Source organism: Citrobacter pasteurii, assembly GCF_019047765.1.
Classification (GTDB): domain Bacteria; phylum Pseudomonadota; class Gammaproteobacteria; order Enterobacterales; family Enterobacteriaceae; genus Citrobacter; species Citrobacter pasteurii.
The window spans coordinates 4,770,369-4,827,249 of record NZ_CP077262.1 but is presented as its reverse complement, the minus strand read 5'-3'; the positions used below and the strand labels follow the sequence as shown (position 1 = coordinate 4,827,249).

At 53.2% G+C, this 56,881-nt stretch carries 55 protein-coding genes (2 of these 55 only partly in view); 26 read left to right on the top strand and 29 right to left on the bottom strand.

The genetic code is table 11. The features are described 5' to 3' along the window. The 3 genes from soxR to I6L54_RS23250 form a co-directional block, all read left to right on the top strand. Window positions 1-94: the end of a redox-sensitive transcriptional activator SoxR gene (gene soxR / locus I6L54_RS23260; RefSeq protein ID WP_003826630.1), read on the top strand. Its footprint begins 365 nt before the window's first position; the window shows 94 of its 459 coding nt (coding positions 366-459); the start codon falls outside the window, past its left edge; its stop codon occupies window positions 92-94. Between the two features lie 592 nt (window positions 95-686). Beyond that, complete coding sequence (ghxP, locus tag I6L54_RS23255; protein ID WP_005132609.1) at window positions 687-2,036, top strand: guanine/hypoxanthine transporter GhxP; 1,350 nt, start codon at window positions 687-689, stop codon at window positions 2,034-2,036. Window positions 2,037-2,193: 157 nt separating this feature from the next. After that, window positions 2,194-3,840 (top strand): Na+/H+ antiporter, encoded by a 1,647-nt coding sequence (locus I6L54_RS23250; protein WP_040229801.1) that lies wholly within the window; start codon window positions 2,194-2,196, stop codon window positions 3,838-3,840. A gap of 84 nt (window positions 3,841-3,924) precedes the next feature. Here I6L54_RS23250 and I6L54_RS23245 read toward each other — a convergent pair whose 3' ends face one another. Next, window positions 3,925-4,815, bottom strand: a complete 891-nt coding sequence (locus I6L54_RS23245; protein ID WP_040229800.1) for a LysR family transcriptional regulator — start codon at window positions 4,813-4,815, stop codon at window positions 3,925-3,927. Window positions 4,816-4,916: 101 nt separating this feature from the next. Between I6L54_RS23245 and I6L54_RS23240 the strand changes: the two genes are divergently transcribed. Both I6L54_RS23240 and I6L54_RS23235 read left to right on the top strand, forming a co-directional pair. Further along, window positions 4,917-5,327 carry a CidA/LrgA family protein gene (locus I6L54_RS23240; RefSeq protein ID WP_005132599.1) on the top strand — a complete coding sequence of 137 codons (411 nt, stop codon included), beginning with the start codon at window positions 4,917-4,919 and terminating at the stop codon, window positions 5,325-5,327. Continuing rightward, on the top strand, window positions 5,320-6,009 hold the full coding sequence (locus I6L54_RS23235) for an LrgB family protein (RefSeq protein WP_005132595.1): 690 nt from the start codon (window positions 5,320-5,322) through the stop codon (window positions 6,007-6,009). The genes I6L54_RS23240 and I6L54_RS23235 overlap by 8 nt, the downstream gene beginning before the upstream one ends. Before the next feature lie 45 nt (window positions 6,010-6,054). Here I6L54_RS23235 and actP read toward each other — a convergent pair whose 3' ends face one another. The 3 genes from actP to acs form a co-directional block, all read right to left on the bottom strand. Continuing rightward, window positions 6,055-7,704: a cation/acetate symporter ActP gene (gene actP, locus I6L54_RS23230; protein ID WP_040229798.1), complete on the bottom strand. Its 1,650-nt coding sequence runs from the start codon at window positions 7,702-7,704 to the stop codon at window positions 6,055-6,057. Beyond that, entirely contained in the window at window positions 7,701-8,015 is a 315-nt protein-coding gene (locus tag I6L54_RS23225) for a DUF485 domain-containing protein (protein WP_040229796.1), read from the bottom strand. Before I6L54_RS23225 ends, actP begins: the two co-directional genes overlap by 4 nt. A 185-nt stretch (window positions 8,016-8,200) precedes the next feature. Then, window positions 8,201-10,159, bottom strand: a complete 1,959-nt coding sequence (gene acs / locus I6L54_RS23220) for an acetate--CoA ligase (RefSeq protein ID WP_040229795.1) — start codon at window positions 10,157-10,159, stop codon at window positions 8,201-8,203. Window positions 10,160-10,591: 432 nt separating this feature from the next. On the opposite strand from acs, the gene nrfA reads away from it, so the two are divergent. The 8 genes from nrfA to gltP all read left to right on the top strand — a co-directional run bounded on the left by nrfA (window position 10,592) and on the right by gltP (window position 18,774). After that, window positions 10,592-12,028, top strand: a complete 1,437-nt coding sequence (gene nrfA / locus I6L54_RS23215; RefSeq protein ID WP_005132589.1) for an ammonia-forming nitrite reductase cytochrome c552 subunit — start codon at window positions 10,592-10,594, stop codon at window positions 12,026-12,028. 44 nt (window positions 12,029-12,072) lie between these two features. Then, on the top strand, window positions 12,073-12,639 hold the full coding sequence (gene nrfB, locus I6L54_RS23210; protein ID WP_005132587.1) for a cytochrome c nitrite reductase pentaheme subunit: 567 nt from the start codon (window positions 12,073-12,075) through the stop codon (window positions 12,637-12,639). Beyond that, window positions 12,636-13,307 carry a cytochrome c nitrite reductase Fe-S protein gene (nrfC, locus tag I6L54_RS23205; RefSeq protein ID WP_005132585.1) on the top strand — a complete coding sequence of 224 codons (672 nt, stop codon included), beginning with the start codon at window positions 12,636-12,638 and terminating at the stop codon, window positions 13,305-13,307. Before nrfB ends, nrfC begins: the two co-directional genes overlap by 4 nt. Next, window positions 13,304-14,260 (top strand): cytochrome c nitrite reductase subunit NrfD, encoded by a 957-nt coding sequence (nrfD, locus tag I6L54_RS23200; RefSeq protein WP_040229791.1) that lies wholly within the window; start codon window positions 13,304-13,306, stop codon window positions 14,258-14,260. The genes nrfC and nrfD overlap by 4 nt, the downstream gene beginning before the upstream one ends. A gap of 8 nt (window positions 14,261-14,268) precedes the next feature. Beyond that, window positions 14,269-15,996 (top strand): heme lyase CcmF/NrfE family subunit, encoded by a 1,728-nt coding sequence (locus I6L54_RS23195; protein WP_137378434.1) that lies wholly within the window; start codon window positions 14,269-14,271, stop codon window positions 15,994-15,996. Window positions 15,997-16,069: 73 nt separating this feature from the next. Then, window positions 16,070-16,498, top strand: a complete 429-nt coding sequence (gene nrfF, locus I6L54_RS24480; RefSeq protein WP_199947699.1) for a heme lyase NrfEFG subunit NrfF — start codon at window positions 16,070-16,072, stop codon at window positions 16,496-16,498. After that, window positions 16,495-17,115, top strand: coding sequence for a heme lyase NrfEFG subunit NrfG (gene nrfG, locus I6L54_RS23185; protein WP_040229787.1), 621 nt, complete (start codon window positions 16,495-16,497; stop codon window positions 17,113-17,115). Before nrfF ends, nrfG begins: the two co-directional genes overlap by 4 nt. 345 nt (window positions 17,116-17,460) lie before the next feature. Beyond that, the gene (gene gltP / locus I6L54_RS23180; protein ID WP_005132574.1) at window positions 17,461-18,774 is read left to right on the top strand and encodes a glutamate/aspartate:proton symporter GltP; all 1,314 of its coding nucleotides are present in this window, start codon (window positions 17,461-17,463) and stop codon (window positions 18,772-18,774) included. A 104-nt stretch (window positions 18,775-18,878) separates the two neighbouring features. On the opposite strand, the gene yjcO is transcribed toward gltP, so the two are convergent. Together yjcO and fdhF are read right to left on the bottom strand one after the other, a co-directional pair. After that, a complete protein-coding gene (yjcO, locus tag I6L54_RS23175; RefSeq protein ID WP_005132572.1) occupies window positions 18,879-19,568 on the bottom strand; it encodes a Sel1 family TPR-like repeat protein YjcO in 690 nt (229 codons plus the stop codon). Window positions 19,569-19,671: 103 nt separating this feature from the next. Continuing rightward, on the bottom strand, window positions 19,672-21,819 hold the full coding sequence (gene fdhF, locus I6L54_RS23170; RefSeq protein WP_082031702.1) for a formate dehydrogenase subunit alpha: 2,148 nt from the start codon (window positions 21,817-21,819) through the stop codon (window positions 19,672-19,674). A 288-nt stretch (window positions 21,820-22,107) separates the two neighbouring features. On the opposite strand from fdhF, the gene I6L54_RS23165 reads away from it, so the two are divergent. Then, window positions 22,108-22,839 carry a response regulator gene (locus I6L54_RS23165; RefSeq protein WP_005132562.1) on the top strand — a complete coding sequence of 244 codons (732 nt, stop codon included), beginning with the start codon at window positions 22,108-22,110 and terminating at the stop codon, window positions 22,837-22,839. 87 nt (window positions 22,840-22,926) lie between these two features. Here the strand turns inward: I6L54_RS23165 and I6L54_RS23160 are convergent, their stop codons facing one another. Genes I6L54_RS23160 through I6L54_RS23150 form a run of 3 tightly spaced genes read right to left on the bottom strand, consistent with a single transcriptional unit; the run spans window position 22,927 to window position 25,486 of the window. Next, complete coding sequence (locus tag I6L54_RS23160; RefSeq protein ID WP_137378433.1) at window positions 22,927-23,931, bottom strand: carbohydrate kinase family protein; 1,005 nt, start codon at window positions 23,929-23,931, stop codon at window positions 22,927-22,929. Then, window positions 23,928-24,788, bottom strand: coding sequence for a ketose 1,6-bisphosphate aldolase (locus I6L54_RS23155; RefSeq protein WP_040229781.1), 861 nt, complete (start codon window positions 24,786-24,788; stop codon window positions 23,928-23,930). The genes I6L54_RS23160 and I6L54_RS23155 overlap by 4 nt, the downstream gene beginning before the upstream one ends. 14 nt (window positions 24,789-24,802) lie before the next feature. Next, on the bottom strand, window positions 24,803-25,486 hold the full coding sequence (locus I6L54_RS23150) for a D-lyxose/D-mannose isomerase (RefSeq protein WP_040229780.1): 684 nt from the start codon (window positions 25,484-25,486) through the stop codon (window positions 24,803-24,805). 549 nt (window positions 25,487-26,035) lie between these two features. On the opposite strand from I6L54_RS23150, the gene I6L54_RS23145 reads away from it, so the two are divergent. From I6L54_RS23145 to I6L54_RS23100, 10 genes are all read left to right on the top strand, one after another. Continuing rightward, a complete protein-coding gene (locus tag I6L54_RS23145; RefSeq protein ID WP_040229778.1) occupies window positions 26,036-28,576 on the top strand; it encodes a type VI secretion system Vgr family protein in 2,541 nt (846 codons plus the stop codon). Continuing rightward, the gene (locus I6L54_RS23140) at window positions 28,569-30,665 is read left to right on the top strand and encodes a T6SS effector phospholipase Tle3 domain-containing protein (RefSeq protein WP_217124631.1); all 2,097 of its coding nucleotides are present in this window, start codon (window positions 28,569-28,571) and stop codon (window positions 30,663-30,665) included. Before I6L54_RS23145 ends, I6L54_RS23140 begins: the two co-directional genes overlap by 8 nt. A 9-nt stretch (window positions 30,666-30,674) precedes the next feature. Next, the gene (locus I6L54_RS23135; RefSeq protein ID WP_182289498.1) at window positions 30,675-31,460 is read left to right on the top strand and encodes a T6SS immunity protein Tli3 family protein; all 786 of its coding nucleotides are present in this window, start codon (window positions 30,675-30,677) and stop codon (window positions 31,458-31,460) included. A gap of 46 nt (window positions 31,461-31,506) precedes the next feature. After that, on the top strand, window positions 31,507-32,292 hold the full coding sequence (locus tag I6L54_RS23130) for a T6SS immunity protein Tli3 family protein (protein ID WP_182289495.1): 786 nt from the start codon (window positions 31,507-31,509) through the stop codon (window positions 32,290-32,292). A 46-nt stretch (window positions 32,293-32,338) separates the two neighbouring features. After that, the gene (locus I6L54_RS23125) at window positions 32,339-33,112 is read left to right on the top strand and encodes a T6SS immunity protein Tli3 family protein (protein WP_040233277.1); all 774 of its coding nucleotides are present in this window, start codon (window positions 32,339-32,341) and stop codon (window positions 33,110-33,112) included. A 46-nt stretch (window positions 33,113-33,158) separates the two neighbouring features. Beyond that, window positions 33,159-33,938, top strand: coding sequence for a T6SS immunity protein Tli3 family protein (locus I6L54_RS23120; RefSeq protein ID WP_155021940.1), 780 nt, complete (start codon window positions 33,159-33,161; stop codon window positions 33,936-33,938). 66 nt (window positions 33,939-34,004) lie between these two features. Further along, window positions 34,005-36,101: a T6SS effector phospholipase Tle3 domain-containing protein gene (locus I6L54_RS23115; RefSeq protein ID WP_217124630.1), complete on the top strand. Its 2,097-nt coding sequence runs from the start codon at window positions 34,005-34,007 to the stop codon at window positions 36,099-36,101. A 9-nt stretch (window positions 36,102-36,110) separates the two neighbouring features. Continuing rightward, a complete protein-coding gene (locus tag I6L54_RS23110; protein WP_040234040.1) occupies window positions 36,111-36,884 on the top strand; it encodes a T6SS immunity protein Tli3 family protein in 774 nt (257 codons plus the stop codon). 1 nt (window position 36,885) lies between these two features. After that, window positions 36,886-37,146, top strand: coding sequence for a PAAR domain-containing protein (locus I6L54_RS23105; protein WP_040234038.1), 261 nt, complete (start codon window positions 36,886-36,888; stop codon window positions 37,144-37,146). After that, the gene (locus I6L54_RS23100; protein WP_040234036.1) at window positions 37,143-38,549 is read left to right on the top strand and encodes a KPHS_23130 family T6SS system protein; all 1,407 of its coding nucleotides are present in this window, start codon (window positions 37,143-37,145) and stop codon (window positions 38,547-38,549) included. The genes I6L54_RS23105 and I6L54_RS23100 overlap by 4 nt, the downstream gene beginning before the upstream one ends. A gap of 71 nt (window positions 38,550-38,620) precedes the next feature. Here I6L54_RS23100 and I6L54_RS23095 read toward each other — a convergent pair whose 3' ends face one another. The 3 genes from I6L54_RS23095 to I6L54_RS23085 form a co-directional block, all read right to left on the bottom strand. Beyond that, on the bottom strand, window positions 38,621-39,562 hold the full coding sequence (locus I6L54_RS23095) for an ABC transporter substrate-binding protein (RefSeq protein ID WP_005132549.1): 942 nt from the start codon (window positions 39,560-39,562) through the stop codon (window positions 38,621-38,623). 115 nt (window positions 39,563-39,677) lie between these two features. Beyond that, entirely contained in the window at window positions 39,678-40,673 is a 996-nt protein-coding gene (locus tag I6L54_RS23090; protein ID WP_005132548.1) for an ABC transporter permease subunit, read from the bottom strand. Further along, window positions 40,666-42,189 (bottom strand): sugar ABC transporter ATP-binding protein, encoded by a 1,524-nt coding sequence (locus tag I6L54_RS23085; RefSeq protein ID WP_005132547.1) that lies wholly within the window; start codon window positions 42,187-42,189, stop codon window positions 40,666-40,668. Before I6L54_RS23085 ends, I6L54_RS23090 begins: the two co-directional genes overlap by 8 nt. A 114-nt stretch (window positions 42,190-42,303) precedes the next feature. Here I6L54_RS23085 and I6L54_RS23080 point away from each other — a divergent pair, with 114 nt between their 5' ends. Then, a complete protein-coding gene (locus I6L54_RS23080; protein ID WP_005132546.1) occupies window positions 42,304-44,568 on the top strand; it encodes a hybrid sensor histidine kinase/response regulator in 2,265 nt (754 codons plus the stop codon). 69 nt (window positions 44,569-44,637) lie between these two features. Then, on the top strand, window positions 44,638-44,967 hold the full coding sequence (gene yjdP / locus I6L54_RS23075; protein ID WP_040234033.1) for a DDRRRQL repeat protein YjdP: 330 nt from the start codon (window positions 44,638-44,640) through the stop codon (window positions 44,965-44,967). Here the strand turns inward: yjdP and I6L54_RS23070 are convergent. The 17 genes from I6L54_RS23070 to yjdN all read right to left on the bottom strand — a co-directional run. Beyond that, a complete protein-coding gene (locus tag I6L54_RS23070; protein WP_005132544.1) occupies window positions 44,964-45,251 on the bottom strand; it encodes a type II toxin-antitoxin system RelE family toxin in 288 nt (95 codons plus the stop codon). The two genes, yjdP and I6L54_RS23070, sit on opposite strands and share 4 nt — an antisense overlap. Next, a complete protein-coding gene (locus I6L54_RS23065; RefSeq protein ID WP_005132543.1) occupies window positions 45,248-45,499 on the bottom strand; it encodes a type II toxin-antitoxin system Phd/YefM family antitoxin in 252 nt (83 codons plus the stop codon). The genes I6L54_RS23070 and I6L54_RS23065 overlap by 4 nt, the downstream gene beginning before the upstream one ends. Window positions 45,500-45,577: 78 nt before the next feature. Then, a complete protein-coding gene (gene phnP, locus I6L54_RS23060) occupies window positions 45,578-46,336 on the bottom strand; it encodes a phosphonate metabolism protein PhnP (protein WP_005132542.1) in 759 nt (252 codons plus the stop codon). A 9-nt stretch (window positions 46,337-46,345) separates the two neighbouring features. Further along, a complete protein-coding gene (gene phnO / locus I6L54_RS23055; protein ID WP_005132541.1) occupies window positions 46,346-46,780 on the bottom strand; it encodes an aminoalkylphosphonate N-acetyltransferase in 435 nt (144 codons plus the stop codon). Then, a complete protein-coding gene (gene phnN / locus I6L54_RS23050; RefSeq protein WP_005132540.1) occupies window positions 46,767-47,321 on the bottom strand; it encodes a ribose 1,5-bisphosphokinase in 555 nt (184 codons plus the stop codon). The genes phnO and phnN overlap by 14 nt, the downstream gene beginning before the upstream one ends. Before the next feature lie 2 nt (window positions 47,322-47,323). Continuing rightward, on the bottom strand, window positions 47,324-48,460 hold the full coding sequence (phnM, locus tag I6L54_RS23045) for an alpha-D-ribose 1-methylphosphonate 5-triphosphate diphosphatase (protein WP_005132539.1): 1,137 nt from the start codon (window positions 48,458-48,460) through the stop codon (window positions 47,324-47,326). After that, complete coding sequence (phnL, locus tag I6L54_RS23040) at window positions 48,457-49,137, bottom strand: phosphonate C-P lyase system protein PhnL (RefSeq protein WP_005132537.1); 681 nt, start codon at window positions 49,135-49,137, stop codon at window positions 48,457-48,459. Before phnL ends, phnM begins: the two co-directional genes overlap by 4 nt. 108 nt (window positions 49,138-49,245) lie before the next feature. Beyond that, on the bottom strand, window positions 49,246-50,004 hold the full coding sequence (gene phnK, locus I6L54_RS23035; protein WP_005132536.1) for a phosphonate C-P lyase system protein PhnK: 759 nt from the start codon (window positions 50,002-50,004) through the stop codon (window positions 49,246-49,248). Continuing rightward, a complete protein-coding gene (gene phnJ / locus I6L54_RS23030; protein WP_230586357.1) occupies window positions 50,001-50,792 on the bottom strand; it encodes an alpha-D-ribose 1-methylphosphonate 5-phosphate C-P-lyase PhnJ in 792 nt (263 codons plus the stop codon). Before phnJ ends, phnK begins: the two co-directional genes overlap by 4 nt. Window positions 50,793-50,838: 46 nt before the next feature. Continuing rightward, window positions 50,839-51,906: a carbon-phosphorus lyase complex subunit gene (locus tag I6L54_RS23025; protein ID WP_005132529.1), complete on the bottom strand. Its 1,068-nt coding sequence runs from the start codon at window positions 51,904-51,906 to the stop codon at window positions 50,839-50,841. Continuing rightward, window positions 51,906-52,502 carry a phosphonate C-P lyase system protein PhnH gene (phnH, locus tag I6L54_RS23020; RefSeq protein WP_005132528.1) on the bottom strand — a complete coding sequence of 199 codons (597 nt, stop codon included), beginning with the start codon at window positions 52,500-52,502 and terminating at the stop codon, window positions 51,906-51,908. The genes I6L54_RS23025 and phnH overlap by 1 nt, the downstream gene beginning before the upstream one ends. Beyond that, complete coding sequence (gene phnG, locus I6L54_RS23015) at window positions 52,499-52,951, bottom strand: phosphonate C-P lyase system protein PhnG (protein ID WP_005132527.1); 453 nt, start codon at window positions 52,949-52,951, stop codon at window positions 52,499-52,501. The genes phnH and phnG overlap by 4 nt, the downstream gene beginning before the upstream one ends. After that, on the bottom strand, window positions 52,952-53,677 hold the full coding sequence (gene phnF, locus I6L54_RS23010; protein WP_005132524.1) for a phosphonate metabolism transcriptional regulator PhnF: 726 nt from the start codon (window positions 53,675-53,677) through the stop codon (window positions 52,952-52,954). Window positions 53,678-53,697: 20 nt separating this feature from the next. Beyond that, window positions 53,698-54,477 carry a phosphonate ABC transporter, permease protein PhnE gene (gene phnE, locus I6L54_RS23005; RefSeq protein WP_003841119.1) on the bottom strand — a complete coding sequence of 260 codons (780 nt, stop codon included), beginning with the start codon at window positions 54,475-54,477 and terminating at the stop codon, window positions 53,698-53,700. A gap of 103 nt (window positions 54,478-54,580) precedes the next feature. Beyond that, window positions 54,581-55,597, bottom strand: a complete 1,017-nt coding sequence (gene phnD, locus I6L54_RS23000; RefSeq protein WP_005132518.1) for a phosphonate ABC transporter substrate-binding protein — start codon at window positions 55,595-55,597, stop codon at window positions 54,581-54,583. Between the two features lie 23 nt (window positions 55,598-55,620). Continuing rightward, on the bottom strand, window positions 55,621-56,409 hold the full coding sequence (phnC, locus tag I6L54_RS22995; protein WP_005132516.1) for a phosphonate ABC transporter ATP-binding protein: 789 nt from the start codon (window positions 56,407-56,409) through the stop codon (window positions 55,621-55,623). 132 nt (window positions 56,410-56,541) lie between these two features. Further along, window positions 56,542-56,881, bottom strand: the 3' portion of a protein-coding gene (yjdN, locus tag I6L54_RS22990) for a VOC family metalloprotein YjdN (RefSeq protein ID WP_005132515.1). The gene runs 110 nt beyond the window's last position; only the last 340 of its 450 coding nucleotides appear in the window; the start codon falls outside the window, past its right edge; it ends in the stop codon at window positions 56,542-56,544.

Genomic DNA, 56,881 nt, shown 5'->3' with positions numbered 1-56,881 from the left:
CGGCTGTTTGTCGCGTAGTGATTGCCCGTTGCGTAACCCAGGCGACCAGCTTGGCGAGCAGGGAACCGGGGCGCGCCTGCTGGAAGATGATTGATGGGTTTAAATATGGATATAAAACTAAAGCGCCACAGAGGGCGCTTTAGTTTGGTTCCGGTCTTTGTCTTTCACTCTATCCCGCTGGTTCACGGGAGGGTTTCCCCCGACATCAACACCCCTCAGTCGAGCACATTAGGGGAGGTTCCGGCTTGTGTTGATAAGGTAAGTGTATGCCACCCCCGTCTATTTGCCAGTCGATTGATGGTTTTTTAGCCGAAAAATTTTCCGCATCTTCATCCATTTTTTTGCGCGAGTTAACGTGAAAGATTACCGTCGGGGTTGTAATAACTGCGCGAAATTTGTTGCCAGATTGCGCATTGACGATAACGTTTGCGCATCGACTGGCTATTTATTGTGCGTTATAAGAAGAAATGAGTAAAAAGCGGCAAAGTTCAGTTGAAAACCAGTACATGATCGCTAGATAATCGTTTGCTTTTTTTTACCACCCGTTTTTATGCGCAGAGCTAAACGTTTGCTTTTTTGCGACACCCCTACTGACGCAAACCTGGCACAGGGAGAAAACGTTAAGCAGGCAGTGGATTGTCCAGCACGCATAATGACGAAAAATAAACTCTCAGGGGATGTTTTCTATGTCTACGCCTTCAGCGCGTACCGGCGGTTCACTCGACGCCTGGTTTAAAATTTCGCACCGTGGCAGTACCGTTCGACAGGAAGTCGTTGCCGGATTAACGACGTTTCTGGCGATGGTCTACTCTGTTATCGTGGTTCCAGGTATGCTGGGTAAAGCCGGTTTCCCGCCAGCCGCTGTATTTGTGGCAACCTGCCTGGTAGCCGGTGTCGGCTCTATTGTGATGGGTCTGTGGGCAAACCTGCCGCTGGCGATTGGTTGCGCCATTTCGTTGACGGCGTTTACCGCATTCAGCCTGGTGCTGGGGCAGCATATTAGCGTGCCTGTTGCGTTGGGCGCGGTGTTCCTGATGGGGGTTCTGTTTACCATCATTTCCGCGACAGGTATTCGTAGCTGGATCCTGCGCAATCTGCCACAGGGCGTTGCGCATGGTACAGGTATTGGTATCGGCCTGTTCCTGCTGCTGATTGCGGCAAACGGTGTTGGTCTGGTGATTAAGAACCCGCTGGATGGCCTGCCGGTTGCGCTGGGTGACTTCGACACCTTCCCGGTCATTATGTCGCTGATTGGTCTGGCGGTGATTATCGGCCTCGAAAAACTGAAAGTACCGGGTGGCATCCTGCTGACCATTATTGGTATTTCTGTCGTTGGTCTGATTTTCGATCCTGCCGTGCATTTCTCCGGTATTTTTGCCATGCCGTCTCTGAGCGACGAAAACGGCAACTCGCTGATCGGCAGCCTGGATATTATGGGCGCACTGAATCCTGTCGTTCTGCCGAGCGTGCTGGCGCTGGTCATGACCGCCGTCTTCGATGCGACCGGAACCATCCGTGCCGTAGCCGGACAGGCGAATCTGCTGGATAAAGACGGTCAGATTATCGATGGCGGCAAAGCGCTGACCACCGACTCCCTGAGCAGCGTGTTCTCTGGTCTGGTAGGGGCAGCTCCGGCGGCGGTTTACATTGAATCTGCAGCGGGTACCGCGGCAGGGGGGAAAACCGGTCTGACGGCGATCACCGTTGGTGTTCTGTTCCTGCTGATCCTGTTCCTTTCTCCGCTCTCTTACCTTGTTCCTGCTTACGCAACGGCACCGGCGCTGATGTATGTTGGTTTGCTGATGCTGAGCAACGTGGCGAAAATCGACTTTACCGACTTCGTCGACGCGATGGCAGGACTGATTACCGCCGTCTTTATCGTGCTGACCTGTAATATCGTGACCGGTATTATGATCGGTTTTGCCACTCTGGTTATTGGCCGTATTGTTTCCGGCGAATGGCGAAAGCTGAATATCGGCACGGTGGTGATTGCCGTGGCGCTGGTTGCCTTCTACGCGGGCGGCTGGGCTATCTGATTCTTATTCGATAAAGATCCTCAAAACGGGTGGCTTTTGCCGCCCGTTTTTATTTTCAGAACACACTCGTTGTCTTTTGCGTTACTCTCGAGTAGATAGAATTGAGGCACGACGCCTCTCACCACTAATCATAAGAAACATCGCAAACAGGGAACGCATGGAAATCTTTTTTACCATACTCATCATGACCCTTGTGGTCTCGCTATCGGGGGTATTTACTCGCGTATTGCCCTTCCAACTCCCTTTACCCCTTATGCAGATCGCCATCGGCGCGTTGCTGGCGTGGCCGACGTTTGGTTTGCATGTGGAATTTGACCCTGAACTGTTTTTGGTTCTGTTCATCCCGCCGTTGCTGTTTGCCGATGGCTGGAAGACGCCAACGAGGGAGTTTCTGGAGCACGGACGAGAGATCTTCGGTCTGGCTCTGGCGCTCGTACTGGTTACGGTGGTCGGCATTGGTTTTATGATTTATTGGCTGGTCCCGGGGATTCCGCTGATCCCCGCTTTTGCGCTGGCCGCCGTGTTATCGCCAACCGATGCCGTTGCCCTTTCTGGCATTGTAGGTGAGGGGCGCATACCGAAGAAAATCATGGGCATCCTGCAGGGCGAAGCGTTGATGAACGATGCGTCTGGCCTGGTATCGCTGAAATTTGCCGTGGCCGTGGCAATGGGAACGATGGTGTTTACCGTTGGTGGTGCGACGGTTGAGTTCTTTAAGGTAGCGATTGGCGGCATCCTGGCGGGTTTTGTCGTCAGCTGGTTGTATGGCCGCTCTCTGCGCTTTCTTAGCCGCTGGGGCGGCGATGAGCCGGCAACGCAAATTGTTCTGCTGTTCCTGCTGCCGTTTGCTTCTTACCTGATTGCCGAACACATTGGTGTTTCCGGGATCCTCGCGGCGGTCGCAGCCGGGATGACGATAACCCGTTCAGGCGTAATGCGTCGTGCGCCATTGGCGATGCGCTTACGTGCTAACAGCACCTGGGCAATGCTGGAGTTCGTCTTTAACGGCATGGTCTTCCTGCTGTTAGGGCTGCAATTACCGGGGATTCTGGAGTCTTCTCTGGTGGCGGCAGAAGCCGATCCGAACGTTGAAACCTGGATGCTGTTTACCGATATCGTGCTGATTTATGTGGCGCTGATGCTGGTGCGTTTTGGCTGGTTGTGGACGATGAAAAAATTCAGTCTGCGCTTCCTGAAGAAAAAGCCGATGGAGTTTGGCTCCTGGACAACGCGTGAAATCCTGATCGCCTCCTTTGCGGGGGTTCGCGGGGCGATTACGCTTGCCGGTGTGCTCTCCATCCCGCTGCTGTTGCCGGATGGTAGCGGTTTCCCGGCGCGCTACGAGTTAGTATTCCTTGCCGCGGGCGTGATCCTGTTCTCGCTGTTTGTCGGTGTAGTGATGCTACCGATTCTGCTGCAACACCTGGAAGTGGCAGATCACTCGCAGCAACTGAAAGAAGAGCGGATAGCCCGCGCTGCGACGGCAGAAGTCGCGATTGTTGCTATCCAGAAAATGGAAGAGCGCCTGGCGGCGGACAGCGAAGAGAATATTGATAATCAACTGTTGACCGAAGTGAGCTCTCGTGTAATCGGTAACCTGCGCCGTCGCGTCGATGGACGTAACGATGTGGAAAGCTCATTACAGGAAGAGAACCTCGAGCGACGTTTCCGCCTGGCGGCATTGCGTTCAGAACGTGCAGAGCTTTATCACCTGCGCGCCACGCGCGAAATCAGCAATGAAACGCTGCAAAAACTGTTACACGATCTGGACTTGCTGGAAGCGTTGCTGATCGAGAACCAATAAACGGTTGTGCCGGATGCGCTACGCTTATCAGGCCTACGGAATCGAATTGTAGGCCGGATAAGGCGTTTACGCCGCATCCGGCACTTACGATTCTTGTGTTAACCAAAACCCTTCGCAGCATGTCAGCCACGCCTGGGCGCTGTGCGACAGATACACGCCTTCGCGCCAAATCATACCCAGTTGCCAGCGTAAATCACTCTCCAGCGGGATCCAGCGCAGGGTTTGCTTATCCAGGCGCTGGCAAATCGGCTCCGGTAAAATGGCGATACCGACGCCGGCTTGCACCATGGCCGCCAGAAAATCCCACTGCCCGCTGCGTACCGCGATGCGCGGCTTGACGTTGTGTTGGCTAAACAGCTCAAGCAATTGGCGGCTCAACGCGAAATCTTCGTTGTAGATCAGTAGCGGATGTTCCGCCAGTGCCTCGGGGGAAATGGATTCGCATGTTGTCCACTGGCCCGAGCGCGGGACCAGCACGCAGAGCGGATGGCTGAAAAGCGGCAAGGTTGCCAGTCCACTCTCTTCCTCGACCGGAAGGGCCGTCATTGCGACATCTAAATCACCGCTCATGACTGCCTGTTGGACGGTTAAGCCACCAAACTCCGATATTTTAAGCTCAACGCCGGGATAACGCTGGCGAAACAGGCTGATGGGACCTGCCATCAACATACCGACCATTGGCGGGATACCAAGGCGCAATAGCCCTTTGTTCAGATGATTAATGTCGCTAAGTTCGGCTTCAAGCTGGCGAAACTCGGCCAAAATCGCCAGACCGCGCTCAAAAACAACCTGTCCGGTATCGGTCAGCAACAGTCGCCGTCCGTCGCGGATTAACAGCGTGCAGTTCAGCTCGTCTTCAAGGTTCTTCAACATTTTGCTGATGGTGGGTTGGGTGACAAAAAGCTTCTCCGCTGCGCGGGTAAAGCTCTGCTGACGCACCACTTCAACAAAATATCGCAGCGTTCTGATATCCATGATTATTCCTTAAGACTATGCCTGCAATGAGTTTAATTCATTTCAGTCCTGGACGGGGGCTCTCTATACTGGCGCTCTCTATTTTTTAAGGACATACCCTCATGGCTGTGGCGATAAGCCGCGTGACGCCTGCTGTCATTCAACGACTCCAGATCCCCGTTCAGGTTCTGTTGTACGCAGGTCTCTTTGTATTTGCTCAATATCTTGTCTCCTGGCTGCATCTGCCGCTTCCTGCCAACCTGGTCGGGATGGTGCTGATGCTGGCGTTGATTGTTTGCCGGGTTATCCCGCTGAACTGGATTCGCGCAGGCGCTCGCTGGTTACTGGCTGAAATGCTGCTGTTTTTTGTTCCGGCGGTGGTGGCCGTCGTCAACTATACGCAGCTGTTGTTGGTCGATGGCTGGCGCATATTCGCGGTGATTGCGCTAAGTACGCTGATGGTGCTCGGCGCCACGGCGTGGGTGGTCGATAAAGTGTATCGCTATGAAATGAGCAGGTTAAACCGTGAGTAATTTCCAGCTAAGCGTGCTGTGTCTGGTGATTACGCTGGGCATCTACTTTGCCAACAAGCGTCTGTATCGCCGTTTTCGCAAATTGCCACTGATGCCGCTGGTTCTCACGCCAGCGTTACTGGTGCTGATGCTGGTGTTCGGGCATATCTCCTGGCAAAACTATATTGGTGAATCGCACTGGCTGTTGTGGCTGCTAGGCCCGGCAACCATTGCGTTTGCCGTTCCGGTCTATGACAACCTTGCGGTGATTAAGCGTCACTGGATGTCGCTGACGGCGGGCGTGGTGACGGCAACGCTGGTAGCCGTCACCAGTTCCGTGTGGCTGGCGCGTCTGTTTATGTTACCTGATGAGATCCAACGCAGTCTGGCGGTACGCTCCGTCACCACGCCGTTTGCGCTGGCGGCGGCAGAGCCGTTGGGCGGGCAGCCGGACCTGGTGGCGTTGTTCGTGGTGGTGACCGGCGTATTCGGCATGGCGGTCGGCGATGTTCTGTTTTTGCGCCTTTCCATTCGTGAAGGGATGGCGAAAGGTGCAGGGTTTGGCGCTGCATCGCACGGGGCAGGCACGGCGCGCTCTTATGAGCTCGGTCAGCAGGAGGGGGTGGTTGCCAGTCTGGTGATGATGCTTTCTGGCGTGGTGATGGTATTGGTGGCGCCGCTGGTCGCGAGAGTGATGTTTTGAGAAAGGATGCAATCCTCCGGCCCGAAGGCCGGAGGAGCAGGACGATTAGTGCGCGCGACCTTGTTCTACGCCGTACCCGGTCTGGGAACGGATGAACTGAGCACGGAACTGCTCGCGTTCGCGGTTACCTTCTTCTGAGTTATCGGTAGCAGAGAAGAACCAGATCCCGAGGAACGCAACGCTTATCGAGAACAGCGCCGGATATTCATACGGGAAAATGGCTTTTTCGTGACCGAGGATCTGGACCCAAATGGTTGGACCAAGAACCATCAGCACCACCGCCGTCAGCAGACCTAACCAGCCGCCCAACATCGCGCCACGGGTGGTCAGTTTTGACCAGTACATAGAGAGCAGGATGATCGGGAAGTTGCAACTGGCCGCGATGGCGAACGCCAGACCCACCATGAAGGCGATGTTCTGATTTTCGAACAGCACGCCGAGCACGATGGCAATCACACCCAATATCAGTACGGTAATTTTCGAGACGCGCAGTTCTTCACGTTCGGTTGCGCCTTTACGGAACACGTTAGCGTACAGATCGTGCGACACTGCCGATGCGCCCGCCAGCGTCAGACCGGCAACCACCGCCAGAATGGTGGCAAAGGCTACTGCTGAGATGAAGCCGAGGAACAGGTTACCGCCCACCGCGTTAGCCAGATGCACTGCCGCCATGTTGTTACCGCCGATCAGCGCGCCCGCGGCGTCTTTGTACACCGGATTAGCCCCTACCAGCATGATCGCGCCAAAGCCGATAATAAAGGTCAGGATGTAGAAATAACCCATAAAACCGGTGGCATAGAACACGCTCTTACGCGCTTCGCGAGCATCGCTGACCGTGAAGAAGCGCATCAGAATATGCGGCAAACCTGCCGTACCGAACATCAATCCAAGACCTAACGATAGAGCTGAGATCGGATCTTTTACCAGACCGCCCGGGCTCATAATCGCGGAGCCTTTCGGGTGTACCGCCATTGCTTCAGTGAACAGATTGTTGAAGCTGAAGCCGACGTGCTTCATGACCATGAAAGCCATAAAGCTGGCGCCGAACAGCAGCAGTACCGCTTTGATGATTTGCACCCAGGTGGTTGCCAGCATGCCGCCGAACAGCACGTACATCATCATCAGTACGCCAACCAGCACCACGGCGATGTGATAGTTCAGACCAAACAGCAGTTCAATCAGCTTACCTGCACCGACCATCTGGGCGATCAGATACAGCGCGACCACCACCAGCGATCCGCAGGCCGACAGAATACGGATGGGACCCTGCTTCAGGCGATAAGAGGCCACGTCGGCAAAGGTGTAGCGACCGAGATTACGCAGACGTTCAGCAATCAGGAACAGAATGATCGGCCAGCCGACCAGGAAGCCGAGCGAGTAAATCAGCCCGTCATACCCGGAAGTAAATACCAGCGCGGAAATCCCGAGGAACGATGCCGCCGACATATAGTCGCCCGCAATCGCCAGCCCGTTCTGGAAACCGGTGATGTTACCGCCGGCGGTGTAGTAGTCATTACGCGAACGTACGCGCTTAGACGCCCAGTAGGTAATACCGAGCGTAAAGATGACGAAAATCAGGAACATAACAATCGCCTGCCAGTTGGTTGGCTGGCGTTGAACTGCACCACTAATAGCATCCGCCGCGTTTGCGGCGAAGGGCAGCGTGGCGGCAAGCGCCGTCAGGACTCTCTTCATGATGCTTTAACCTCGTGCAGAACCGCATTGTTCAGGCGATCGAATTCGCCGTTGGCCCGCCAGATATAGATCCCGGTCAGGATGAAGGAAATGAGGATCACACCGACCCCAATCGGAATACCCCGGGTGACGCTGGTTCCCGCGTGTAGCGGTGTACCCAGCCAGCCAGGCGCAAAGGCAATCAGTAAAATAAAGCTGATATAAACTGCCAGCATGATGATGGACAGAATGGTGGCAAACCGTTGCCGTTTTTCAACTAATTCCCTGAAATGCGCACTGTCTTCTATCCGCTGATAAATTTGGTCATTCATCACAGAGTTCTCCAGAGGTCCCCCTTCGTCTTTCGCGCAGCAGGCACGACCTGTCTGCTGTCGCAGTCCGGCAACACGAAATCCTTTGGGGAGGTTTTTATATTTCCTTCCCGGTCAGGGGAGGGGTAGGGATAGGATTTGTAAGCCCGATAAGCAGCGCGCCATCGGGCATTTCACGGTTATGATTATGATGGCATCGCGATGGCCTGCTTTTCTTCGAGCAGTTTCTCTACCACGCCAGGATCGGCGAGGGTTGAGGTATCGCCCAGATTGCTGGTATCGCCGGCCGCGATTTTACGCAGAATGCGGCGCATAATTTTGCCGGAGCGGGTTTTCGGCAGTGAGTCGGTCCAGTGCAGCACGTCCGGGGTTGCCAGCGGGCCAATTTCTTTACGTACCCAGTTGCGAACTTCGGCGTACAGCTCAGGTGACGGCTCTTCGCCGTGATTCAGCGTAACGTAGGCGTAAATGGCCTGGCCTTTAATACTATGTGGAATGCCGACCACGGCGGCTTCGGCAATCTTCGGATGTGACACCAGCGCCGATTCGATTTCAGCCGTTCCCAGACGGTGGCCGGAGACGTTCAGCACATCGTCCACACGACCGGTTATCCAGTAATAACCATCTTCATCACGGCGTGCGCCGTCGCCGCTGAAGTACATGTTCTTGAAGGTAGAGAAGTAGGTTTGCTCAAAGCGTTCGTGATCGCCAAACAGCGTTCTCGCCTGACCCGGCCAGGAGTCGGTGATCACCAGGTTGCCTTCGGTCGCGCCTTCCAGCGGATTGCCTTCGTTATCGACAATCGCAGGCTGTACGCCAAAGAATGGACGGGTGGCGGAACCGGCTTTCAGCTCGGTAGCGCCCGGCAGTGGGGTGATCATAAATCCCCCGGTTTCGGTCTGCCACCAGGTATCAACGACCGGACATTTTTCGTTGCCAATCTTCTTCCAGTACCACTCCCATGCTTCCGGGTTAATCGGCTCGCCAACGGAACCGAGGATACGCAGCGAGGAGCGGTCAGTCCCTTCAATAGCCTTATCGCCTTCGGCCATCAGGGCGCGGATGGCAGTCGGCGCGGTATACAGAATATTGACCTGGTGCTTGTCCACAACCTGCGACATACGCGCCGGGGTTGGCCAGTTTGGCACGCCTTCGAACATCAGCGTGGTGGCGCCGCAGGCCAGCGGGCCGTACAGCAGGTAGCTGTGCCCGGTTACCCAGCCTACGTCAGCGGTACACCAATAAATATCGCCCTGATGGTAATCAAACACATACTTAAAGGTGGTGGCGGCGTAGACCAGATACCCGCCGGTAGTGTGCAGTACGCCTTTCGGCTTACCGGTTGAGCCAGAGGTATACAGGATAAACAGCGGATCTTCCGCGTTCATCTCTTCCGGCTGATGTTCTGAGCTGGCCTTCTCGATAAGATCGGACCACCACAGGTCGCGACCTTCCTGCCATTCCGTTTTTCCACCGGTACGTTTGAGAACGACCACATGTTCAACGGTCTTCACGTTCGGGTTTTTCAGCGCATCATCAACGTTCTTTTTCAGCGGGATACTGCGTCCGGCACGTACGCCTTCATCGGCGGTGATCACCAGACGTGAATTGGAATCGATAATACGTCCGGCAACGGCTTCTGGTGAGAAACCGCCAAAGATGACTGAATGCACTGCGCCAATACGGGCGCAAGCCAGCATGGCCACCGCAGCTTCCGGGACCATTGGCATATAAATAGCTACGACATCGCCTTTTTTAATCCCCAAATCAAGCAGGGTATTAGCAAAACGGCAGACATCGCGATGCAGTTCGCGATAGGTAATGTTTTTACTCTGGGTTGCATCATCGCCTTCCCAGATAATGGCGGTGCGATCGCCATTTTCCTGTAGGTGGCGATCAAGGCAGTTTGCGGCCAGATTCAGCGTGCCGTCTTCGTACCATTTAATAGATACGTTGCCAGGGGCAAAAGAGGTGTTCTTTACCTGGCTGTACGGCGTGATCCAATCAAGAATTTTTCCCTGCTCGCCCCAAAATGTGTCGGGATCGGTAATAGACTGTTGGTATTTCGCTTCGTACTGCTCCGGGTTTATCAGGCAACGGTCCGCAATATTTGCGGGAATAGCGTGTTTGTGTATTTGGCTCATGGCTTTTGTTCTCCTTGTAGGATGTTAATAATATGTCGCACAAACGTTAAATGTAGGGGCTTTGAGAGTTTTGTTTAGTATTTGGGCGACAGATCACGCAATAACCGAATTGTGCAAATTAGCGACAAACTGAATTTTGAAGAAAACTAGCAAAAATTGATTAAACCTCGCGATAACATGCGGTTATATAGAGAGTTTTGAAAAGGTGATCTGTGTCGGGTATAGACAAAAGAGTGAGGGGTTCGAGGGGGTGAATAACTCTAAAGTGGTATTTTACATACACTTACAATTGATTAAAAACAACATTTCTTGTGGGGTTTCTTGTTACAAATAGGGTGGAGCAATGTCATGACAGTATTGTGTGGTTGCTGTTATGGAAAACAATAAAAGAACCGCCATTGCAGATAATGGCGACATCTGGATGAGACCCCTATGGCAAGGACAAAATCACGCGTACGCCGTTTCTTCAGCCTGATATTACCGTTTTTATTTATTACTGCCGTTCATGCTGAGCAAACCTCTGTACCCGCAAAGACCGTCACCGTTGAAGCGAAGAATGAAATCTTCGCCCCTCAGCATCCCGATCAATACCTCTCCTGGAAAGCCACGTCTGAACAGTCAGCCCGTGAAGATGCGCTGGCAGAAGACCCTCGTCTGGTGATCCTGTGGGCGGGATATCCTTTCTCCCGCGATTACAACAAACCGCGTGGACACGCGTATGCGGTTACCGATGTGCGTGAAACGTTACGTACCGGCGCACCCAAAACGGCAGAAGATGGTCCGTTGCCGATGGCCTGCTGGAGCTGTAAAAGCCCGGATGTGGCGCGTCTGATCCAGAAAGACGGTGAAGATGGCTACTTCCACGGTAAATGGGCGCGTGGCGGCCCTGAAATTGTTAACAACCTTGGCTGCGGCGATTGCCATAACACCGCGTCACCAGACTTTGCCAAAGGCAAGCCAGAACTGACGCTGTCGCGCCCTTATGCAGAACGCGCGATGGAAACTATCGGCAAACCGTTTGAGAAAGCCGGTCGCTTTGATCAGCAATCCATGGTCTGCGGCCAGTGCCACGTGGAGTACTACTTCGACGGTAAAAACAAAGCCGTTAAGTTCCCGTGGGACGACGGTATGAAAGTCGAGAATATGGAGAAATATTACGATGCTATCGCGTTCTCCGACTGGACCAACTCTCTGTCTAAAACCCCAATGCTGAAAGCGCAGCACCCGGAGTATGAAACCTGGAGCGCAGGCATTCACGGTAAGAACAACGTGACCTGTATCGATTGTCACATGCCGAAAGTGCAGAACGCAGAAGGCAAAATCTACACCGACCATAAGATTGGTAACCCGTTCGACAACTTCCCACAGACTTGCGCCAACTGCCACACCCAGGACAAAGCGTCTCTGCAAAAAGTGGTCGCCGAGCGTAAACAAGCGATTCATGACCTGAAAATCAAGGTTGAAGATCAGCTGGTACATGCCCACTTCGAAGCGAAAGCCGCATGGGATGCGGGCGCAACGGAAGCCGAAATGAAGCCGATTCTGGAAGACATTCGCCACGCGCAATGGCGCTGGGATCTGTCGATTGCTTCTCACGGTATCCATATGCACGCCCCGGAAGAAGGTCTGCGGATGCTGGGTAGTGCGATGGATAAAGCCGCTGATGCGCGTACCAAACTGGTCCGTCTGCTGGCGACCAAAGGCATCACGCATGAAATCCCGTTACCGGATATTTCTACCAAAGAGAAAGCCCAGGCGGCGATTGGTCTGAACATGCAGCAAATCAACGCTGAGAAGCAGGACTTCATCAAAACGGTGGTTCCGCAGTGGGAAGATCAGGCGCGTAAAAACGGTCTGTTAAGCCAATAACCCCATTCCGCCCCGCAAGGGGCGGATAACTCAACGGAGTGAATATGAGCGTATTACGTTCGTTATTAACTGCTGGGGTGCTGGCGTCAGGTCTGTTCTGGAGCCTGAGCGGGATAACCGCCACGCCAACCCCGCAGGAGTCAGATCAACGCTGGACGGTTACCCAACAGCGTAATCCGGATGCCGCCTGTCTGGACTGTCACAAGCCGGATACCGAAGGCATGCATGGTAAGCATGCAGAAGTCATCAACCCGAATAACAAACTGCCGGTTACCTGCACCAACTGTCACGGCCAGCCGTCACCGAACCACCGTGAAGGGGTGAAGGATGTGATGCGCTTTAATGAGCCGATGTACAACGTGGAGCAGCAGAACAGCGTCTGTATGTCCTGTCACCTGCCTGAGCAGTTGCAAAAAGCGTTCTGGCCGCACGATGTCCACGTAACCAAAGTGGCGTGTGCCAGCTGTCACTCACTGCATCCGAAGCAAGACACGATGCAGACGCTAAGCGATAAAGGACGGATCAAGATTTGCGTCGATTGCCACAGCGATCAACGTAACAATCCGAACTTTAACCCAGCGTCGGTTCCGTTGCTTAAGGAGCATCCATGAGTTGCTCTCGTCGCCAGTTTATCACCGGCGTCGGCGCGCTGGTGGCAGTGAGCGGGACGGCGGGGCGCGTTGTGGCGAAGACGCTGAACATCAACGGTGTGCGTTACGGTATGGTTCATGATGAGTCTTTATGCATTGGCTGTACGGCCTGTATGGATGCTTGTCGGGAAGTTAACAACGTGCCGGAAGGCGTATCGCGTCTGACGATTATTCGCAGCGAGCCGCAAGGGACATTTCCTGATGTGAAGTATCGCTTCTTCCGTCACTCGTGCCAGCATTGTGACCATGCTCCCTGCGTTGACGTCTGCCCGACGGGGGCATCGTATCGCGATGCCGCCAACGGCATTGTGGATGTAAACCCGGATCTGTGCGTTGGCTGCCAGTATTGCATCGCCGCGTGTCCTTATCGTGTACGCTTTATCCATCCGGTGAGCAAAACGGCGGATAAATGCGATTTCTGCCGGAAAACCAACCTGAAAGCGGGCAAACAGCCCGCCTGCGTTGAGTCATGTCCGACGAAGGCGCTGACGTTTGGTAATCTGGACGATCCCAACAGCGATATCTCCCGCTTGTTGCAGCAGAAAACCACCTACCGTTACAAGCTGGCGTTGGGCACAAAACCGAAGGTCTACCGCGTTCCCTTTAAATTTGGGGAGGTGAGCCAATGACATCCGCTTCTGCATTTCATTTCGAATCACTGGTATGGGACTGGCCCATTGCCATCTATCTGTTCCTGATTGGTATTTCTGCCGGACTGGTCACGCTGGCAATTCTGCTACGTCGTTTCCATCCGGAGGCGGGCGGTTCAGACAGCACGCTGCTGCGCACCACGCTGGTGTTAGGGCCGGGGGCGATTATCTTCGGTTTGCTGATTCTGGTGTTCCACCTGACGCGTCCATGGACCTTCTGGAAACTGATGTTCCACTACAGCTTCACGTCGGTGATGTCGATGGGGGTCATGCTGTTCCAGTTGTACATGGTAGTGTTGGTGCTGTGGCTGGCAAAAATCTTTGAAAAAGAGGTGATTGCCCTGCAACAGCGCTTCGTGCCGCGACTGACGATAGTGTCAAAACTCCTGACGCTAATCACGCCGTTCCATCGCGCGTTGGAGACGCTGATGCTGGTGCTGGCAGTCCTGCTCGGGGCGTATACCGGGTTCCTGCTGTCGGCGCTGAAATCCTACCCGTTCCTGAATAACCCGATCCTGCCGGTGCTGTTCCTGTTCTCCGGGATCTCTTCCGGTGCGGCGGTGGCGCTGATCACCATGGCGTTACGTCATCGTAGCAATCCGCACAGTACGGAAGCGCACTTTGTGCATCGCATGGAAGTCCCGGTGGTATGGCTGGAGATCTTCCTGCTGGCGGCGTTTTTCGTCGGTCTGGCGCTGGGCGATGACGGCAAAATGCGCGCGCTGGCGGCGGCACTGGGCGGCGGATTCTGGACCTGGTGGTTCTGGCTGGGGGTTGCCGGGCTTGGGCTGATACTGCCGATGCTGCTAAAACCCTGGGCCAACCGCAGTTCGACGTTTCATGGCGTGCTGGCAGTGTGCGGCGCCAGCCTGACCGGCGTACTGCTGCTGCGCTTTTTTATTCTCTATGCGGGTCAGCTAACCGTTGCGTAAGGTGATATCTGGACGTTCTCCTTCCTGAAGCCGGTTTTCTGGCACTGTTATTAAGCCTCGGGGTCAACGTGTTGACCCCGCTTGCCGTGTTGGTGGGTGTCCGCCAGCGCTGGCAGGGCGTGATGCGCCTGGCAAGCGTGGGCGTGTGGATGCAATTTGCCCTGCTGCTGCTGGCCTTTGCCATTCTGGTATTCTGCTTTCTGACCAGCGACTTTTCGGTGGTCTACGTTGCTCAGCACAGCTACAGTCTGCTGCCGTGGGGATTAAAACTGGCGGCAGTATGGGGCGGTCATGAAGGATCGCTGCTGCTGTGGGTGCTGTTTCTTTCCGGCTGGAGCGCGCTGTTCGCTTTTCGCTATCGGCGTGATTCCGACGCGCTGTTTCCGCTGACGCTCAGCATCCTTTCAATGATAACGGCCCTGCTGCTGCTGTTTGTGGTGGTATGGTCCGATCCGTTTGTGCGCATCTTCCCGCCAGCCATTGAAGGGCGTGACCTTAATCCGATGCTGCAACATCTCGGGTTAATCCTCCATCCGCCGCTGCTGTACCAGGGTTACGGGGGGTTAATGGTGGCGGCAGGCGTGGCGCTGGCCTCGCTGCTGCGCGGTGACTTTAACGCACAAAGCGCCTGGGTGTGCTGGCGCTGGGCTTTACCCGGCTGGTGTGCGTTGACGCTGGGCATTATCCTTGGTTCCTGGTGGGCGTACTGCGAGCTGGGTTGGGGCGGCTGGTGGTTCTGGGACCCGGTAGAAAACGCTTCCTTATTACCCTGGCTTTCCGCCAGCGCGCTGCTGCATAGCTTGTACATCACGCGCCAGCGCGGGATCTTCCGTCACTGGTCGCTGCTGCTGGCGATCGTCACGCTGATTTTATCGCTGCTGGGGACGTTGATTGTGCGTTCCGGCATTCTCGTTTCGGTACATGCCTTCGCGCTGGATAACGTTCGTGCCGCGCCGCTGTTTGCGCTGTTTACCGTGTTGAGTCTGGCGTCGCTCGGGTTGTACGCCTGGCGGGGCCAGCAAGTCCGGCAGAATGCTCGTTTTGGCGGTTGGTCACGCGAGATGCTGATTCTGGTTGCGCTGCTGCTCTTTAGTGCGGTGCTGCTGATTGTGCTGATTGGCACGCTCTACCCGATGATTTACGGGCTGTTCGGCTGGGGGCGGCTTTCCGTGGGCGCACCGTACTTTAACCGCGCTACGCTGCCCTTTGGCCTACTGATGCTGCTGGTTATTGTGCTGGCAATGGTCAGAAGCCGCAAAGTGTCTTTCCGCATCCAACTTCCGGCACTGCTGGCGCATGCCGGAGTGCTGGTGTTTGCGGCGGGGATCGTCTTTTCCAGCGGTAGCCGTCAGGAGATAAGCCTGAACCTGAGCCCTGGGCAGCAGGTGGAACTGGCAGGCTACGTTTTCCGTTTTGAGCGTCTGGACCTGGAAGCAAAAGGTAACTACACCAGTGAAAAAGCGCAGATCACACTGTGGCAGGATGAGAAACGCATTGGCAGCCTGCAGCCAGAAAGGCGCTTCTATGCCGCGCGCCGTCAACAGATGATGGAGCCGGGGATCCGCTGGAATCTGTTACATGACTGGTACGCGGTGATGGGCGAAAAAACCGGAGCGGACCGTTATGCCATGCGCTTGTACGTGCAGACCGGCGTGCGCTGGATTTGGGGGGGAGGACTGCTGATGGTATTTGGCGCGCTGCTCAGCGGCTGGCGGGGAAGGAAGCGTGATGCGTAAATCAATCACAGCGTTGCCGGATGGCGGTGTAAATGCCTTATCCGGCCTACAAGGTGCGCAAACCGTAGGCCGGATAAGCGCAGCGTCATCCGGCAGAAAGTTTTTACTCTTAACGATCGTCTTGTTTTTCATCACGTTCTCTACGCATGCCCAGGTTGTGGATACATGGACGTTTGCCAACCCGCAACAGCAGGAGAAAGCGCTGTCTATTGCCAGCCAACTGCGGTGTCCACAGTGCCAAAACCAAAACTTACTGGAATCCAATGCGCCAGTGGCGGTCAGTATGCGTCATCAGGTTTACAGCATGGTTGAAGAGGGGAAAAACGAAGCAGAGATCACCGCCTGGATGACCGCGCGTTACGGTGATTTTGTGCGTTATAACCCCCCACTGAATGAGCAAACACTGCTGCTATGGGCGCTACCGTGCGTGTTATTGCTACTGGTGGGCGTGGCGATTTGGCGAGTGAGAGCGCGCCAGCGTACCGAGGAGGATGAGCGATGAGTCAGTCTGAACGCGGCGTGGTACCGTTTCGTCCGATGCCGGTGAAACGGCTGGTTGCCGCGGTTGCGATGATGGTGATTGCCTGCATCGGCGGTTATCTGTTAACACCAAAATGGCAGGCTGTCCGTCAGGAGCAAGCACGACTGGCCGACCCATTACACGCGTTCTCTGATGAAAATATTCAGGAAAAACAGCTGCTGTCTTTGCAGTCGCAGATTCGTACCACTCCACAGGACGGTGTGTTATGGGCGCAACTAGGGGAATATTATCTTTGGCAAAATGCGTATCACAATGCACTGCTGGCCTATGAGCAGGCGTTGCGTTTTCGGGGGGAAAACGCCGAAATCTATTCGGCGTTGGCGACGGTATTGTATTACCAGGCCGGGCAGCATATGACACCGCAAACGCGCGAAATGATCGATAAATCCCTGGCGCTGGACGGTAACGAAGTCACCGCGCTGATGCTGTTGGCTTCCGATGCGTTTATGCAGGCTGATTACGTACAGGCGATTTCAGTGTGGCAAAAAGTAATGGATTTAAACTCGCCGAGGGTGAATCGTGCGCAGTTGATCGACTCCATTAATATGGCGAAATTGTTGCAGAATCGGCAAAAATAAATTTGTTTTTTTTGTGATTTGCATCATTTTGCCTGTTTAAAAAACAGGCAGTTGAACAAGTGGGCAAAAAAAACTCATGGAAGAACTTCTTCATTTTTTATCAAATAAAAATTCTTTTATAACAAAAAGTTATTCATGATTACCGATATAAACTCGTGTTTTTATGCATAATTTCAGCTAAACCCCCTGTTCTGAAAGGCTTGCGCGAGATAGCGTGCAAATGATAATGATAATAAGCGTTAAAAAACTCTATAAACGAACGCAACACAAATCATACCCTTTCAGTATGTACTGTTCTCGCATTTTTATATGCGGAATAGCGCTCCATCGAGGAAGTCCGTTGTTATGAAAAATTTGAAAGTCAGCCTGGCATGGCAGATCCTCATCGCCATGGTGCTGGGCATTTTGCTGGGGAGTTACCTGCATTACCATAGTGACAGCCGCGAATGGCTGGTGTTAAACCTGTTGCAACCGGCGGGTGATATCTTTATCCACCTGATTAAAATGATCGTCGTGCCCATTGTGATTTCCACGCTGGTTGTCGGTATCGCCGGGGTGGGGGATGCAAAACAGCTGGGCCGTATTGGCGCCAAAACCATTATCTATTTCGAAGTGATCACCACCGTGGCGATTATCCTCGGTATTACGCTGGCGAACGTATTCCAGCCAGGTACCGGCGTTGATATGTCGCAACTGGCAACCGTGGATATTTCGAAATATCAAAGCACAACGGCAGAGGTGCAGAGTCATGCACATGGCCTGATGGGCACAATTTTGTCACTGGTGCCGACCAACATCGTTGCGTCGATGGCGAAAGGTGACATGCTGCCGATTATCTTCTTCTCGGTGTTGTTCGGTTTAGGTCTGTCGTCCCTGCCTGCCACGCACCGTGAACCGCTGGTTACCGTGTTCCGCTCTATTTCAGAAACCATGTTTAAAGTGACCCACATGGTTATGCGCTACGCGCCGGTCGGTGTCTTTGCGCTGATCGCCGTCACGGTCGCGAACTTTGGTTTCGCCTCCTTGTGGCCGCTGGCGAAGCTGGTGCTGTTGGTGCATTTTGCCATCCTGTTCTTTGCACTGGTGGTGCTGGGTATCGTGGCGCGTGTCTGTGGTCTGAGTATCTGGATCTTAATCCGTATCCTGAAAGATGAGCTGATTCTGGCGTATTCAACCGCCAGTTCTGAGAGCGTACTGCCGCGTATTATTGAGAAAATGGAAGCCTACGGCGCACCGGCATCAATCACCAGCTTTGTGGTACCGACCGGTTACTCATTCAACCTGGATGGTTCAACGCTGTACCAGAGTATTGCGGCTATCTTTATTGCCCAGTTGTACGGTATTGACCTGTCATTGTGGCAGGAAATCGTGCTGGTACTGACGCTGATGGTAACCTCGAAAGGGATTGCGGGCGTGCCAGGCGTCTCCTTCGTCGTACTGCTGGCTACGCTTGGCAGCGTCGGGATCCCGCTGGAAGGTCTGGCGTTTATCGCCGGTGTTGACCGTATCCTCGACATGGCGCGTACTGCGCTGAACGTGGTGGGTAACGCGCTGGCGGTACTGGTAATCGCCAAGTGGGAACACAAGTTTGACCGCAAGAAAGCGCTGGCTTATGAGCGCGACGTGCTGGGCAAATTTGATAAGACCGCCAATCAGTAATTAATGAAAGATTGCCGGATGGCGCTACGCTTATCCGGCCTACGGGAAGCTGTGATCTGTAGGCCGGATAAGGCGCTAGCGCCGCCATCCGGCACTACAAACCATTACCCGTTTGTTAACTTATCAAACTCTTCACAGCCGGTATCGAACCCTTCTGTACAGCTCAGATTCAGCCAGTGCAGCGCCTTCTGTTTATTCTTTTCAATAAAACCCTGCTCACCGTTTAAGAACATCATCCCAGCCCAGTATTCGGAATACCCGGTGCGAGAAATGGCCGAGCTGCGCTTGAAATACCATGTGGCCTTTTCATCGTCGGCAGGAATACCCACGCCATTGGCGTAGATCAGTCCGAGCAGCATTTGCGCATCGACAGTGGAGTCGTTTTCCAGATTTTCCGAGGCGTTTTGCAGCAATCTAATCGCTTTGGGGTAATCTGTGCGTCCAGCCTGCGTGTTCACCAGAATTCTCGCCAGCGTAATTTCCCCCGCCTTACTGCCTGCCTCGGTCGCTTTTTCGGCCAGCGTTTTGGCTTGTGGATAATCCAGACTGACCGGGTTGGTTATCTTAATTTGCGCCAGTAAGGCCCAGGCATCCGCATCACCGTTGTCGGCTGCTTTTTGCGCCCAGTACTCGGCTTTGCTCAAATCGCCTGAACTAAACCAGGTATCGGCGAGAAAGTATTGTGCGCGTCGGTCTCCTGCCTCAGCGGCCTGTAAGTACTGGCTTCCTGGCTCAGTATCACTGGCATGGGCAAAGAATGTCATCAAGAACATCAATGCAATGAGTTGTTTCATTTTGAGTTTTATTTAGGGTACGGAATGAACAGTATAAAGAGATCGTATGGATAAAAAAACAGCCTCCGGGCGGAGGCTGTTGCAGAACAGGTACGAAAATGGACTAACCCATCGCGCTTTCGCGCAGGCTGGCTTTCAGCTTGGTGTACTCATCAATCACATACTGTTCGGCGGCGCGCTGATCGGCAATGCGTTCAACGTTAACGGCACAGTACTTGTACTCCGGCGTTTTGGTAATCGGGCTTAAGTTCTCGGTTACCAGTTCATTACATGCGCCAATCCACCACTGGTAGGTCATGTAAATTGCGCCTTTGTTTGGACGATCGCTGACTGCCGCACGGGTAATGACCCGACCTTTACGCGAGTTCACCCACACCAGCTCTTCATCCTGGATACCCAGGCGTTCTGCGTCGGCGGTGTTGATCTGGGCATAGCCCGGTTCATCCGCCAGCGCGGCCAACGCCGCACAGTTACCGGTCATCGAACGGCAAGAGTAGTGGCCGACTTCACGCACCGTAGACAGTACCATTGGGTACTCTGGGGTGAGTTTGTCGATTGGCGCTACCCAGTCGCAGGTGAAGAACTGCGCCAGGCCGTTCGGGGTGTCGAACTTCTCTTTGAAGAGGTAAGACGTACCCTGGTCAGCTTCTGAGGTGTCGCGGCAAGGCCATTGGATATAACCCAGTTCACCCATCTTCTCGTAAGTGGCACCGTAGAAATCCGGGCACAGATGACGCAACTCGTCCCAGATTTCCTGGGTGTTGTTGTAGTGCATCGGATAGCCCATACGGGTGGCGATTTCACTGATAATCTGCCAGTCCGTTTTCAGATCCCACTTCGGCTCAACGGCTTTAAAGAAACGCTGGAAGCCACGGTCAGCCGCGGAGAAGACGCCTTCATGCTCGCCCCATGACGTAGACGGTAAAATAACGTCTGCGGCAGCGGCGGTTTTGGTCATGAAGATATCCTGCACGATGACCAGTTCCAGATCCTCAAAGCCTTTGCGCACTGCGGAGAGTTCAGCGTCGGTCTGTAATGGATCTTCACCCATAATGTAGGCCGCACGAACTTCGCCATGGGCCGCACGGTGCGGCAGCTCGCTGATGCGATAGCCGGTATGTGCAGGCAGGCTTTCCACGCCCCAGGCTTTGGCGAATTTCTCGCGGTTAGCCGGATCTTTCACGTACTGATAGCCCGGATAGGTATCCGGCAGCGCGCCCATATCACATGCGCCCTGAACGTTGTTCTGGCCACGAACCGGGTTAACACCGACGCTTGGCTTACCGAGGTTACCGGTCAGCATTGCGAGGCTGGTCAGTGAACGCACGGTTTCCACGCCCTGATAAAACTGGGTAACACCCATGCCCCACAGGATGGCCGCGCTTTTCGCCGAAGCATACATACGTGCAGCCTGACGGATATCCTGCGCGCTAACGCCAGTAATATCTTCGACGGACTCCGGCGTGTAGCCTTCGACAATTTTGCTGTACTCTTCGAAGCCTTCCGTACGCGAGGCGACGAACGCCTGGTCGTACAGTTTTTCTTCGATGATGACGTGACCCATAGCGTTAAGCAGCGCGATATTCGAGCCGTTTTTCAACGCGATGTGCATGTCGGCAATACGCGCGGTTTCAATTTTGCGCGGATCGCAGACGATGATTTTCGCCCCGTTACGTTTAGCGTTAATCACGTGATTCGCCACGATAGGGTGGGAATCCGCCGGGTTATACCCGAAGATGAACACTAAATCTGTGTTATCAATTTCATTGATAGCATTACTCATTGCGCCGTTACCGACCGATTGGTGCAGACCTGCAACCGATGGGCCGTGTCAGACGCGAGCGCAGCAGTCGACGTTATTGGTACCAATAACGGCGCGCGCGAATTTTTGCATTACATAGTTGGTTTCGTTACCCGTACCGCGAGATGAACCGGTCGTCTGAATGGCGTCCGGGCCATACTTCGCTTTGATGGCGCTCAGACGAGTGGCGACGTAATCAAGCGCTTCATCCCAGGAAACGGATTCCAGTTTGCCGCCACGCTGGCGACGGATCATGGGGGTTTTCAGGCGAGGGGTCAGGATCTGGGTATCATTGATAAAATCCCAGCCATAGTAGCCCTTCAGACACAGGGTACCCTGGTTGGTTTTCCCCTGCGCCGCTTCAGCCCGGACGATTTTGCCGTTATCGACCACCAGGTTGATTTTGCAACCTGATGCGCAATATGGGCAAACCGTGACGACTTTTTTCATCGGTCTCGCTCCAGTTAATCAAATCGCGCATACGCGCTTGTCGTTTTCGTTATGCATCTTTTATGCCATGTTTTTATCAGGGGTATCAGCCGATAATACGGGTGAAATTTGCGCAAAACCCTGACGAAAAACAGGCTGTCGTCATATTTGACGTGACGAATCTCCAGTACGTGACGCCCCGGCAGTGTGACCGAGGTTATGTTTCCCACACGTCCTTGTGCCTTATCGCTGTCACTCTGTGCAGAATCAATCACACTCATTTAAGTTGGCCAGAAATGGGGAGGAACGATGAAGCCAGCCATACTGGTTGTGGATGATGACGAGGCAATCTGCACACTGCTCCAGGATGTGCTGAGTGAACACGTCTTTGCGGTGACCGCCTGTCACACCGGGCAGGATGCGCTGCGCTGCATTGATGCTCAGCCGGATATCGCGCTGGTATTGCTGGACATGATGTTGCCCGATATTAATGGCCTGATGGTGCTGCAGCAGGTGCAAAAAATAAGGCCGGGATTGCCGGTGGTGATGCTGACAGGGTTAGGTAGTGAATCGGATGTGGTTGTGGGGCTGGAAATGGGCGCTGACGATTACATCGGTAAACCGTTCAATGCCCGGGTGCTGGTGGCGCGGGTAAAAGCCGTGCTCAGACGTGTCGGTGTGTTAACACCCGAAAGCAGCGGCCCACAAACTACGGGGTTATCCTTTAATGGCTGGCATCTGGACACCGCGGGTTGCCAGCTTCGTAATCCTCAGCAATTGAAGGTGGATCTGACGCAGGGTGAATACAGTCTCCTGTTGGCGCTGGCGCAAAATGCCCGTCGGGTACTCAGCCGTGAGCAATTGCTGGAGTTGACGCGCAGCGACAGCGTTGAGGTGTTTGACCGCACCATTGATGTGTTAATCATGCGCTTGCGGCGAAAAATAGAGATTAACCCGCACCAACCGATGTTGATCAAAACCCTGCGCGGGCTGGGCTATGTATTCGCCGCCGACGTGCAGCATCACGATAAGGCGGCGTGATCGTGTGCAGTTGCCGGATGCGGCGTAAACGCCTTATCCGGCCTACAAAAGCGATAACGACCTCGTAGGCCTGATAAGCGCAGCGCATCAGGCGTCAGCCATTGCGGCCTTTAACTCTGCCAGCGTTTTCGCGCCGTCTATCGCATTGGCGCACAACAAACTGGCTCGCGCACAGGCGTGTGCCAGCCTGATACTGTCCGCCAGCGACCAGCACTCGTGGCAGCCATACAAAAATCCGGCGCAAAACGCATCTCCTGCCCCGACGCTGCCGACGATCTCCTCCTGCGCCAGATATTGTGACGGGACCCAGGCGCCAGCCTGATCCGGACTTTCCCCCCATGCGCCTTCCGGACAGTGGATCACCACCCGCTGGCGCACACCCGCATCCAGCAGTTCACGGGCGGCGGTAGCGATGTGCGGGATATGCAACTCGCTGTTGGGCTGGCGGATCTCCAGCCCGCTGAATTCCCCGGCTTCCAGTTCATTGATCACCAGATAGTCGAGATGGCGCAGCGCGGGCATCACCAGCGGCTGGTAGCGTGGATCGCCTTTACGTGAAACCAGATCCAGCGACGTTTCAAAGCCATTTTCACGCATTTGTGCCAGTAGTCGTGCGCTTCGCGTGCCGTACTCTTCATCTGGCATGTCCAGGCTGTCGAGCAGCAGCAGATAGCCCAGATGGAAGATTTTCATCGAAGTATCCAGTTGCTCAAAAGCGGGCAGATCCAGCAGCCGATTAGCGCCGGGCGAATGAAAAAATGTGCGCTGACCGCTCGGGTCGGTCATCACCTGCGACATTGATGTAGGGGCTGATGTTGTGCGCTGAACATGCTGGCGATTAACGTGATACTGTTCCAGCATCGCCATGATGTAATCGCCATCGCTGTCCTTGCCAATTAAGCCCACCGCCTGCAGCGGCAGTCCGGTGTGCATTTTTGCCAGCGTTAGCAGCACGTTCAGCGGCGCACCGCCGGTGGCGCGTTCGCTACGGGTGATCTCCGCAAGCCAGCCACGCTCCGGCCACTGCACAATCTGATGTACATGATCGACCAGCATGTTGCCTGCGGCGATAATGCCTTTACGTTCCATCAGATTTGCCCCGCGCTGCCAAAAATACGCATCTGTTCTGAAACGGTATCGGTAATGGCCTCTTCAATGCCGAGCAGCAGTTCGGCGAATTCGTCGTACAGCGGCTGACGATTCGCCATCCGCGCCTCCACTGCCGACAGCGCCGCCTGCGACATGCCGGTATAGAAGTTGATTTTGTGAATGCCAAGCTCGATTGCCCGACGGAAATCGTCGTCGCTGATCCCGGAACCGCCGTGAAGTACCAGCGGGATCGCCGCCTGCTGGCGAATGGCGTCCAGACGCGGGAAGTCGAGTTTGGGTTCGCCTTTATATTTGCCGTGCGCATTGCCAATGGCGACAGCCAGCGCGTCAATCCCGGTTCTGTCGACGAAATCACGCGCCATCATCGGGTCGGTAAATAGCGACTCGTCGGCATGACCGTACAGCGCGCCGCCCTCATCACCGCCCACAGCGCCCAGTTCTGCCTCCACCGATACGCCGACGGCGTGGCACATCTTCACCACTTCGCGGGTTTGACGGATATTATCTTCATACTCCAGCGTGGATCCATCGAACATCACTGAACTGAAACCTAAGCGTAGCGCCCGCACCACCGACTCAAAGTGCAGGCCGTGATCAAGGTTCAGCACCACTGGAATGTCATGCCGCGCAGCTTCGAACTTGACTGCTTCGACCAGAGAATCCAGCGAGATATATTTAAAATGCACTTCGGCGATATTGATGATAAACGGCGAACGTTCCTGCTTTGCCGCGGCAAATAGCGCACGCAGAAAGTGTGAGTCCAGAACGTTAAATGCCCCTAAGGCATAGCGGTGCTCGCGGGCATGGGCAAGCCCATCGGCGAGAGAGATCAACGGCATAATGCGCTCCTTGGTTAGCGGAACAGGCGATATTCGTTGCACAGCACTAGCAGCGCCGGTTCGTCTTCTTCAATGTCGTTGTAGCGGGAAATCGGTTGCAGAAAATGGTTGTCGTGGTCGTCGTCATTAACAGAAGAGGCCTCGCCAACCAGTACGTCGCCAAAACCTTTTTCCGCCCAGAAGCTGTGATACAGGCCCGGCGGCAGGCAGATGCTCTCACCCGGTGTCAGGCGTAGTTGGCTGCCCGCGGCATGGGTTTGTCGGCAGCCATCAATGACCACATTAACGTCGCTGTCCTCCGTTTGTTCCCTGATACCGGCGTTCCACAGTTCGACAATCAGATTGCCGCCACCGCGATTGATGATGTCTTCACGCTTGCGCCAGTGAAAATGCATCGGCGTAACCTGGGCATCGCGAACATGCATGATTTTCTCGGCGTAGCATTTCTCGTATGGCATACCTTTTGGCGAGCCGTTGCGCAGGGTGAATAGCGTTAAGCCCTGAGCGGCGAAATTGTTGCCGCCAAATGCGGTGACATCCCAACCCAATTTGAGGTCAAAGACTTCGCTCCAGGCGGAAGCATCAAGTTTTCGCCATTGCGTAGGTGGGAAACTGGCGAAAGGGGGAAGGTGCACGTCGTGCAGGGAAAAAAACTGGCGTGTGTGGCCAAGGATTTCGTTTATTGCGGAGCGTTTCATTGATTCTCCTGTGGCTGATAAGATGACCTTTATGCGGCCCTCTCTCAAAGGAGGAGGGCGAAAATCAAAAGCTTTCCCATAGATCAAATGGGACACCATCCGGTTACCTCTCCCTCACAGCAGAACAGGGAATAGTTATATTTTATTGTGTTTTTTTAAGAGAGGATGTGATTCATTCAATAAAATAATAAATAAACAGGATTTTTCTATAAATGTTATTGTAAATCATTAACTTAATAATTTATTTTTTTTGGCGTTTCTCAGTTTTTGGAACCATTTGGATTTGTCTGCTGGATTGTTGCCTTACCATGAAAAAAACGAATACTGCACTATATAAACCGTTTTGTTAAAAAACGATGCTATTGAATATAAAATCGCACCAGTTAACCGTTTATTTATATGTCAGGGTTATATTACATGTTTAATTAATGATAATTAACTCACTTTCCAGATTTGTTTTTAGTAAAAATATCCCTTTTTTATTATTATTGATATACTGACTGGACTTTATTTCTTATGTGTTACTTTCTTTTGGTAAGGGATGCAATAATGAAAAAAGGTTCAGGATTCTATAATCTGGAAGGTATAGTTTCAGATGATAGTATAAATAAATACTTATTAACCCTCAGGGGGACGGTCAGTTTAGGTGTGCTTGATGTTGAATCAATCGACGGAAATGAAAATTTAAGTAAACCATATAGTTATAAAATCACATTCACCTCTAAGCTTAAAGATATCCTTCCTGAATCTCTTCTTAATATTGAAGCCTCGCTACAAATCAGAGCCCCTAATAATAAATGGAGTAAATATATCCAGGATTCTGCTATGTGGATCAATGAGCGGCAAATAGAAGGGATGATCACATCATGTTCACTTATTAGCACTTCAGCGGACGAATCACTGTACGAAATCAGGCTGGAGCATAAGCTCGCATTACTCTCGCGATGCAAGCGTTCGGCCGTTTATTTGAATACAAGCGTTCCTAAACTGGTCACGAAGATCCTCAAAGAGCATGTTTTTGCCGATTATGAGTTCGACTTTGATGAGCTTCTTTGTACCTATCCTGACCGGGAAATGATTGTCCAGTGGGAGGAATCAGATTTAGCGTTTATCAGCCGCATCCTGTCAGAAGTTGGGATCTGGTTCAGAATTGAAAATCATCATGCCGTTCCGCACATTATGGTGCTTATCTTCAGTGATTCACAAAGCCGGTACATCTTCGATCAAAAGATTATGCATGCATCTCATGCGGGTCTGACAGCAAATGATTACGCGATCGATAAGCTGGTATCAAAGCACAACGTTGTTTCCGCAGCCGTTAAAGTAAAGAACTTTGACTACCGGCTTGCCAATTCGCTCATACTCAATGCTGATGCCGAGGAAGCTGAACAAACGTCGATGACGTATGGAGTGGATTATCGCTATGCGGATATTCATCACCAGCCGGGATCGAAATTTGCGGAGGAACAACCGGGCGAATCGAGCTGGTTCTACGCCAAACTGCATCACGAAATTATTCTTAATAATCAGTCCGTTTTAAGCGGCGTGACCACCAGTCCGTCGATCGTGCCAGGTATGGTGCTTAACATCGACGGTACCATTCCGCAGGCGTTCACTTCGGGCTTTGTGGTAACGGCAATGCGAGTGACGGGCAGGCGTGATGCAGCCCTGCAATCCCAACTGTTCGGTATTCCTTACAATGAGCGCGTTTGCTTTCGACCGCAGCCGCTACCCCGACCGCGTATCGCGGGTACGGTTCCGGCAATTGTTTCATCCCGAATAGACAATGACCAATATGCCCACATCGATCTGCAGGGTCGCTATTGGGTGAAGTTTGATTTTGACCTCGACCAGCACAGGCAAGGCTATGAAAGTATGCCCGTCCGTCTGGCGCGAGTTTATGCCGGCGATACTTACGGTCATCACTTCCCGCTCATTCAGGGAGCGGAAGTCGCCATTGCGTTTGAAGGTGGCGATCCGGAAAGACCTTTCATTGCCCATGCCCTGCATCATGCGCCAAAGCCGGACCCCGTCACCAGCCGCAACAATACCCGCAACGTCATCCGCACTGCGGGTCTTAATAAGCTGCGGATGGAAGACCGGCGCGGACAGGAACACGTCAAGTTAAGTACCGAGTACGCTAAAACCCAGCTGAACATGGGCCATCTTGTTGATGCGGGTGGTAAGCCGCGCGGTGAAGGCGCAGAACTGCGCACCGATGACCGGGCTGTTTTGAGAGCCGCAAAGGGAATATTGCTGACGACAGAGGCGCAGCCAAAAGCCCAGGGCCAGCAGCTCGACATGAACGCAGTCGTTCAACAGCTACAGGCAGCCCTTGTGCTGGCAACTTCTCTTCAGCAAAGCGCCCTGACGGCGCAAGCGTTAAACGTTGAAATGGAGCAACAGCAGCAGCTTAACGCCGCGCTTGAACAGCTCACTCGCTCGGGGCTGGTGGCCTATGCCGATCACGGTATGGCTCTGCTCACACCGGAAACCATGGCGCTGTCGGCAAACAAAGATCTGTCGCTGAACGCGGCCAACAACGGCAGTTTTAACGTTTTTAAGAAACTCTCCATGGCAGTCGGGCAGGGGTTATCGCTTTTCAGCAGAGCGATCGGGATCAAAATTATCGCCGCAAAAGATGATATTTCCGTCCAGGCACAGCGCGGGGAAATGGGCCTGCTTTCCGATCAGCATTTTCATATTCAGAGTATGAACGGCAACGTAACCATCAGCGCCAAAAAGAATATTCAGTTGCTGTGTGGAGGCGGCGGTATTCGAATAAATGAAGATGGCTCAGTAAAAATATTCTCTCCCACGAAAGTGCAGCTCAAAGGCACCACGCTTGACTGGAGCGGGCCGGAATCCGTTAAAGATAAATCCCCTGTTTTTCAGGAAGACCAGTTTCACCGCCGTATTAAATTACATGGTTATGGAAATACGGACGATGTTCTGAAAAAGACAAAATTCAGACTGACTAAGGCCTCTGGTGAAATCATTGAAGGTGTTACCGACGATGAAGGCATGACGCCGTTACTGGATATGACGGAAATGGATGAAATGAAAATGGAGATTTTGCCAAATGAGTAACAGTCCCTTTAATCCGCGAGTCGTGGCGACAGGTGTACAAGGCGTGCCTAAATCCACCGGCGGAAAAATGGCCGTCTGCGAAGTGGCGGTTAAAAACCCTATGCCCTGTATTGTGATCCTTGTTCATGGCGTCAACGATGTGGGCGAGGCGTATCAAAATCAGGAGCAGGGGATTATTGCCGGCCTGAATGAACGTATGGGCCGCACGGATATGTATCCGCATGAATGGCATCAGTACAAAATGGATATGGGGGATGGCGAGCAGCAGCAGGTGAAAATGCCCGGGCGCAGTCCGGTGATCCCATTTTACTGGGGATATAAACCTGTTGACCATGCAACGTATATTGACGATCAGCGGCGTTACCGCGATGAGCGGGCTAAATCAGGAGACGCCGCAAAACTGCCTTATAACGCCTACCAGGAAGATGACAACGCAACGCTGGCAAAGTTAGGACACATTCCTCAAACCACGTTGAAATTTCAGAATGATAATTTCGGCAACGTGCTGGACGATGTGTACGCCAAAGGCGGGGGGACCTTTGCCAATGCGACAACCACTATTCCGGATATGCTAGGCCCTGGCTCCGGCGGCCCTGCGAACGCTGCGGCAGGATTTGCTTCATTTCATCTGAATGCCGGGGATTTTACGCATCCTATTTATGATAACCCGCACCGAATTTATCAGTTTTTTGCCGCGCAGCGGCTGGCCGATTTAATTCTGATGATTCGAAGAGAACCGGCAACAAAACGGGACCCAATTAATATTGTTGCACATTCACAGGGGACGATTATCACTATGCTGGCCAATATGCTGGTCATGCAGGCTAATGAGAAACCCGCTGACTGCGTGATACTTAACCATTCTCCCTACGCACTGGAAAAAACGGCTGCTGAAGGGATGACGCCCGGACATCACCAGACGGATCGCGCCCGCCAGCAGACGTTTAAAAATTTCTGTCAGTTGATGGCGACAAACGCCAGATACGGTAAGGGGGAATATCACACGCAGGCCGAGATTGATGAATTAGAAGGCGCAATTTGTCTGAGTAAAACCAATTCTCAATGGCGCAAGAATAAACTTTATACCCGTAATAACTTTGGCAAGGTATATAACTATTTTTGCCCTAATGACAGCGTGGTTTCATTACTTAACGTGCAGGGTTTGGGCTGGCGGGGAGTCCCCCATGACATTGCCAGCGGCATAGACAATCTGCGCCAGCGGGTTTTCTGCGAAAATGGTCCGGAAATAGGCGGCAGCCCACTGAGCGTGCCTTTTGAAATGCCGGCGTTAAAAAAGGATTGTTTTGATCAGGATACGCTGGCGACCAGACAATATACGTTTGCGGATGTTGTTGTGAATGGTGAGCAGCTCCCCGTCACCTTCAGACACCAGTTACAGGGCGCGGGAAGTCAGTATAAATATTCGATAGTACCGGGTTCACCCGATCAGGACATCTCATTTTCGGCAAAAGCCACGGTTATTGCGCGCACTGAGACAGATTTCAAAAATCTCAGCGGCGCAGGTTTCGATTATTTACAGCCGGGGCAGGAATTAACGCCCGCAGAACTCGCGATGTTCGCCAAAAAATATGCTAAGCCTTATACCAAAGGCGTTGTCCTGGGCGGGGGATACAATAAGACCGTGCAGCTTATTTATGAAAAAACGCCGGATGAGCTGGAAAAAGAATGGATGAAATCAGAGCAGGTTGGTTACAGCCAGCATTCCTCTATTGTTATGTCGAAAGATGCCCCCGCGAAAGCGATGGCCTTCGATCTGGCGGTGGGGATATGCGGGGCATTTGATTACGAAAATGGTGAGTTCTGGGTAAAACTACTTCGCCGTGGGGACTGGCGTATGAAGCTTAATGGTTTTCAGGAAACAGTTGATTATTATAATACTGGAAAGTTGAACAAAGACCATACGAAAGATTTCATGAACAGGCCGGATGATATTTTACCAAAGGGGCAATTTGGCGTGGTTAACGAATATTGTCATTCAACAACGGTTAAACCTGCCAGACATAATGAAATATACAATACCGAGACTCCCAATCTGCAATGGGATATGCCCAAACCGCTTAACGTTTAAGGATAAATTATGAATAAGGGAAGTGCGTTAAAAATAATAATCGGAACCATTTCGCTATGCGCCATCGCTGCCTGTACAAAAAAAACACCCTCACAGGTCATTTATCGCTATGATGATAACCGATATCTGGAACTAAAGGGCTTCGATTGCGAAGGGGCACTCTGGTATCATGATACCAGGAGGAATATACATAAAGAATTAGTAAATGGCGTTTATTCAACGTATCAGATCTTTTCCGGTGTATATATTCACCCATCAGATGAGTATATTCTGATACCACGATGGGAGCCAGATGCTTACAAGATATCTAAAGATTACGGACAAACGTGGCAGGTAGCAGACTATATGGCCTCTTCCCGGGCGCTGGAAAGAAACTCCGATGGGGTTATGCGTGACTATCCGGAAGGAAAAGAAATAAAAAGAGTGGTGGTGGTCAATAACCAAGCGTTTATTACCACCTCGAAAAATCATTTGTATATGAGTTCATACCCTTTTGACGACCCGCGTTTAAAGCCGGGTGGTCCGGGTATCGATTATCAATACTTCGATGATACCGACTATCTCTCTATATATACAGACGGAAAGAAAAAATCTAAAGGAAAATATTATTATGGTCATACCCGTCCTGAATCTCCAGGTGCTGCCTGGGGAACAGTGGTGTTTATGAAAGCATCCCTGGCCCATTTAACGGAGGGATATAAGGCCAACTATCAAAACCTGCCGGACAAAGAACCAGAAGTGGTGGGCTATAAGGGCTGGACCCGGATGTACTGCGATATGGATGCAGGGAAATAATCTGCAATGGGATATGCCTAAACCACTTAACGTTTAAGGATGAATTATGAAAAAGGGAAGTGCGTTAAAAATAATAATCGGAGCCATTTCGCTATGCGCTATCGCTGCCTGTACAAAAAAAACACCCTCACAGGTCATTTATCGCTATGATGATAACCGATATCTGGAACTAAAGGGCTTCGATTGCGAAGGGGCACTCTGGTATCATGATACCAGGAGGAATATACATAAAGAATTAGTAAATGGCGTTTATTCAACGTATCAGATCTTTTCCGGTGTATATATTCACCCATCAGATAAGTATATTCTGATACCGCGATGGGAACCTGGGGCATATAAAATATCTAAAGACTACGGGCAAACATGGCAGGTAGCATCTTATTTGTCTCCCTTCCAGGGGCAGGAGATAAATTCAGATGGGAATATGGTCGACAGACCGGAAGGAAAAGAAATAAAAAGAGTGGTGGTGGTCAATAACCAGGCGTTTATTACCACCTCGAAAAATCATTTGTATATGAGTTCATACCCTTTTGACGACCCGCGTTTAAAGCCGGGTGGTCCGGGTATCGATTATCAATACTTCGATGATACCGACTATCTCTCTATATATACAGACGGAAAGAAAAAATCTAAAGGAAAATATTATTATGGTCATACCCGTCCTGAATCTCCAGGTGCTGCCTGGGGAACAGTGGTGTTTATGAAAGCATCCCTGGCCCATTTAACGGAGGGATATAAGGCCAACTATCAAAACCTGCCGGACAAAGAACCAGAAGTGGTGGGCTATAAGGGCTGGACCCGGATGTACTGCGATATGGATGCAGGGAAATAATCTGCAATGGGATATGCCCAAACCGCTTAACGTTTAAGGATAAATCATGAAACAAGGAAATACGGTAAGAATAATTGTTGGAGTGATTTCACTATGTATTATCTCTGCCTGTATAAAAAAAATACCCTCGCAGGTAATTTATCGGTTTGATGATAATCGCTACCTGGAGTTGATCGGTTATGATTGTGAAGGATATGTTGTTTACCATGACATAAAAAGAAAGGTCCACAAATCAATTTATGGCAATCCAATCTATAGAGTGTTCTCGGGTGAGTTTATCCATCCCTCAGAACAGTACGTTCTTGTGCCTGAATGGGAACCTGGGGCATATAAAATATCTAAAGACTACGGACAAACATGGCAGGTAGCAAACTATATGGCTTCTTCCCGGTCGCAGGAGAGAAACTCCGATGGGGTTATGCGTGACTATCCTGAAGGAAAAGAAATAAAAAGAGTGGTGGTGGTCAATAACCAGGCGTTTATTACCACGGCGCAGAATCATTTGTATATGAGTTCATACCCATTTGACGACCCGCGTTTAAAGCCGGGTGGTCCGGGTATAGATTATAAATACTTTGATGATACGTATTATCTCTACAGGCCAGGCAAGCATAAATCCAGTGGCGAGTATGTGGACGGTCATACCAGTCCTGAGTTTCCAGGTGCTGCCTGGGGAACGGTGGTATTTATGAAAGCATCCTTAGCCCATTTAACGGAAGGCTATAAGGCCAACTATCAAAATCTGCCGGACAAAGAACCGGAGGTGGTGGGCTATAAGGGCTGGACCCGGATGTACTGCGATATGGATGTAGGGAAATAATCTGCAATGGGATATGCCTAAACCACTTAACGTTTAAGGATGAATTATGAAAAAGGGAAGTGCGTTAAAAATAATAATCGGAGCCATTTCGCTATGCGCTATCGCTGCCTGTACAAAAAAAACACCCTCACAGGTCATTTATCGCTATGATGATAACCGATATCTGGAACTAAAGGGCTTCGATTGCGAAGGGGCACTCTGGTATCATGATACCAGGAGGAATATACATAAAGAATTAGTAAATGGCGTTTATTCAACGTATCAGATCTTTTCCGGTGTATATATTCACCCATCAGATAAGTATATTCTGATACCGCGATGGGAACCTGGGGCATATAAAATATCTAAAGACTACGGGCAAACATGGCAGGTAGCATCTTATTTGTCTCCCTTCCAGGGGCAGGAGATAAATTCAGATGGGAATATGGTCGACAGACCGGAAGGAAAAGAAATAAAAAGAGTGGTGGTGGTCAATAACCAGGCGTTTATTACCACCTCGAAAAATCATTTGTATATGAGTTCATACCCTTTTGACGACCCGCGTTTAAAGCCGGGTGGTCCGGGTATAGATTATAAATACTTTGATGATACGTATTATCTCTACAGGCCAGGCAAGCATAAATCCAGTGGTGAGTATGTGAATGCCCACATCAGACCTGAATCTCCAGGATATGCGTGGGGTATGGTTATTTTTATGAAAAAAGGACTGGACAATCTTGTTGAGTCAGAAAAAGCAAATTACCAAAACCTGCCGGACAAAGAACCGGAGGTGGTGGGCTATAAGGGCTGGACCCGAATGCACTGTGACCTGAATGCGGGAAAATAATCTGCAATGGGATATGCCAGTGCCGCTTAACGTTTAAGGATGAAATGAAAATGGAGATTTTGCCAAATGAGTAACAGTCCCTTTAATCCGCGAGTGGTGGTGACGGGAGTGCAAGGCGTACCTAAATCCACCGGTGGAAAAATGGCCGTCTGCGAAGTGGCGGTTAAAAACCCCATGCCCTGTATTGTGATCCTTGTTCATGGCGTCAACGATGTTGGCGAGGCGTATCAAAATCAGGAGCAGGGGATCATTGCCGGCCTGAATGAACGTATGGGCCGCACGGATATGTATCCGCATGAATGGCATCAGTACAAAATGGATATGGGGGATGGCGAGCAGCAGCAGGTGAAGATGCCCGGGCGCAGCCCGGTGATCCCATTTTACTGGGGATATAAACCTGTTGACCATGCAACGTATATTGACGATCAGCGGCGTTACCGCGATGAGCGGGCTAAATCAGGAGACGCCGCAAAACTGCCTTATAACGCCTACCAGGAAGATGACAACGCAACGCTGGCAAAGTTAGGACACATTCCTCAAACCACGTTGAAATTTCAGAATGATAATTTCGGCAACGTGCTGGACGATGTGTACGCCAAAGGCGGGGGGACCTTTGCCAATGCGACAACCACTATTCCGGATATGCTAGGCCCTGGCTCCGGCGGCCCTGCGAACGCTGCGGCAGGATTTGCTTCATTTCATCTGAATGCCGGGGATTTTACGCATCCTATTTATGATAACCCGCACCGAATTTATCAGTTTTTTGCCGCGCAGCGGCTGGCCGATTTAATTCTGATGATTCGAAATAATAAACCTACTGAAAACGATCCCATTAATATCATTGCGCACTCCCAGGGAACGATTATTACCATGCTCGCCAATATGCTGGTCAAAGCAGCAGGTGCCGATCCCGCCGATTGTGTGATCCTCAACCATTCTCCCTACGCCCTGGAAAAAACGGCTGCTGAAGGGATGACGCACGGACATCACCAGACGGATCGCGCCCGCCAGCAGACGTTTAAAAATTTCTGTCATTTGATGGCGACAAACGCCAGATATGGCAAGGGGGAATATCACACGCAAGCCGAGATTGATGAATTAGAAGGCGCAATTTGTCTGAGTAAAACCAATTCACAGTGGCGCAAGAATAAACTTTATACCCGTAATAACTTTGGCAAGGTATATAACTATTTTTGCCCTAATGACAGCGTGGTTTCATTACTTAACGTGCAGGGTTTGGGCTGGCGGGGAGTCCCTCATGACATTGCCAGCGGCATAGACAATCTGCGCCAGCGGGTTTTCTGCGAAAATGGTCCGGAAATAGGCGGCAGCCCACTGAGCGTGCCTTTTGAAATGCCGGCGTTAGAAAAGGATTGTTTTGATCAGGATACGCTGGCGACCAGACAATATACGTTTGCGGATGTGGTTGTGAATGGTGAGCAGCTCCCCGTCACCTTCAGACACCAGTTACAGGGCGCGGGAAGTCAGTATAAATATTCGATAGCGCCGGGTTCACCCGATCAGGACATCTCATTTTCGGCAAAAGCCACGGTTATTGCGCGCACTGAGACAGATTTCAAAAATCTCAGCGGCGCAGGTTTCGATTATTTACAGCCGGGCCAGGAATTAACGCCCGCAGAACTCACGATGTTCGCCAAAAAATATGCTAAGCCTTACACCAAAGGCGTTGTCCTGGGCGGGGGATACAATAAGAGCGTGAAGCTAATCTATGAAAAAACGCCGGATGAGCTGGAAAAAGAATGGATGAAATCAGAGCAGGTTGGTTACAGCCAGCATTCCTCTATTGTTATGTCGAAAGATGCCCCCGCGAAAGCGATGGCCTTCGATCTGGCGGTGGGGATATGCGGGGCATTTGATTACCGCTGCGGAGAATTCTGGACCGAGCTACTCCTGCGCGGAGACTGGCGTATGAAGCGTAATGGTTTCAAGGATACAGTTAATTATTATAACTCGGGGGTATTGAATAAAGCAGATACAAAAGAACATATGAATAGACCGGATGATATTTTACCGACAGGAGAGTTTGGCGTGGTTAACGAATATTGTCATTCAACAACGGTTCAACCTGCCAGACACAATGAAATATACAATACCGAGACTCCAAATCTGCAATGGGATATGCCTAAGCCGCTTAACGTTTAAGGATAAATTATGAAACTGGGAAATACGGTAGGAATAATAATCGGCGCAGTTTTACTATGCGCTATCACTGCCTGTACAAAAAAAACACCATCACAGGTAATTTACCGGTTTGATGATAATCGCTACCTGGAGTTGATCGGTTATGATTGTGAAGGATATGTTGTTTACCATGACATAAAAAGAAAGGTCCACAAATCAATTTATGGCAATCCAATCTATAGGGTTTTCTCGGGTGAGTTTATCCATCCCTCAGAACAGTACATACTTGTGCCTGAGTGGGAGCCAGGGGCATATAAAATATCTAAAGATTACGGACAAACGTGGCAGGTCGCAAAATATATGGCTCCTTTCCCGGCGCTGGAGAGAAACTCAGACGGTGTTATGCGTGACAGACCTGAAGGAAGGGAAATAAAAAGGGTGGTGGTAGTCAATAACCAGGCGTTTATTACCACGGCGCAGAATCATTTGTATATGAGTTCATACCCATTTGACGACCCGCGTTTAAAGCCGGGTGGTCCGGGTATAGATTATCAATACTTTGATGATACGTATTATCTCTACAGACCAGGCAAGCATAAGTCCAGTGGCGAGTATGTGAATGCCCACATCAGACCTGAATCTCCAGGATATGCGTGGGGTATGGTTATTTTTATGAAAAAAGGACTGGACAATCTTGTTGAGTCAGAAAAAGCAAATTACCAAAACCTGCCGGACAAAGAACCGGAGGTGGTGGGCTATAAGGGCTGGACCCGGATGCGCTGTGACATGGATGCAGGGAAATAATATGAAAGGTGTAATCAGACTAAATGACCCGCTGGAAAACGGTGGGTATGTGAACAAAGCTTCTGGTAGCAAGTTTATGGGAATTCCTGTCGCTTTAATGGGGGATACTGTTTTTTGTATTGCGCATAAAGGGACCTTTCCCATACTTGATTTTGAACCAACCTGGACAATGGACGGTAGAGGCGTTGTTGTGGATGGGTGTAGGGCTGCATGCGGTTGTGCAATAAAAACCACACTGCCAACGGCGGGGACAAGCAAATGAATAAATGGAAGAGACCAAACAAGAATCCGTATCCAGAACCAGAAAAATTCCCGCTTAATATTGTGCTGATCATTAGCTGTGCTATATTTCTGTTTTTTATAACGTACAATATATTCAGCTGGTTGCAGGACAAGAAGGTCCCTGATGATCTGATATGGAATGCAATAGGTATCCCGTCGCTAATAGTGTTAGCAATCTGGTGTGTGGTGGTAATCACTTACGGTGTTATATCTTTTCCATGTTACTATGCGAGTTATCTTGAGCAGTATGGTATGAATAGGTGGAAAAACTGGGCAATACGGGCATTGCCTCTTTTAGACTATTCATCCATTCTCCCGGTGCCTGAACTGGCATTAAAAATTCAGAAACTAGAGGGTGAAGCGCCAGCAGGTTCTGCAACGCCGTTACGAATTGATATTGAAGTTGACTCAATGGATGACACCAGAATTGATAAAGTGCTAAGGCAGTTGATAGCGCCCCTCAAAGATTCTCTTGTCAGGGATTATCGGCCTTTTAATACCTGGATGTATGTTAAGGGAGCGGATGACACTATCGGCAATAGTTTCAAGGCGGTACTGGCAAGTCTGGGCATCCCCAACGATAAGGTCGGAAAAATTAATATTCTTTACGAATGTCCTGATTATTTTTTAATAAATGATTGGGTTGATTTAAATATGTCTGAGAATAGCCTTGTTATTGCAGTTGAATTGCATGGTGAAAATAATTATGATTTTTTTGAAAGTGCTAATGCTTTTATTTTTACCAATGAGAAATTGCTTGAAGATAAAGACACACCTTTATATTTATTACGCATGATGGACAGTACCCCTTACTATCTTGATGAAATCGTAAGTACATATCTTTCTGCACAGCAAGTGGATGTGAGTAAGATTAAAAAACTATGGTTCAACTCACTGGATAAGCAGTCAAAATTCGTATTGTTTAGTGGAATAGAAAACGCAAAAACGAGTATTCTGGCCGATAGTCGATATGAACTGGAGGCCGTCACCGGGCAAAGCACAAAGGTTCAGCGCTGGGTTGTATTAGCGTTGGCTGCGGATGCTGCAAAATATGGTCAAGGCCATCAGTTATTCGCCAGTACATCTGCAGATACTATTCAATCCGGCATAATAGCTGCTAAATATCCAGGATCTTGTCCGGCACTTGATAAGCTGGATTTCGATGATTATTGGAGAATAATAAAATTGTGCGCAATTATTTTATGGTGTATGGGATTTGTAAGTCTCGTACCACTGGAACTGTTCCAAAGTCACCCATGGTATACGTTTACACCTTTAGTTATTGGTATTCCGGTTATTTACACGGCGGTTATGATTTTTTCTTTGATACTGAGTCATAATATAGAGGAGGAAATGGATATTTATTACTCGCAGTTTTTATGAGGTAAGCGCCCTGACGGGCGCTCTTGTTTTTTACGCTCTTTGTGGCAGGAGAGCATCACTCAGTTCAGGATTTATTTAACCGTCCAACCCTTATAACTGCCGACGTTGTTTTTATCGATCATCGTCACCGGGATCAGCACGGGCTCTTTCGGGGCGGGTTTCCCTTGCAATATGTCATAGCCGATTTCGACCGCTTTGGCAGCCATCACCTGCGGATCTTGTGCTGGCGTCGCCACAAATAGTGAGTTTTCGCGCTTCAGGGCCTCTTCACCGTCCGGGCTGCCGTCTACGCCAACAATAAAGAATTCGCTACGCTGCGCCTGTTTTGCCGCCAGATCGGCACCGATCGCAGTCGGATCGTTAATCGCAAATACGCCGTCGATCTTTGGATTCGCCGCCAGCAGTGCGGTCATGATCTCCAGCCCGCCTTCGCGGCTGCCTTTGGCGTTTTGGTTATGCGACAGCACCTTGATGTCCGGGTGGCGTTTAAACTCGGTCTGGCAGCCTTCCACGCGGTTCTGGACGGCGGAAACCGGCGGCCCGTTGATGATGACGACGTTGCCTTTGCCTTTCAGGCGGTCGGTGATGTATTTACAGGCCATTTCACCCGCCTGGGTGTTATCGGAGGTAATGGTCGCGTCAGCGCCTTCCGCCGCCACGTCAACAGCAACCACCACAATCCCTGCGTCTTTCGCGCGTTTTACCGCCGGACCGATGCCTTTGGAATCCGCTGCGTTAAGGATAATCATGTCGACTTTGGCGGCAATAAAGTTGTCGATTTGCGATACCTGCTGGCCCAGGTCGTAGCCGCTGGACACCAGCGTCACTTTAACACCATCGCCCGCCAGTTTGCGCGCTTCCAGCTCCGCACCTTTGGTTATTTGTACGAAGAACGGGTTGGCCAGATCGCCCACCGTGACGCCGATCGATTTCAGTTCTTTTGCCTGCACAAACGGAGCGCTAGCAAGCAGTGCGCCAGCACAGAGCGCGGTCACTAATGGCTTCAATCTCATGCTGTATTCCTCACTCGTAGGGTATTGTTGTTATAAGCCTGATGGCGCTACGCTTATCAGGCCTACGGATGGGTAGGCCGGATAAGGCGATTGCGCCGCCATCCGGCAATCCTGTCTATGCACTTTGATGGTGTCGGGTACGGTATTTGTCGATCAGCACCGCTATGATGATCACCGCCCCTTTGATCACCAGTTGCCAGAAATAGGAGACGCCCATTAGCGTCATGCCGTTATTCAGCGTGGCGATAATCAGCGCCCCCACCAGCGTGCCGGTGATGGTGCCTATCCCGCCGACAAAGCTGGTGCCGCCGAGGATCACCGCCGCGATGGCGTCCAGCTCATAACCCATGCCTAAGTTGCCGTTGGCGCTGTACAGCCGCGAGGCGCTCATCACTCCACCAAGACCCGAGAGCAAACCGCTCATGCCATAGACGAACAGCAGCACCAGCCATACTTTGATACCGGTTAAACGTGCTGCCTGCATATTGCCGCCAACCGCGTAGATATGGACGCCCAGCGTGGTGCGCCTAAGAATGAACCAGCACACCACCACCACCGCCAGTGCAATCACTACCAGCCACGGTACCGGGCCGAGATAGTTGTTGCCGATCCACTCAAAGCTGATGTTGGAGTTGATAACCGTAGTGCCATCAGCCAGTAGATAAGCCGCGCCACGTAACGCGGTATAAGTCCCAAGCGTGACGATAAACGGCGGTAGTCCGGCAAAAGCGACCAGCGCCCCGTTAAACAACCCCAGTACCATGCCGAGCATCAGCGCCGCCGGAATCGACAGCATGGCAAACTCAGGAATAAGAGAAACGACCATCGCCGCAACGGCAGTGGTGCCGAGAATGGAGCCAACCGAAAGGTCGATGCCGCCGGTTAAAATAATGAAAGTCATGCCAGCCGCCAGCACGATATTGATCGACGCCTGGCGGGTAATATTCAGCAGGTTGCTCTCAGTAAAAAAGTTTGGCGCGATAAAGCCAAACACCGCCACAATCAGGATCAGAATGGGTAAGATGCCGACCGTTTGCATCAGATCGCTCATCAGCATTTTTTTCGCGGAGGCGGATTTCGCCACCTGCTGGGGAGTGGTTGGATTATTCATGGGGCACCGCCTGATGGTGGGAGTCGTTCACGCCGGTTGCCAGCGTCATAATGTTTTCCTGGGTAATACTTTTCCCGTCCAGCTCGCCGGCAATACTGCCTTCGCGCATGACATACACGCGATCGCTCATCCCGACCACTTCCGGCAGTTCGCTGGAGATCATCAGGATCGCCACGCCTTTGCGCGCCATATCGTTCATGATCCGGTAGATCTCGCTTTTGGCGCCGACGTCCACGCCGCGCGTGGGTTCATCGAGGATCAAAATGCGGGGGCCGATCGCCACCCAACGCGAGATCAGCAATTTCTGTTGATTACCGCCGGACAGCCCACCCGCCCGTACCTGAGCATGCGGCACGCGGATGTTGAGTAATTGAATCGCATCATCGGAAATCGCCTGCGCCTTTTTGCGATCGAGCATGCCCCAGGTGGCGTCGCGCTCCAGCGTCGCCATGGTGATGTTCTCCGCTGCCGCCAGTTCTAAAAATAACCCCTGTTCTTTGCGGTTCTCGGTCAGAAAACCAATGCCGTGGTCAATCGCCTCGCGTGGGGAGTGGATCACCACCGGTTCACCGTCGATTTCAATCATGCCGCCGATGGCTTTACGTACGCCAAAAATCAGCTGCGCCAGTTCAGAACGTCCGGCGCCCACCAGACCCGCAAGGCCGACAATCTCCCCGGAGCGCACCAGCAAGCTGCACGGTTGCACTTTGTTGCCATCAGTCAGGTGATGAACATTGAGGCGCGCTTTACCCAAAGGAATATCGCGCTCTTTGTTGAACAGATCGCTCAACGGACGGCCCACCATCATGCGCACCAGTTCCGAAGCATTAAGCTTGTCGCGGGTCAGGCTACCGACATACTGCCCATCGCGCAGGACGCTGACGCGATCCGAGAGTTCATACACTTCCGCCATGCGGTGGCTGATGTAGATAATCGCCATCCCCTCATCGCGCAGGCGCATGATCAGTTCAAACAGGCGGTGGGTTTCACGTGAGGAGAGGGCGGCGGTGGGTTCATCCATAACCAGAATGCGGCTGTTACGGTGCAAGGCGCGGGCGATTTCCACCTGCTGCTGCTCGGCGATGGTCAACGTCATCACACGGTCGCTGGCCTTAAACTGAGCCCCGAGTCGGTCGATAACCTTCTGCGACTGCATCACCATCTCTTTGCGCTGAACCAGACCACCACGCGACAGTTCGCTGCCAAGAAAGATATTTTCCGCCACCGTCAGGTTTGGCGCGAGCTGCATCTCCTGATAAATCAGCGTGATGCCCGCGCTGAGCGCATCTTTTGGCCCACGAATGTGGAACGGCTGACCGTCAATCAGGATCTCGCCGCTGGTGGCGGTATAGGCACCGGCGAGGATCTTCATCAGGGTGCTTTTTCCTGCGCCATTTTCGCCCATCAGGGCATGGATCTCACCCGGCCAGACCGTTAAATCGACCCCTTTCAGCGCGTAAAATTTGCCAAACGCTTTGGCAATGTTGCGCATCTCCAGAACCGGTGTCCTGCTCATAGCGGATCTCCTGCGGGGTGGCCGATATCAGCAGTCCATCACAGGAATGTAAATGCAAAATGTCAGAAGCCGTTCATATTTGTCATATTGCGATTTTTCTTCACGGAGCGTGATATGCCGCAACCAGGACGTCACTTTTTCGCCAGCGCGCGCGGGCGATTACTGTTTTTCAACCTGCTGGTGGTGGCGGTCACGTTGATGGTCAGCGGCGTAGCGGTGCTGGGATTTCAGCATGCCAGCCAGATTCAGGAGCAGGTGCAGCAGCAAACCGTTGACGACATGACCGGCAGTATGAACCTGGCGCGCGATACGGCGAACGTGGCGACGGCGGCGGTGCGGCTGTCGCAGGTGGTGGGGGCGCTGGAATACAAAGGTGAAGCGGAGCGGCTGCAGGAGACGCAGCGGTCGCTGAAGCAGTCGCTGGAACAACTGGCCGCTGCGCCGCTGGCGCAGCAGGAGCCGGTGCTGGTTGAGCGTATTATTCAACGCAGCAATGAGCTGCAAAGCAGTGTGGAAGGTATGTTGCAGCGCGGACAGCGGCGGCATCTGGAGCGCAACGCGCTACTCAGTTCGCTGTACCAGAATCAAAGCTACTTACGCCATCTGCAAAAGTTGACTGACGCACAGGATGACGCGCAGCTGGATCAGATGGATCGTTTAATTATCGCCGCTATTGAAACACCTACACCGCGATCGGTGGTCAAACAACTGGACGAGGTGATGCTCGCGCTGCCTCTGCAAGCCAGTAACCTGCTGATTAGCCGTATTCTCAATGATTTCAATCAGGAACTGCATAAGCTGGAGCCGCTTTCTGCCGCACTGGAACAAAGCGATCTGGCGATCAACTGGTATATGTTCCACATCAAAGCGTTGGTGGCGATCCTCAACAGCGATATCAACCAGTATGTCTCGCAGGTGGCGATAATCTCCGAACAGCGGGTGGCGCAAAGTCATCGGGAACTGCAATCCGGCGCGTTGTTTATTTTGGCGTTTGCGCTACTGGCGGTGGTGATCACCGGTTTTGCCGGGTGGTATATCTACCGCAATCTCGGTTCTAACCTGACGGCCATTTCGCGGGCGATGAGCCGGCTGGCGCACGGTGAATCAGACGTCAGTGTCCCGGCCCTGCAACGGCGTGATGAGCTGGGCGAGCTGGCGCGTGCTTTTAGCGTCTTTGCCCGTAATACGGCGTCGTTGGAGCACACCACCCGGCTGCTGAAAGAAAAAACCACGCAGATGGAAATCGACCGCACCGAGCGTCAGGGGCTGGAGGAAGCGCTGTTGCACAGCCAAAAGCTGAAGGCGGTAGGACAGCTGACGGGCGGATTAGCGCATGATTTCAATAACCTGCTGGCGGTGATTATCGGCAGCCTGGATTTGGTGGATCCGAATTCTCCCGACGCGCCACGGATCAATCGGGCGCTGAAAGCCGCCGAGCGCGGGGCGCTGCTGACCCAGCGGCTGCTGGCTTTCTCGCGCAAACAGTCTTTGCATCCACATGCCGTGGAGCTGAAAACATTGCTGGAAAACCTGGGCGAACTGATGCGCCATTCGCTCCCGTCCACGCTGACGCTGGAAATTGAAGCCCAGTCTCCGGCCTGGCCCGCGTGGATTGACGTCAGCCAACTGGAAAACGCCATTATCAATCTGGTGATGAATGCCCGTGATGCCATGGACGGGCAGGCGGGTACGATAAAAATCCGTACATGGAATCAACGGGTTACGCGCAGCGATGGGCGCAAGCAGGATATGGTGATGCTGGAGGTAGCCGACCAGGGAAGTGGGATGTCGCAGGAAGTGAAAGCTCAGGTCTTCGAACCGTTCTTCACCACCAAACAGACCGGCAGCGGCAGCGGTCTGGGATTGTCGATGGTCTACGGTTTTGTGCGCCAGTCCGGTGGTCGAGTGGAAATTGAGAGCGCGCCGGAGCAGGGAACTACGGTCCGGTTACAGCTTCCCCGTGCCGTTGTGTCGGTTCAGATTCAGGCACAACCGATAGCGGAACATGCGGCGAACAGCAGTGAAAAGCTGGTACTGGTGCTCGAAGATGAGGCCGACGTGCGCCAGACGCTGTGTGAGCAGTTGCATCTGCTGGGTTATCTGACGCTGGAGGCCGCCAACGGCGAGCAGGCGCTGCATATGCTGGCGGCTTCAGCAGAGATTGATATTCTTGTCAGTGACTTAATGTTGCCAGGCGGATTGAGTGGCGCGGATGTGGTCAATCATGCCCTGAAGCATTATCCCCAGCTGAATATTCTGCTGATTAGCGGCCAGGATTTACGTCCGGCGCATAATCCGGCGCTGCCGGATGTGGCGCTGCTGCGTAAACCTTTTACCCGAGGAGAGCTGGCGCAGGCGCTGCGGCATTCTTGTAATTGAGATTCCTCCGCTACCCGCGCGAATACGCTTTGATTACCGTGGGGTGAGTTTCTTGATGAGGCGGGTTTGATGCAACGCTCCCTGACATTCTTTCTTTTTAGTCTGCTAATGGTGACCACTGTTTCGGCGCAGGCCGATATTATCGATGACGCCATCGGCAATATTCAGCAGGCGATTAACGACGCATACAAACCCGATAACGGGCGGGATTACGACGACGCCCGCGACAGTGGCTGGCAGCGCCAGATGAGTGACGATCGGGGCAGGCAGTATGATGACCGGCGACGTCAGTTTGAAGACCGGCGTCGACAACTGGATGAGCGTCAGCGCCAGCTCGATCGGGAACGGCGTCAGTTAGAAGATGAAGAGCGCAGAATGGAAGAAGATTACGACCGTTAGCGCAATCTTTCGCTGGCAAGGTTATAGACTTCACTGCGCTCGCGTTTACCGACGGCAACGACAGCGATGACCAGAGTGTCGTCAATAACTTGATAAACAAGACGAAACCCTGATGTTCGTAGTTTGATTTTGTAGCAATCCTTTATTCCCCTGAGCTTTGCTGAGGGGACATGCGGGTTTTCACAGCATTTCTTTAGTTTTTTGGCAAACTGCTGCTGAATGGCTGTATCAAGTTTTTGCCATTCTTTCAGCGCATCTTCCCTGAACTTTACCGTATAACTCATAAAAAGCTGTCCAGATCCACATCCACCAGGGGTTGTTGGCTACGTTCATGGACTAATTTAACCAGTTGCTGATCGTCCAGTGCATCAAGCATTTTTTCGTAAAGCTCCGCTGGCACGCAATAAAAGGCGGGCTGGTTACGGTTCAGGATTGCGACCGGAAACCCATTTCCTGCGCTCACAGTCGCCATCGGGTTCTTTTTCAGCTCACTCACGCTCGCGGTGGTATCGCTTAAAATAATATGCGGCATAATCGCTCCTGAAGACCATTTAACTGGTCTTAATATAGGATTTAAGAGACCTGTTAACAAGTCTTATTATCCGGGAAATTACCCCAGCACAATCTTCATTCCGTCATACCCGGCCTCAAACCCTGCGGGTAGCGGGTTATCCATCATCCACAGGTCGAACTGGTGGCTGATATGGGTCAGGATCACCCGTGGGCAACGGATAACCTCGTTCAAGGCGATAACGGTATTCAGATCGCAGTGATTGCGCGGTGGCTCGCTGCGCGGGGCATGGCTGCAGTCGATGATAATCACCTGAGGTTGGTTATTGTGGAGAAACTTCAGCGTTTTGTCGGGCAGTCCGGCGGTATCAGAGAGCCATGCCACGCGGCTGTGCGCGGTCTCCAGCAGATAGCCAAACGTCAGCTTAGAATGGTTGAGCGGTAAAGGAGTCACCTGCAATCCCTGCAAATCGAACACCTCAAACGGCGCGACGGTCTGGCTAAAATCGAGAATACCGGGATGCTTAAACAGATCGTCGCAGCCCTGTTCATCCGGTGGGCCGTACACCGGGATCGTTTTTCCCACCCCCCAGCGCAGCGGAAACAGTCCCTGTACATGATCCATATGATAGTGAGTGAGCAGGAACTGCTGGAAACTGCCTGCCGGCCAGTCGTCCATCAGATGGGGGATCCCTGCGTCCAGCAGCGTCACCGCATTATTGAATTTGACCACGCCACTGCAGGGGCGTCGGCGGTATTGCGCCTGTAAACGTGCTCGTTGGCAGGCGGCACAGTTGCAGCCAAAAGCCGGTACCAACTGTGCGCCGCCGGTTCCTGTAAGCGTAATGGTCAGACTCATCGCATCCCCCTACAACGGCTTGGTAAAGCGAAAATGGCTCTGCGTATAACCTTCGCGGCGGTAAAAACGATGCGCATCAAGGCGCTGCGTGCTGGTGGAAAGTTCGGTCATTTCCGCGCCCGCTTCGCGCGCGGTGGCTTCGGCCCAGGCCAGCAACTGGCTGCCTACCTTTAACCCCCGCGCCTGCGGCATCACTACCAGTTCCTGAATCTCACCAATCCAGTTAGCGTGGTGCAGATGAAACTGCAAATGCAGACCGATCAATCCGATGACCTGTCCGTCGAGCAGCGCCAGCTGGTAGTGCATATTGGCATCTTGCAGATTAGCGGCGTAACCAGCGCTAAAAGCCTGCAGGTCAAATTGACCCTGCTTCAACTCGCAGATGAGCGCATAAACCGCATCGGTATCGTACAGCGTGGCGCGGCGTAATTCACAGACAGACATGTTTCTTCTCCTTGCGTCCCATCAGTGCGAGCAGTGTATCGACAGACTGTAGCAAACTACCATCGTTATTCAGGACGTGGCAGTCATACGGCGCATAGCGCGCTGCGCGTTCAAGGCGGGCGGCGATTTCCGTTTCGCTCTCCCGTCCGCGTGACTGCAGGCGTTGGCGTAAAATTGCCGGAGAAACCTGTAAGCAGATAGGCATTAAAGCCGTGCCATAGCGTGATTGCGCCTGCGGCAGATGGGCGCGTGAACCGTTGACCACCACATCAAAACCAGCATGCAGCCAGAGGTCAATCTCCACGCCGACGCCGTAGTACAGACCGTTGGCATGCCAGCTCAGCGCCAGCAGGTTCTGCCCGGCGCGGGTAAAAAACTCTGGTTCACTTAGCGCAATATGATTTTCATTCCCGGCATTGGCCGCCCGGGTGATGTAGCGATGCGCCACCAGCAGTTGTGCCGGTTCCTGCTGGCGCAATTCTGCCAGCAGACTGTCCTTACCGGAGCCGGACGGCCCCATCAGCCAGATCAGTTTACCCATAGTCAGAATACCCTTTTGCCCTGACGCCAGACGTGGTCGATATGGATGTTTCCGCCTTTGCGGTGTGCCAGCACCAGATCCGCGCGTTTTCCTTCGGCAACCACGCCACGGTCGTCAAGATTCAACGCCCGCGCCGGATTGCGGGTCACCAGACGAATGGCCTGTGGCAGCGTAAAGTGGTTGGCGTCGTCATCTGCCACACGAAATGCTGCATCGAGCAGGCTGGCGGGGTAGTAATCAGAAGAGAGGATATCCAGCAGCCCCAGTTCGGCCAGCTTATGGGCTGCTACGTTGCCGGAGTGCGAACCGCCTCGCACGATATTTGGCGCGCCCATTAGCACGTTCATGCCATGCCGGCGTGAGGCTTCGGCGGCTTCGAAAGTCGTGGGAAATTCGGCGATCACGCTGCCAAGTTGATGCGATTCAAGGACATGATCGTGGGTGGCGTCATCGTGGCTCGCCAGTGCAATCTGCCGTTCGCGACACATCTGGGCAATGGCCGTGCGGTTAGGCTGCGACCAACGCGCAGCCAGCGCTAACTGTTCTTCTTCGTAGCGGGCCATTTGTTCGTCGGTGAGTGAATACTTGCCCTGATAATACTCGCGGTACTTCTCACGATTGGCGAACTGACGCTGACCCGGCGAGTGATCCATCAATGACACCAGCGTCACCGGTTCACGACCAACCAGCTTTTCAAACAGCGGCAGGGTGGTGTGATGCGGTAGCTCACAGCGCAAGTGCAGGCGGTGTTCGGCACGGTTGACCCCGCGCTTTTGCGTCTCTTCCACCGCATTGATCATTTTTTCCAGGTTTTCCAGACGGTCGCCACCGTCGCGCACATCGCCAATCGCCACTGCGTCCAGCACGGTGGTAATACCGCTGGCAACCATTAAAGCATCGTGGCTGCTCATCGCCGAGTGGGCGGGCCAGTCTACTTTTGGGCGTGGGGTAAAGAACTTGTCGAGGTTATCGGTGTGCAGTTCAATAAGCCCAGGCAGCAGCCAGCCACCTTCACCGTCCAGCGCTTCAGGCAAGCTGCTCTGGCTTTCGGCAAAAGTGCGGATCGTTCCGCCTTCAATTTCCAGCGATCCTTGCACCACGTCATCTTCCAGCACCAGCTTTACATTGTTGATAATCATGCTGTTGTTCCCATCAGGTGCAGGCGATCCGCTACGCGGTCGCGCACGGTTTGATCGTGAAAAATGCCGACAATTGCCGCGCCGCGGGCTTTCGCTTCTTCAATCAATGCGACGACGGCGGCGCTGTTTTTGGCGTCCAGCGAGGCAGTGGGCTCATCGAGCAGCAGAATGGGGTAATCGACGATGAATCCGCGGGCGATGTTGACGCGTTGCTGTTCGCCGCCGGAAAAGGTTGATGGCGCGAGATGCCATAAGCGCTCAGGAACATTCAGGCGGGTGAGCAGGCTCGCGGCTTTGGCTGCACATTCCTCACGAGATACGCCCAGATCCAGCAGCGGTTGCATCACCACATCCAGCGCGGAAATCCGTGGGATCACGCGCAGAAACTGGCTTACCCAGCCGATGGTTGAACGGCGAACTTCCAGCACTTTGCGCGCCGGGGCCTGCACCAGATCCACCCATTCATCGCTGTGAAGAATGTGGATGTGTCCTTCATCCGGCAGGTAGTTGGCGTACAGCGAGCGTAGCAGCGTCGATTTACCGCTGCCGGAATGACCGTGCAGCACCACGCATTCGCCATTTTTCACTTCCAGCGTGGCGTTTTGCAGCACCGGCAGACGCACGCCGTTTTGCTGATGCAGGACAAAAGTTTTACTGACGTTTTCAACGCGAATCATTTTTGCCTCGAGATTTTTTGCCGGATGGCGGTTGCGCCTTATCCGGCCTACAAAAGTGCGATCCAGGTAGGCCCGATAAGCGCAGCGCCATCGGGCACAACAAAAAAATCAGTTCTGCAGTACGGACGACACCAGCAACTGGGTGTACGGATGGTGCGGGTCGTCGAGCACGCGGTCGGTTAACCCACTTTCCACCACCTGACCCTGTTTCATCACCAGCAAACGGTCTGCCAGCAGACGCGCCACGCCCAGATCGTGGGTGACAATCACCACCGCCAGATCCAGTTCCACCACCAGGCCGCGCAGCAGGTCCAGCAGCTTGGCTTGTACGGAAACGTCCAGCCCACCGGTGGGTTCGTCCATAAATACCAGTTTGGGATGGGTGACGAGGTTGCGGGCGATCTGCAGACGCTGCTGCATGCCGCCGGAAAAGGTGGTTGGCAGGTCGTCGATACGCGAGGCGGTGATCTCCACCGCCTCCAGCCAGCGCTGTGCGGTGGCGCGGATATCGCCGTAATGACGCGCGCCGGTGGCCATCAGACGTTCGCCGATGTTGCCGCCCGCCGAAACCTGACGGCGCAGACCGTCCATCGGGTGTTGATGCACCACGCCCCATTCGGTACGCAGCAGACGGCGACGATCGGCCTCGTTCATGCCGTACAGCGAGCGGTTCTGATACAAAATCTCACCGCTCTGCGGCGTCAGCCGTGAAGAGATCGATTTCAACAGCGTGGTTTTGCCGGAGCCGGACTCGCCGACGATACCCAGCACTTCGCCAGGCCACAGGTCAAAAGAGACATCGCTGAAGCCTTTGCCCGGCGCGTAGAGATGGGTCAGGTTGTTGACTGAAAGCAGCGGTTGCGTCATTGGCTGAGGGCCTCGCTCTGTTGGCGGCAGTAGTCGGTGTCGGAGCAGACAAACATGCGTTTGCCGGTGTCATCGAGCACCACTTCATCGAGATAGCTGTGGGTTGAGCCACAAATGGCGCAAGGCTCATCCCAGCTCTGTACGGTAAACGGGTGATCGTCGAAATCGAGGCTTTCCACACGGGTGTAAGGTGGCACGGCATAGATGCGCTTTTCGCGGCCTGCGCCAAACAGTTGCAGGGCCGGCATCATGTCCATCTTCGGGTTGTCGAATTTCGGGATGGGCGACGGATCCATGACGTAGCGGTCATTGACCTTCACCGGATAGGCATAAGTGGTGGCGATATGGCCGAAGCGGGCGATATCTTCATACAGTTTCACCTGCATGATGCCGTACTCTTCCAGCGCGTGCATGGTGCGGGTTTCCGTTTCACGCGGTTCGATAAAGCGCAGCGGCTCGGGGATCGGTACCTGGAAGATGATTATTTGATCTTCCACCAGCGGCGTTTCCGGGATGCGATGGCGGGTCTGGATCAGTGTCGCATCTTCCGTACGCTCGGTGGTATTGACCCCGGTTACGCGTTTGAAGAAGTTGCGAATCGACACGGCGTTAGTGGTGTCATCCGCGCCCTGGTCAATCACCTTCAGTACGTCCGGCTCGCCAATCACGCTGGCAGTGAGCTGAATGCCGCCCGTCCCCCAACCGTAGGGCATCGGCATTTCTCGTCCGCCAAATGGTACCTGGTAACCGGGGATCGCCACCGCTTTCAGAATTGCGCGGCGGATCATGCGTTTGGTCTGCTCATCAAGATAGGCAAAGTTGTAGCCGGAGAGGTTAGTGGTCACGGGTGGCCTCCTGTTGCAGGCGTTTGAGCAGTTCCAGTTCGGCCTGGAAATCGACGTAATGGGGAAGTTTGAGGTGCGAAACAAAACCCGCCGCCTCGACGTTATCCGCATGCGCCAGCACGAACTCTTCGTCCTGCGCCGGTCCGGTGACCGTTTCATCGTATTCGGCTGCCTGTAGGGCGCGGTCCACCAGCGCCATCGCCATCGCTTTGCGCTCGCTCATGCCAAACACCAGCCCGTAGCCGCGGGTAAAATGGGGGGATTCATTTTCTGGCGCGACAAAACCGTTGACCATTTCGCATTCAGTCATCAACAGTTCGCCGATGTTCACCGCAAATCCCAGCTCTTCCGGGACGGTTTCCAGTGCCACATAGCCGCTGCGGATTTCGGCGGCAAACGGATGATTGCGCCCGTAGCCGCGCTGGGTGGAGTAGGCCAGCGCCAGCAGATATCCCTCGTCGCCGCGCATCAACTGCTGCAGGCGTGAAGCGCGTGAACAGGGGTAAACCGGCGGCGTGCGGGTGATGTCATCGGGTTGAGCGTCGTCGTCCTCTTCGCGCTTTGCCAGTCCCTGATTCGTCAGCAGGGAAAAGACGTGCGGGGAGGCATCCTGCGCGCCGTCTGCGCTGCGCAAAGGCGGGGTTTCGCCATTGGCCAGCAGGGTAAAATCCAACAGACGATGGGTGTAGTCGTAGGTTGGACCCAACAACTGCCCGCCGGGAATATCCTTATAGACAGCGGAAATACGCCGTTCGAGGCGCATTTCTGCGCTGTTAACCGGTTCGCTGACAGCGACCTTTGCCAGCGTAGTGCGGTAAGCGCGGAGCAAAAAGATGGCCTCGACGTTATCGCCGCTGGCCTGTTTGAGCGCCAGTGCCGCCAGTTCGCGATCGGCGATGCCGCCTTCGGTCATCACCCGGTCGACGGCCAGGTTCATCTGCTGTTCGATTTGTGCCACGCTCAGTTCAGCAATGGTCTGATCGCCCCGGCGTCGGTTTTCCTGCAGTGCATGGGCGTTGGCTATCGCCTTTTCGCCCCCTTTGACGGCGACGTACATCAGCACACCTCCACATGAGTGGTTCGCGGGATGGCCAGCATGCGTTCGCCACAGGTAAGGATCAGATCGACTCCCAGCGGGAACGGGTGCGGACGTTCGGTGAGCTCGTGGATCAGGCATTCCGGCAGCTGTGGCGCGATCATGCGTTCTTCGGCGATACCCGCCCCGGTCAGACGCAGCATGCGTCCACCGCTTAAACCTGCAACCTGCACAATCAGCGTGGCGCTGGTTTCTGGTGCGACGGCGGAACCGGCAGAGAGGGCGTTTAGCTGTTCGCTGCTGATACGTTCGTCGGCGACGGCAAAGGCAGCCAACTGGGGCTGATCCACCAGCGGCGCGCTGGTGTGAAAACGCAGGTTCTGCCGGGAGATATCGTTATCCATCGACGGCGCCAGCCAGACCGGCGTGTCGCCGTCGGCCAGGGTCAGCAGCGCGCTGGTGGTTGCCAGACCCAGTGGCTGCCAGCCGTGTTTCAGCTGATGCAGGGCGACGATGACGCCCGGTTCACTCATGGCCTTCAGCAGACGACGAAAGCTCTGCTGAGCATCCTGAACGGGTAAATTAAAAGCGGTTAGAAGTGCCGTAGATCGTGTCATGCGTTATCTCCGCGTTCCAGCGTGAAGAAGTCGACCCGGCTGGCGTTGACTTCGGCACGGCGGGCGCTAATCAGCGCCTCGCGTTCCGCTTCCAGCGGGGCAATTAAGGTTTCCATTAGGTTCTGGAAATGCGTTTGTTCCTGCAGCAATGCGTCAATGACCGCACACTGCTCGGCGTGTTGTTTATTGCGACCCAGCAGGTAGCTGTAGCCCAGCGTCCCGCTTTTCAGGCGAATAACCGCGCGGGTAAGCGTGGTGTCGCCAGCAAAGAAGCGATTACCGGTGCCGCCCATACGGGCCTGGATCTGCATCAGTCCGCTTTCCGGGGCGCGGATAAGCTCATAGTCCGGCGTTAGTTTGAGCGCGTTGATGCGGGCGTTCAGATCTTCGGCATTGCTGTAAGCCAGCGCGCGCATCCAACGCTGGCGAGTGGCGGTATCGAAATGCATTCAGTGCTCCATGGTGAATTCGATCATGTCGGCGCGGGTCAGGCTGACGGAATATTCCGCCGCCTGTTCTTCGCCTTCACGGTGGTTCAGAGTGCGCACGCACAGCAACGGCGCCATGTTGGGGATTTCCAGCACCTTGCTCTCTTTGGCCTGAGCGCGGCGGGCGCTGATGCGCGTCTGCGTACGCAGGAGCGTCAGACCGGATTGTTCGCGCAGGTAGTCGTGCAGTGAGCCGCTGTTAAAGCCCTGCAGCAGCGGCCACAGCGTGAGGTCGGAAAAATAGTGGTCGATCTGACACAGTGCGATGCCGTTTACCCGGCGCAGGGTGCGCAGGTGAATCACGTTATCGCCCTCGTTAATGCTGAGCGCATCGGCAATGTGGCTGGAGGCCGGACGCAGCACCGCCAGCAGTTTTTCACTGGTGGGGTGGCTGCCCTGGTCCAGCAGGTTCTGACTAAAGCGTGCCTGGGCATTAAGCGGGTAATCGAACGGGCGCATCAGCACCAGCACGCCGACTCCCTGGCGACGCTGAACCCAGCCGCGCTCAACCAGTTGGTCAATGGCGCGGCGCAGGGTGTGGCGGTTAACATCAAAACGCGCGGCCAGTTGATGCTCGGCGGGCAGATAGTCACCGCAGCGATAATGTTGACGAAGCTCCTGCTCAAGTCTCGCGGCAATTTCCTGATAACGCGTTGGATAACTGGTCGGATGTGTAGACAAGTGCATAGCAATCAATGCCTCGCTAATCAGATAAAGTGCTTACGCAAACGCTGGGAAAGGAAATCCAGCAGGCTGACGGTGACGATGATTAACACCATCAGGGCGCAGGTTTGCTGGAACTGAAAGCCGCGAATCGCCTCCCATAAGGTCACGCCAATGCCGCCTGCGCCGACCATACCGACTACCGTGGCGGAACGAACGTTGGATTCAAAGCGATACAGCGAGTAGGAGATAAGCAGCGGCATGACCTGTGGCAGAACGCCGTACAGAATCTCTTCAATTTTGTTGGCTCCGGTGGCGCGAATACCTTCTACCGGACCGGGTTCAATGGCTTCTACCGCTTCGGAAAGCAGCTTGGAGAGCACCCCGGTGGTATGGATAAACAGCGCCATGACCCCGGCGAACGGACCCAAACCAACGGCGACCACGAACAGCATGGCGAAGACCATTTCGTTGATGGCGCGACAGGCATCCATCAGGCGACGCATCGGCTGGTAAATCCACCACGGCACGAGGTTATCGGCGCACATCAGACCGAAGGGAATCGACAACACCACGGCGAGGGCGGTACCCCAGACGGCGATTTGCAGGGTGACGGCCATTTCACCGAGATAGTCCTGCCACTGGCTGAAATCCGGCGGGAAGAAGTCGGCGGCGAAGGTCGCCATATTGCCGGAATCCTCGATCAGCGTGAGCGGAGCCATTTCGGCGCCTTTCCACGAGACCACCAGCACGGCGAGAAGAATGGCCCAGCTCAGTAGTGAGAACCAGCTACGCTTGGGAGGGGCAACGGTGATGGTTTGCATGTTTGGCTCCGTGCATCGGTTATTGCCGGATGGCGGCGCAGGCGCCTTATCCGACCTACAAAACATCGTAGGCCCGGTAAGCGAAGCGCCACCGGGCGCAGGGTTATTGCACCGCTTTGCTGACGCTGGTCATGGCGCCCAGGGCGGCGGTCAGACGGTCCAGGTCGTCGAGCTGTGCTTTCAGCGCCGAGGTTTTGCTGGTTTTCTCTTCCTCGTTCAGCCCTTTGTTGTCCTTCACGCCCTGCATCTCTTTAAACAGCGCCAGTTGGCGAATCGGCACCAGTTGTAAGTCGCTGGAGGCACGGAACGGCGCCCATCCCAGGCGTTCCAGTACGGTTTTCTGTTCCGGCGTTTTGCCGTAATTCATGAAGAAGTCGTACACCTTGTCCTTGGTGGCTTCAGAGAGGTTCTTACGCCAGACGATCGGATCGCCCGGGATCAGCGGTGACTTCCAGATAACCTTCAACTCTTTCAGCTTGTCCGGTGCGGAGGTTTTCAGCTTGTCGAGGTTTTCGGTGTTGTTGGTAGCCACATCCACCTGTTTGTTGGCGACGGCCAGGGCGTTGGTTTCGTGCCCGGCGTTAACGGTGCGTTTGAAGTCGCTGGCGGAGATGTTGTTTTTGGCGAAGACGTAGTAACCGGGGACGAGGTAGCCAGAGGTGGAGTTGGGATCGCCGTTGCCGAAGGTCAGATCCTTACGTTTGGCGATCAGATCGTTCAGGTTGTTGATCGGACTGTCTTTGTTAACGATCAACACGCTCCAGTAACCCGGGGATCCGTCGGCGGCCACGGTCTGGGCAAACACTTGTCCGTTGGCGCGATCCACCGCTTCCATTGCTGAGAGGTTGCCGTACCAGGCGATATCGACTTTGTTAAAGCGCATGCCCTGGATGATCCCGGCGTAGTCCGGGGCGAAGAAGGCGTTTACTTTCACGCCCAGCGATTTTTCCATGTCCTTCAGGAACGGTTCCCACTGCGGCTTCAGGTTTTGCTGTGATTCGGTCGAAATAATGCCAAAGTTCAGCGCTTTTTCTTGCTCTTCGGCATGGGCCGGGGTGAGCAGTGTGCTGAGACTAAACATGCTGGTAAAAGCCAGCGCGGCAACGGTCTTATAGCTCATTTCCATTCCTCATTGTGGGGATGTCAGGCAGCCTGCGCGTTCTGTTCGACGCGGTTCATGCTGCGGTAGAGATGGTCAAAACGGTCGTTGTCAAAATGCTGGCTGCTGCCATCAAAGAAGACGTTGCCCTGGCGCAGCGCGACAATGCGTTCGCAGTAGCGCAGGGCGTAATCCACCTGATGCAGCGTGACGACCACGGTGATGCCGTCGGTCTGGTTGATGTCGCGCAGGGTGTCCATCACGATGCGCGCGGATTCCGGATCCAGCGAAGCAATCGGCTCATCGGCAAGGATTACTTTGGCCTGCTGCATCAGCGCGCGGGCAATCGCGACGCGCTGCTGTTGTCCGCCCGAAAGCGTGGAAACGCGTTGGTATGCAAAGTGCGCCATGCCGACGCGGGTTAACGCCTGCAATGCACGCTGTTTCTGCTCAGCGGTAAACCAGCTAAAACAGGTACGCCAGAACGGCGTACTGCCGAGTGCGCCAATCAGGACGTTCTCCAGCACCGTCAGGCGGTTCACCAAATTGAACTGTTGGAAGATGTAGCCGGTGTGGGCGCGGCTTTTGCGGATATCGCGCGCCAGGCGGCCTTCATGTTGAACGGTGCGACCCAGCAGTTCGACATGGCTACCAGGTGATTTATCACCGACGATCAAACCGCTTAAATGACGTAAAAGGGTGGATTTGCCGGAGCCGGACGGCCCAAGCAGAGCCACCATCTCACCGGCACAGATATTCAGATCAACCGCATTAAGCGCCTGATGTTGATTGAAGGATTTGGAGAGTTTCTCGACGCGAATAACCGTTTGCATGCTGCGGCCTCCCTAAAAAAGTGGCCCCATCGTGGCGGATTAATGTGACGTTTTCGTTAAAGGAAGGTTACTTAGTGATGAAGAGTTGAGCGATATTTGATGACAGTACGGGAGGGCTTGCCTCCCGTTGGATTACTCGGATAGCGGCTGCTGCTGTTTGACGACGTTGATCATCCACGGCACGCCATACTGGTCGCTTACTTTACCGAAACCGTGGGCCCAGAAGGTTTCCTGCCAGTCCATTTCGATTTTTCCGTTTGCTGCCAGGTTATCAAACCAGCGTTTACCTTCGTCGACGTTTTGCGTGTCGAGCACCAGCGTAAAGCCAGAGTAGTGGGCATTTCCATCGGGGGCGCTATCACTCATCATGATGTCGCTGCCTGCAACGCGCAGGTTGGCGTGGGCGATGGCGGTATCGGGGAATTTCATTCCGGAAGGGCAACCTTCTTCGCTGTCCTGCGCCGATTTGGGC

What these genes read in the sequence shown, in the direction of transcription:
- ghxP (WP_005132609.1), top strand. Translation starts at nt 687, where the DNA reads ATGTCTACGCCTTCAGCGCGTACCGGCGGTTCACTCGACGCCTGGTTT.
- I6L54_RS23250 (WP_040229801.1), top strand. Translation starts at nt 2,194, where the DNA reads ATGGAAATCTTTTTTACCATACTCATCATGACCCTTGTGGTCTCGCTA.
- I6L54_RS23245 (WP_040229800.1), bottom strand. Translation starts at nt 4,815, where the DNA reads ATGGATATCAGAACGCTGCGATATTTTGTTGAAGTGGTGCGTCAGCAG.
- I6L54_RS23240 (WP_005132599.1), top strand. Translation starts at nt 4,917, where the DNA reads ATGGCTGTGGCGATAAGCCGCGTGACGCCTGCTGTCATTCAACGACTC.
- actP (WP_040229798.1), bottom strand. Translation starts at nt 7,704, where the DNA reads ATGAAGAGAGTCCTGACGGCGCTTGCCGCCACGCTGCCCTTCGCCGCA.
- I6L54_RS23225 (WP_040229796.1), bottom strand. Translation starts at nt 8,015, where the DNA reads ATGAATGACCAAATTTATCAGCGGATAGAAGACAGTGCGCATTTCAGG.
- acs (WP_040229795.1), bottom strand. Translation starts at nt 10,159, where the DNA reads ATGAGCCAAATACACAAACACGCTATTCCCGCAAATATTGCGGACCGT.
- nrfA (WP_005132589.1), top strand. Translation starts at nt 10,592, where the DNA reads ATGGCAAGGACAAAATCACGCGTACGCCGTTTCTTCAGCCTGATATTA.
- nrfB (WP_005132587.1), top strand. Translation starts at nt 12,073, where the DNA reads ATGAGCGTATTACGTTCGTTATTAACTGCTGGGGTGCTGGCGTCAGGT.
- nrfC (WP_005132585.1), top strand. Translation starts at nt 12,636, where the DNA reads ATGAGTTGCTCTCGTCGCCAGTTTATCACCGGCGTCGGCGCGCTGGTG.
- nrfD (WP_040229791.1), top strand. Translation starts at nt 13,304, where the DNA reads ATGACATCCGCTTCTGCATTTCATTTCGAATCACTGGTATGGGACTGG.
- nrfG (WP_040229787.1), top strand. Translation starts at nt 16,495, where the DNA reads ATGAGTCAGTCTGAACGCGGCGTGGTACCGTTTCGTCCGATGCCGGTG.
- gltP (WP_005132574.1), top strand. Translation starts at nt 17,461, where the DNA reads ATGAAAAATTTGAAAGTCAGCCTGGCATGGCAGATCCTCATCGCCATG.
- yjcO (WP_005132572.1), bottom strand. Translation starts at nt 19,568, where the DNA reads ATGAAACAACTCATTGCATTGATGTTCTTGATGACATTCTTTGCCCAT.
- I6L54_RS23165 (WP_005132562.1), top strand. Translation starts at nt 22,108, where the DNA reads ATGAAGCCAGCCATACTGGTTGTGGATGATGACGAGGCAATCTGCACA.
- I6L54_RS23155 (WP_040229781.1), bottom strand. Translation starts at nt 24,788, where the DNA reads ATGCCGTTGATCTCTCTCGCCGATGGGCTTGCCCATGCCCGCGAGCAC.
- I6L54_RS23150 (WP_040229780.1), bottom strand. Translation starts at nt 25,486, where the DNA reads ATGAAACGCTCCGCAATAAACGAAATCCTTGGCCACACACGCCAGTTT.
- I6L54_RS23145 (WP_040229778.1), top strand. Translation starts at nt 26,036, where the DNA reads ATGAAAAAAGGTTCAGGATTCTATAATCTGGAAGGTATAGTTTCAGAT.
- I6L54_RS23140 (WP_217124631.1), top strand. Translation starts at nt 28,569, where the DNA reads ATGAGTAACAGTCCCTTTAATCCGCGAGTCGTGGCGACAGGTGTACAA.
- I6L54_RS23135 (WP_182289498.1), top strand. Translation starts at nt 30,675, where the DNA reads ATGAATAAGGGAAGTGCGTTAAAAATAATAATCGGAACCATTTCGCTA.
- I6L54_RS23130 (WP_182289495.1), top strand. Translation starts at nt 31,507, where the DNA reads ATGAAAAAGGGAAGTGCGTTAAAAATAATAATCGGAGCCATTTCGCTA.
- I6L54_RS23125 (WP_040233277.1), top strand. Translation starts at nt 32,339, where the DNA reads ATGAAACAAGGAAATACGGTAAGAATAATTGTTGGAGTGATTTCACTA.
- I6L54_RS23120 (WP_155021940.1), top strand. Translation starts at nt 33,159, where the DNA reads ATGAAAAAGGGAAGTGCGTTAAAAATAATAATCGGAGCCATTTCGCTA.
- I6L54_RS23115 (WP_217124630.1), top strand. Translation starts at nt 34,005, where the DNA reads ATGAGTAACAGTCCCTTTAATCCGCGAGTGGTGGTGACGGGAGTGCAA.
- I6L54_RS23110 (WP_040234040.1), top strand. Translation starts at nt 36,111, where the DNA reads ATGAAACTGGGAAATACGGTAGGAATAATAATCGGCGCAGTTTTACTA.
- I6L54_RS23105 (WP_040234038.1), top strand. Translation starts at nt 36,886, where the DNA reads ATGAAAGGTGTAATCAGACTAAATGACCCGCTGGAAAACGGTGGGTAT.
- I6L54_RS23100 (WP_040234036.1), top strand. Translation starts at nt 37,143, where the DNA reads ATGAATAAATGGAAGAGACCAAACAAGAATCCGTATCCAGAACCAGAA.
- I6L54_RS23095 (WP_005132549.1), bottom strand. Translation starts at nt 39,562, where the DNA reads ATGAGATTGAAGCCATTAGTGACCGCGCTCTGTGCTGGCGCACTGCTT.
- I6L54_RS23090 (WP_005132548.1), bottom strand. Translation starts at nt 40,673, where the DNA reads ATGAATAATCCAACCACTCCCCAGCAGGTGGCGAAATCCGCCTCCGCG.
- I6L54_RS23085 (WP_005132547.1), bottom strand. Translation starts at nt 42,189, where the DNA reads ATGAGCAGGACACCGGTTCTGGAGATGCGCAACATTGCCAAAGCGTTT.
- I6L54_RS23080 (WP_005132546.1), top strand. Translation starts at nt 42,304, where the DNA reads ATGCCGCAACCAGGACGTCACTTTTTCGCCAGCGCGCGCGGGCGATTA.
- yjdP (WP_040234033.1), top strand. Translation starts at nt 44,638, where the DNA reads ATGCAACGCTCCCTGACATTCTTTCTTTTTAGTCTGCTAATGGTGACC.
- I6L54_RS23070 (WP_005132544.1), bottom strand. Translation starts at nt 45,251, where the DNA reads ATGAGTTATACGGTAAAGTTCAGGGAAGATGCGCTGAAAGAATGGCAA.
- I6L54_RS23065 (WP_005132543.1), bottom strand. Translation starts at nt 45,499, where the DNA reads ATGCCGCATATTATTTTAAGCGATACCACCGCGAGCGTGAGTGAGCTG.
- phnP (WP_005132542.1), bottom strand. Translation starts at nt 46,336, where the DNA reads ATGAGTCTGACCATTACGCTTACAGGAACCGGCGGCGCACAGTTGGTA.
- phnO (WP_005132541.1), bottom strand. Translation starts at nt 46,780, where the DNA reads ATGTCTGTCTGTGAATTACGCCGCGCCACGCTGTACGATACCGATGCG.
- phnN (WP_005132540.1), bottom strand. Translation starts at nt 47,321, where the DNA reads ATGGGTAAACTGATCTGGCTGATGGGGCCGTCCGGCTCCGGTAAGGAC.
- phnM (WP_005132539.1), bottom strand. Translation starts at nt 48,460, where the DNA reads ATGATTATCAACAATGTAAAGCTGGTGCTGGAAGATGACGTGGTGCAA.
- phnL (WP_005132537.1), bottom strand. Translation starts at nt 49,137, where the DNA reads ATGATTCGCGTTGAAAACGTCAGTAAAACTTTTGTCCTGCATCAGCAA.
- phnK (WP_005132536.1), bottom strand. Translation starts at nt 50,004, where the DNA reads ATGACGCAACCGCTGCTTTCAGTCAACAACCTGACCCATCTCTACGCG.
- phnJ (WP_230586357.1), bottom strand. Translation starts at nt 50,792, where the DNA reads ATGATCCGCCGCGCAATTCTGAAAGCGGTGGCGATCCCCGGTTACCAG.
- I6L54_RS23025 (WP_005132529.1), bottom strand. Translation starts at nt 51,906, where the DNA reads ATGTACGTCGCCGTCAAAGGGGGCGAAAAGGCGATAGCCAACGCCCAT.
- phnH (WP_005132528.1), bottom strand. Translation starts at nt 52,502, where the DNA reads ATGACACGATCTACGGCACTTCTAACCGCTTTTAATTTACCCGTTCAG.
- phnG (WP_005132527.1), bottom strand. Translation starts at nt 52,951, where the DNA reads ATGCATTTCGATACCGCCACTCGCCAGCGTTGGATGCGCGCGCTGGCT.
- phnF (WP_005132524.1), bottom strand. Translation starts at nt 53,677, where the DNA reads ATGCACTTGTCTACACATCCGACCAGTTATCCAACGCGTTATCAGGAA.
- phnE (WP_003841119.1), bottom strand. Translation starts at nt 54,477, where the DNA reads ATGCAAACCATCACCGTTGCCCCTCCCAAGCGTAGCTGGTTCTCACTA.
- phnD (WP_005132518.1), bottom strand. Translation starts at nt 55,597, where the DNA reads ATGAGCTATAAGACCGTTGCCGCGCTGGCTTTTACCAGCATGTTTAGT.
- phnC (WP_005132516.1), bottom strand. Translation starts at nt 56,409, where the DNA reads ATGCAAACGGTTATTCGCGTCGAGAAACTCTCCAAATCCTTCAATCAA.